The 46,223-nt window shown below is 43.9% G+C and carries 61 protein-coding genes and 1 pseudogene; 27 read left to right on the plus strand and 35 right to left on the minus strand.

The annotated features are described in order from the left end of the window. Positions 1 to 268 precede the first annotated feature (268 nt). Positions 269 to 3,049, minus strand: a complete 2,781-nt coding sequence (locus tag A3G19_RS07905; protein ID WP_294871833.1) for an EAL domain-containing protein — start codon at positions 3,047 to 3,049, stop codon at positions 269 to 271. Between the two features lie 159 nt (positions 3,050 to 3,208). Between A3G19_RS07905 and A3G19_RS07910 the strand changes: the two genes are divergently transcribed. From A3G19_RS07910 to A3G19_RS07960, 11 genes are all read left to right on the plus strand, one after another. Continuing rightward, positions 3,209 to 3,649, plus strand: a complete 441-nt coding sequence (locus A3G19_RS07910) for a hypothetical protein (RefSeq protein ID WP_294871836.1) — start codon at positions 3,209 to 3,211, stop codon at positions 3,647 to 3,649. Between the two features lie 81 nt (positions 3,650 to 3,730). Next, on the plus strand, positions 3,731 to 5,038 hold the full coding sequence (locus A3G19_RS07915; RefSeq protein WP_294871839.1) for a sensor domain-containing diguanylate cyclase: 1,308 nt from the start codon (positions 3,731 to 3,733) through the stop codon (positions 5,036 to 5,038). Between the two features lie 123 nt (positions 5,039 to 5,161). Continuing rightward, positions 5,162 to 5,677 (plus strand): hypothetical protein, encoded by a 516-nt coding sequence (locus tag A3G19_RS07920; protein WP_294871841.1) that lies wholly within the window; start codon positions 5,162 to 5,164, stop codon positions 5,675 to 5,677. Next, positions 5,677 to 6,507, plus strand: a complete 831-nt coding sequence (locus tag A3G19_RS07925; RefSeq protein WP_015653759.1) for an SIR2 family protein — start codon at positions 5,677 to 5,679, stop codon at positions 6,505 to 6,507. The genes A3G19_RS07920 and A3G19_RS07925 overlap by 1 nt, the downstream gene beginning before the upstream one ends. Positions 6,508 to 6,517: 10 nt before the next feature. Beyond that, positions 6,518 to 7,114, plus strand: coding sequence for an ATP-dependent Clp protease proteolytic subunit (locus A3G19_RS07930; RefSeq protein ID WP_294871844.1), 597 nt, complete (start codon positions 6,518 to 6,520; stop codon positions 7,112 to 7,114). Continuing rightward, positions 7,114 to 8,337, plus strand: coding sequence for an ATP-dependent Clp protease ATP-binding subunit ClpX (gene clpX / locus A3G19_RS07935; protein ID WP_294871847.1), 1,224 nt, complete (start codon positions 7,114 to 7,116; stop codon positions 8,335 to 8,337). Before A3G19_RS07930 ends, clpX begins: the two co-directional genes overlap by 1 nt. A gap of 51 nt (positions 8,338 to 8,388) precedes the next feature. Next, positions 8,389 to 8,679 (plus strand): nucleotidyltransferase domain-containing protein, encoded by a 291-nt coding sequence (locus A3G19_RS07940; RefSeq protein WP_294871850.1) that lies wholly within the window; start codon positions 8,389 to 8,391, stop codon positions 8,677 to 8,679. After that, positions 8,672 to 9,052: a DUF86 domain-containing protein gene (locus A3G19_RS07945; protein WP_294871851.1), complete on the plus strand. Its 381-nt coding sequence runs from the start codon at positions 8,672 to 8,674 to the stop codon at positions 9,050 to 9,052. The genes A3G19_RS07940 and A3G19_RS07945 overlap by 8 nt, the downstream gene beginning before the upstream one ends. Before the next feature lie 61 nt (positions 9,053 to 9,113). After that, positions 9,114 to 10,304: a NifS family cysteine desulfurase gene (locus tag A3G19_RS07950; protein WP_294871854.1), complete on the plus strand. Its 1,191-nt coding sequence runs from the start codon at positions 9,114 to 9,116 to the stop codon at positions 10,302 to 10,304. A gap of 78 nt (positions 10,305 to 10,382) precedes the next feature. Then, positions 10,383 to 11,264: a diguanylate cyclase gene (locus A3G19_RS07955; RefSeq protein ID WP_015653766.1), complete on the plus strand. Its 882-nt coding sequence runs from the start codon at positions 10,383 to 10,385 to the stop codon at positions 11,262 to 11,264. Between the two features lie 46 nt (positions 11,265 to 11,310). After that, entirely contained in the window at positions 11,311 to 11,697 is a 387-nt protein-coding gene (locus A3G19_RS07960; protein ID WP_294871856.1) for a hypothetical protein, read from the plus strand. Here A3G19_RS07960 and A3G19_RS07965 read toward each other — a convergent pair. Further along, complete coding sequence (locus A3G19_RS07965; protein WP_294871859.1) at positions 11,644 to 12,948, minus strand: alkaline phosphatase family protein; 1,305 nt, start codon at positions 12,946 to 12,948, stop codon at positions 11,644 to 11,646. The genes A3G19_RS07960 and A3G19_RS07965 overlap by 54 nt on opposite strands. A 104-nt stretch (positions 12,949 to 13,052) precedes the next feature. On the opposite strand from A3G19_RS07965, the gene A3G19_RS07970 reads away from it, so the two are divergent. Further along, positions 13,053 to 13,979 carry a class I SAM-dependent methyltransferase gene (locus A3G19_RS07970; RefSeq protein WP_294871862.1) on the plus strand — a complete coding sequence of 309 codons (927 nt, stop codon included), beginning with the start codon at positions 13,053 to 13,055 and terminating at the stop codon, positions 13,977 to 13,979. Here A3G19_RS07970 and A3G19_RS07975 read toward each other — a convergent pair. Beyond that, a complete protein-coding gene (locus A3G19_RS07975; protein ID WP_294871865.1) occupies positions 13,964 to 15,031 on the minus strand; it encodes an alkene reductase in 1,068 nt (355 codons plus the stop codon). The genes A3G19_RS07970 and A3G19_RS07975 overlap by 16 nt on opposite strands. Before the next feature lie 89 nt (positions 15,032 to 15,120). Next, entirely contained in the window at positions 15,121 to 15,429 is a 309-nt protein-coding gene (locus tag A3G19_RS07980; RefSeq protein WP_294871868.1) for a helix-hairpin-helix domain-containing protein, read from the minus strand. A gap of 52 nt (positions 15,430 to 15,481) precedes the next feature. Between A3G19_RS07980 and A3G19_RS07985 the strand changes: the two genes are divergently transcribed. Both A3G19_RS07985 and A3G19_RS07990 read left to right on the plus strand, forming a co-directional pair. After that, the gene (locus tag A3G19_RS07985) at positions 15,482 to 15,961 is read left to right on the plus strand and encodes a methylated-DNA--[protein]-cysteine S-methyltransferase (RefSeq protein ID WP_294871870.1); all 480 of its coding nucleotides are present in this window, start codon (positions 15,482 to 15,484) and stop codon (positions 15,959 to 15,961) included. 38 nt (positions 15,962 to 15,999) lie between these two features. Next, positions 16,000 to 16,707, plus strand: coding sequence for a pirin family protein (locus A3G19_RS07990; RefSeq protein WP_294871873.1), 708 nt, complete (start codon positions 16,000 to 16,002; stop codon positions 16,705 to 16,707). 22 nt (positions 16,708 to 16,729) lie between these two features. Here the strand turns inward: A3G19_RS07990 and A3G19_RS07995 are convergent, their stop codons facing one another. Continuing rightward, on the minus strand, positions 16,730 to 17,671 hold the full coding sequence (locus tag A3G19_RS07995) for a helix-turn-helix domain-containing protein (protein ID WP_294871875.1): 942 nt from the start codon (positions 17,669 to 17,671) through the stop codon (positions 16,730 to 16,732). Positions 17,672 to 17,758: 87 nt separating this feature from the next. On the opposite strand from A3G19_RS07995, the gene A3G19_RS08000 reads away from it, so the two are divergent. After that, the gene (locus A3G19_RS08000; protein ID WP_294871877.1) at positions 17,759 to 18,286 is read left to right on the plus strand and encodes an HD domain-containing protein; all 528 of its coding nucleotides are present in this window, start codon (positions 17,759 to 17,761) and stop codon (positions 18,284 to 18,286) included. Between the two features lie 6 nt (positions 18,287 to 18,292). On the opposite strand, the gene A3G19_RS08005 is transcribed toward A3G19_RS08000, so the two are convergent. From A3G19_RS08005 to A3G19_RS08025, 5 genes are all read right to left on the minus strand, one after another. Continuing rightward, positions 18,293 to 18,913 (minus strand): hypothetical protein, encoded by a 621-nt coding sequence (locus tag A3G19_RS08005; RefSeq protein ID WP_294871879.1) that lies wholly within the window; start codon positions 18,911 to 18,913, stop codon positions 18,293 to 18,295. 18 nt (positions 18,914 to 18,931) lie between these two features. Continuing rightward, complete coding sequence (locus A3G19_RS08010; protein WP_294871881.1) at positions 18,932 to 19,321, minus strand: VOC family protein; 390 nt, start codon at positions 19,319 to 19,321, stop codon at positions 18,932 to 18,934. A gap of 246 nt (positions 19,322 to 19,567) precedes the next feature. After that, on the minus strand, positions 19,568 to 19,981 hold the full coding sequence (locus tag A3G19_RS08015) for a hypothetical protein (protein ID WP_294871884.1): 414 nt from the start codon (positions 19,979 to 19,981) through the stop codon (positions 19,568 to 19,570). Next, the gene (locus A3G19_RS08020; RefSeq protein ID WP_294871887.1) at positions 19,978 to 20,868 is read right to left on the minus strand and encodes a DMT family transporter; all 891 of its coding nucleotides are present in this window, start codon (positions 20,866 to 20,868) and stop codon (positions 19,978 to 19,980) included. The genes A3G19_RS08015 and A3G19_RS08020 overlap by 4 nt, the downstream gene beginning before the upstream one ends. A 79-nt stretch (positions 20,869 to 20,947) precedes the next feature. Beyond that, entirely contained in the window at positions 20,948 to 21,493 is a 546-nt protein-coding gene (locus A3G19_RS08025) for a hypothetical protein (RefSeq protein ID WP_294871890.1), read from the minus strand. Positions 21,494 to 21,594: 101 nt separating this feature from the next. Between A3G19_RS08025 and A3G19_RS08030 the strand changes: the two genes are divergently transcribed. Together A3G19_RS08030 and A3G19_RS08035 are read left to right on the plus strand one after the other, a co-directional pair. Then, the gene (locus A3G19_RS08030; protein ID WP_294871891.1) at positions 21,595 to 22,137 is read left to right on the plus strand and encodes a YbhB/YbcL family Raf kinase inhibitor-like protein; all 543 of its coding nucleotides are present in this window, start codon (positions 21,595 to 21,597) and stop codon (positions 22,135 to 22,137) included. Positions 22,138 to 22,143: 6 nt separating this feature from the next. Further along, positions 22,144 to 22,893 (plus strand): arylamine N-acetyltransferase, encoded by a 750-nt coding sequence (locus tag A3G19_RS08035; RefSeq protein WP_294871893.1) that lies wholly within the window; start codon positions 22,144 to 22,146, stop codon positions 22,891 to 22,893. On the opposite strand, the gene A3G19_RS08040 is transcribed toward A3G19_RS08035, so the two are convergent. The 6 genes from A3G19_RS08040 to A3G19_RS08065 form a co-directional block, all read right to left on the minus strand. Next, positions 22,883 to 23,224, minus strand: coding sequence for a hypothetical protein (locus A3G19_RS08040; RefSeq protein WP_294871895.1), 342 nt, complete (start codon positions 23,222 to 23,224; stop codon positions 22,883 to 22,885). The two genes, A3G19_RS08035 and A3G19_RS08040, sit on opposite strands and share 11 nt — an antisense overlap. 2 nt (positions 23,225 to 23,226) lie before the next feature. Then, the gene (locus A3G19_RS08045; RefSeq protein WP_294871898.1) at positions 23,227 to 23,622 is read right to left on the minus strand and encodes a 4Fe-4S dicluster domain-containing protein; all 396 of its coding nucleotides are present in this window, start codon (positions 23,620 to 23,622) and stop codon (positions 23,227 to 23,229) included. Further along, positions 23,613 to 24,002: a NifB/NifX family molybdenum-iron cluster-binding protein gene (locus A3G19_RS08050; protein ID WP_015653786.1), complete on the minus strand. Its 390-nt coding sequence runs from the start codon at positions 24,000 to 24,002 to the stop codon at positions 23,613 to 23,615. Before A3G19_RS08050 ends, A3G19_RS08045 begins: the two co-directional genes overlap by 10 nt. Before the next feature lie 11 nt (positions 24,003 to 24,013). Then, positions 24,014 to 24,388: a 4Fe-4S dicluster domain-containing protein gene (locus tag A3G19_RS08055; RefSeq protein WP_015653787.1), complete on the minus strand. Its 375-nt coding sequence runs from the start codon at positions 24,386 to 24,388 to the stop codon at positions 24,014 to 24,016. Positions 24,389 to 24,498: 110 nt separating this feature from the next. Then, complete coding sequence (locus A3G19_RS08060) at positions 24,499 to 24,948, minus strand: TOBE domain-containing protein (protein ID WP_294871901.1); 450 nt, start codon at positions 24,946 to 24,948, stop codon at positions 24,499 to 24,501. 10 nt (positions 24,949 to 24,958) lie between these two features. Further along, complete coding sequence (locus A3G19_RS08065; RefSeq protein WP_294871904.1) at positions 24,959 to 25,849, minus strand: NifU family protein; 891 nt, start codon at positions 25,847 to 25,849, stop codon at positions 24,959 to 24,961. 94 nt (positions 25,850 to 25,943) lie between these two features. On the opposite strand from A3G19_RS08065, the gene A3G19_RS08070 reads away from it, so the two are divergent. The 6 genes from A3G19_RS08070 (at position 25,944) to A3G19_RS08095 (ending at position 29,131) form a co-directional block, all read left to right on the plus strand. Then, the gene (locus A3G19_RS08070) at positions 25,944 to 26,339 is read left to right on the plus strand and encodes a NifB/NifX family molybdenum-iron cluster-binding protein (protein ID WP_015653793.1); all 396 of its coding nucleotides are present in this window, start codon (positions 25,944 to 25,946) and stop codon (positions 26,337 to 26,339) included. Beyond that, complete coding sequence (locus A3G19_RS08075; protein ID WP_015653794.1) at positions 26,332 to 26,559, plus strand: hypothetical protein; 228 nt, start codon at positions 26,332 to 26,334, stop codon at positions 26,557 to 26,559. The genes A3G19_RS08070 and A3G19_RS08075 overlap by 8 nt, the downstream gene beginning before the upstream one ends. Continuing rightward, complete coding sequence (locus A3G19_RS08080) at positions 26,556 to 27,155, plus strand: hypothetical protein (protein ID WP_015653795.1); 600 nt, start codon at positions 26,556 to 26,558, stop codon at positions 27,153 to 27,155. The genes A3G19_RS08075 and A3G19_RS08080 overlap by 4 nt, the downstream gene beginning before the upstream one ends. 99 nt (positions 27,156 to 27,254) lie before the next feature. Next, positions 27,255 to 27,740, plus strand: coding sequence for a hypothetical protein (locus A3G19_RS08085; RefSeq protein ID WP_015653796.1), 486 nt, complete (start codon positions 27,255 to 27,257; stop codon positions 27,738 to 27,740). Next, on the plus strand, positions 27,737 to 27,964 hold the full coding sequence (locus A3G19_RS08090; protein ID WP_015653797.1) for a hypothetical protein: 228 nt from the start codon (positions 27,737 to 27,739) through the stop codon (positions 27,962 to 27,964). Before A3G19_RS08085 ends, A3G19_RS08090 begins: the two co-directional genes overlap by 4 nt. Before the next feature lie 60 nt (positions 27,965 to 28,024). Next, positions 28,025 to 29,131, plus strand: coding sequence for a hypothetical protein (locus A3G19_RS08095; RefSeq protein ID WP_294871906.1), 1,107 nt, complete (start codon positions 28,025 to 28,027; stop codon positions 29,129 to 29,131). A gap of 114 nt (positions 29,132 to 29,245) precedes the next feature. On the opposite strand, the gene A3G19_RS08100 is transcribed toward A3G19_RS08095, so the two are convergent. From A3G19_RS08100 to A3G19_RS08110, 3 genes are read right to left on the minus strand one after another with little or no spacing between them, the layout of a single operon-like run. Beyond that, entirely contained in the window at positions 29,246 to 29,557 is a 312-nt protein-coding gene (locus tag A3G19_RS08100) for a hypothetical protein (protein ID WP_294871909.1), read from the minus strand. 21 nt (positions 29,558 to 29,578) lie between these two features. Beyond that, positions 29,579 to 30,730 (minus strand): VWA-like domain-containing protein, encoded by a 1,152-nt coding sequence (locus tag A3G19_RS08105; protein WP_294871911.1) that lies wholly within the window; start codon positions 30,728 to 30,730, stop codon positions 29,579 to 29,581. After that, a complete protein-coding gene (locus tag A3G19_RS08110; RefSeq protein ID WP_294871914.1) occupies positions 30,730 to 31,725 on the minus strand; it encodes a MoxR family ATPase in 996 nt (331 codons plus the stop codon). The genes A3G19_RS08105 and A3G19_RS08110 overlap by 1 nt, the downstream gene beginning before the upstream one ends. A 176-nt stretch (positions 31,726 to 31,901) precedes the next feature. Between A3G19_RS08110 and A3G19_RS08115 the strand changes: the two genes are divergently transcribed. Further along, positions 31,902 to 32,459: a hypothetical protein gene (locus A3G19_RS08115; protein WP_015653802.1), complete on the plus strand. Its 558-nt coding sequence runs from the start codon at positions 31,902 to 31,904 to the stop codon at positions 32,457 to 32,459. A gap of 110 nt (positions 32,460 to 32,569) precedes the next feature. Here A3G19_RS08115 and A3G19_RS08120 read toward each other — a convergent pair whose 3' ends face one another. The 7 genes and pseudogenes from A3G19_RS08120 to A3G19_RS08155 form a co-directional block, all read right to left on the minus strand. Then, a complete protein-coding gene (locus A3G19_RS08120) occupies positions 32,570 to 32,986 on the minus strand; it encodes an ArsC/Spx/MgsR family protein (RefSeq protein WP_015653803.1) in 417 nt (138 codons plus the stop codon). Continuing rightward, complete coding sequence (locus tag A3G19_RS08125; protein ID WP_015653804.1) at positions 32,986 to 33,228, minus strand: hypothetical protein; 243 nt, start codon at positions 33,226 to 33,228, stop codon at positions 32,986 to 32,988. The genes A3G19_RS08120 and A3G19_RS08125 overlap by 1 nt, the downstream gene beginning before the upstream one ends. Next, positions 33,221 to 33,934: a hypothetical protein gene (locus A3G19_RS08130; protein ID WP_015653805.1), complete on the minus strand. Its 714-nt coding sequence runs from the start codon at positions 33,932 to 33,934 to the stop codon at positions 33,221 to 33,223. The genes A3G19_RS08125 and A3G19_RS08130 overlap by 8 nt, the downstream gene beginning before the upstream one ends. Then, the gene (locus A3G19_RS08135; protein WP_363922128.1) at positions 33,903 to 34,412 is read right to left on the minus strand and encodes a VWA-like domain-containing protein; all 510 of its coding nucleotides are present in this window, start codon (positions 34,410 to 34,412) and stop codon (positions 33,903 to 33,905) included. Before A3G19_RS08135 ends, A3G19_RS08130 begins: the two co-directional genes overlap by 32 nt. After that, positions 34,386 to 35,101: pseudogene (locus A3G19_RS08145) on the minus strand (hypothetical protein); the annotation flags it as partial. The gene A3G19_RS08135 and the pseudogene A3G19_RS08145, both read right to left, overlap by 27 nt. After that, complete coding sequence (locus A3G19_RS08150; protein WP_294871920.1) at positions 35,034 to 36,047, minus strand: MoxR family ATPase; 1,014 nt, start codon at positions 36,045 to 36,047, stop codon at positions 35,034 to 35,036. The gene A3G19_RS08150 and the pseudogene A3G19_RS08145, both read right to left, overlap by 68 nt. Beyond that, positions 36,044 to 36,373, minus strand: a complete 330-nt coding sequence (locus tag A3G19_RS08155; RefSeq protein WP_294871922.1) for a nitrogen fixation protein NifQ — start codon at positions 36,371 to 36,373, stop codon at positions 36,044 to 36,046. Before A3G19_RS08155 ends, A3G19_RS08150 begins: the two co-directional genes overlap by 4 nt. A gap of 143 nt (positions 36,374 to 36,516) precedes the next feature. Between A3G19_RS08155 and A3G19_RS08160 the strand changes: the two genes are divergently transcribed. Together A3G19_RS08160 and A3G19_RS08165 are read left to right on the plus strand one after the other, a co-directional pair. Beyond that, entirely contained in the window at positions 36,517 to 37,548 is a 1,032-nt protein-coding gene (locus A3G19_RS08160) for a hypothetical protein (RefSeq protein ID WP_294871925.1), read from the plus strand. 54 nt (positions 37,549 to 37,602) lie between these two features. Next, a complete protein-coding gene (locus A3G19_RS08165; RefSeq protein WP_015653813.1) occupies positions 37,603 to 37,911 on the plus strand; it encodes a nucleotidyltransferase domain-containing protein in 309 nt (102 codons plus the stop codon). An 18-nt stretch (positions 37,912 to 37,929) separates the two neighbouring features. On the opposite strand, the gene A3G19_RS08170 is transcribed toward A3G19_RS08165, so the two are convergent. Genes A3G19_RS08170 through A3G19_RS08190 form a run of 5 tightly spaced genes read right to left on the minus strand, consistent with a single transcriptional unit; the run spans position 37,930 to position 41,539 of the window. Next, positions 37,930 to 38,247, minus strand: coding sequence for a hypothetical protein (locus A3G19_RS08170; RefSeq protein WP_015653814.1), 318 nt, complete (start codon positions 38,245 to 38,247; stop codon positions 37,930 to 37,932). Further along, positions 38,244 to 39,341: an alanine dehydrogenase gene (gene ald / locus A3G19_RS08175; RefSeq protein WP_294871928.1), complete on the minus strand. Its 1,098-nt coding sequence runs from the start codon at positions 39,339 to 39,341 to the stop codon at positions 38,244 to 38,246. The genes A3G19_RS08170 and ald overlap by 4 nt, the downstream gene beginning before the upstream one ends. After that, on the minus strand, positions 39,338 to 40,540 hold the full coding sequence (locus tag A3G19_RS08180) for a nitroreductase family protein (protein ID WP_015653816.1): 1,203 nt from the start codon (positions 40,538 to 40,540) through the stop codon (positions 39,338 to 39,340). The genes ald and A3G19_RS08180 overlap by 4 nt, the downstream gene beginning before the upstream one ends. Next, positions 40,533 to 40,967, minus strand: a complete 435-nt coding sequence (locus A3G19_RS08185; RefSeq protein WP_015653817.1) for an ankyrin repeat domain-containing protein — start codon at positions 40,965 to 40,967, stop codon at positions 40,533 to 40,535. The genes A3G19_RS08180 and A3G19_RS08185 overlap by 8 nt, the downstream gene beginning before the upstream one ends. Before the next feature lie 23 nt (positions 40,968 to 40,990). Further along, complete coding sequence (locus tag A3G19_RS08190) at positions 40,991 to 41,539, minus strand: redoxin family protein (RefSeq protein ID WP_015653818.1); 549 nt, start codon at positions 41,537 to 41,539, stop codon at positions 40,991 to 40,993. A gap of 140 nt (positions 41,540 to 41,679) precedes the next feature. Between A3G19_RS08190 and nifA the strand changes: the two genes are divergently transcribed. Continuing rightward, entirely contained in the window at positions 41,680 to 43,314 is a 1,635-nt protein-coding gene (gene nifA, locus A3G19_RS08195; protein ID WP_015653819.1) for a nif-specific transcriptional activator NifA, read from the plus strand. Here the strand turns inward: nifA and A3G19_RS08200 are convergent. From A3G19_RS08200 to A3G19_RS08215, 4 genes are all read right to left on the minus strand, one after another. Continuing rightward, positions 43,311 to 44,285 (minus strand): diguanylate cyclase, encoded by a 975-nt coding sequence (locus A3G19_RS08200; RefSeq protein WP_015653820.1) that lies wholly within the window; start codon positions 44,283 to 44,285, stop codon positions 43,311 to 43,313. The genes nifA and A3G19_RS08200 overlap by 4 nt on opposite strands. A 9-nt stretch (positions 44,286 to 44,294) precedes the next feature. Next, a complete protein-coding gene (locus A3G19_RS08205; protein ID WP_294871930.1) occupies positions 44,295 to 45,119 on the minus strand; it encodes an AraC family transcriptional regulator in 825 nt (274 codons plus the stop codon). 165 nt (positions 45,120 to 45,284) lie between these two features. Beyond that, a complete protein-coding gene (gene nifT / locus A3G19_RS08210; protein WP_015653822.1) occupies positions 45,285 to 45,497 on the minus strand; it encodes a putative nitrogen fixation protein NifT in 213 nt (70 codons plus the stop codon). 38 nt (positions 45,498 to 45,535) lie between these two features. Then, a partial coding sequence (locus A3G19_RS08215; protein ID WP_294871933.1) for an FAD-binding protein occupies positions 45,536 to 46,223 on the minus strand: 688 nt, incomplete at its 5' end.

Genomic DNA, 46,223 nt, shown 5'->3' on the forward strand with positions numbered 1-46,223 from the left:
ATACGTGCATAATGGTGATGTGCACCCTCTGAATAACATGGATGATTGTGTATCTTCGCTTGAATATCTTCGGGCATAAAAGATTCATTTCCGCTTGAGGAACAACTCATAATAACTCCTTTTAAGTGTCATTCAATGATTCTCAACCTCATCCGGCGGCAACCATTTTCTAAATAGGGTTAATGCAATGAATGTTCTATGGTTTTAAAAAGGGGATTTAAACAAAATGTGACGTTTTTGTAGGAGGTATAACCGAAGCGTACAGAGATTACGTTTCGATTGTCGGTTGAGGGGTTGAAAAGAGGTAGCCTTGCGAATAATCAACACCGAGACTTATCAACGTTGTGAGGATTGCTTCATCTTCAACAAATTCGGCAATGGTCTTGATCCCTTTTTTACGTGCGAAAAACAGAATACTTTCCACCGTCAAAAGATGATCTGCATCATTATTGATGTTTTTAATGAGCGAACCGTCAATTTTAATATAATCAATATCGAGTTTGCTTAAATAGCTAAAATTCGAATACCCTGTACCAAAATCATCAATTGCGATCTTACATCCGTAGTGTTTGAGTGTTTTAATAAATTCTGCAACTTCATCAAAATTTTCAATCCCCTCAGATTCGACGATTTCAAAAACTACTCTATTGGAAGCGGATGAGTGTTCCAGCGTATGGTACAAAAGGATTCGTGTTTCATCGTTAATAATATCTTGAAGGGTCAGATTGAGTGAAAATTCATAGTCACTCTTTTCAAAAACAGCAAAGGTTTTTCTAATCATAACGCGTGTCAATTGATCGTAAAGTTTCGATTTTTTCGCATGCTCCAAAAACCAAAACGGGCTTAATACACTGCCGTCTTTTTCAATCAGACGGACAAGAGCTTCATATTTCATAATACGGCGGGTTGTGTTATCAACAATCCCTTGAAAATACGGCACAATCCGATCTTCTTCAATTGCCGATTTAAGCTTGGTCATCATCCAAATATTGTTTCGGTTCTTTTCACTCAAGGTTGTATTATCATTAAAAAATATCAGTTTGGAACGTTGTTCTTTAGCCTCTTTTAGGGCCATGTGCGCCAAATTATAGACATCGGAGTATATAGCATGCGCTACTCCGCACGTAACATTGAGCGTATGTTCGTATCCGGCAACAGAATATTTAAAATTTTCAAGCATGTTCAGATGATCGAGGACATAATCTCGCAATGCATCATCAAACTTTTGGTTAATACAGATGATCGCAAACTCATCTCCGCTGATCCGATAGAGATACTCGTGTTCTGTCATCTCACGCAAACGATTGGCAAACGATTTGAGCAGCTGATCTCCCACTTCATAGCCGAAGTAATCATTAATATTCGAAAAACGGTCAATATTGAGCAACACTAAGGTCACTTCTTGATTTTCACTTTCCAAATCATTTAACAATGCCGTTCTATTCTTTAATCCGCTCAAGGTATCTAGTAGCTGACGCTGGATAATTTGCTCTTTAGTAATGAGTTCCGTCACATCAACACGAGCTGCAATATACTCGACAATCTGACCCGCATCATCAAATATGGGGGCAATAACGGTTTTAACGTAATACGATTCGCCGCTCTTCGAGAGATTTTGAAAGGTCTCTTTCCACACCTTGCCTGATTGAATCGTTTCCCATAAATCTTTAAAGAGTTCAGGAGAGGTATCAGGATGACGCACCAAATTATGGTTTTTACCGATCAGTTCTTCACGCCGATAACCTGAAATAAAGCAAAAAGCATCATTGACATAGGTAATGATTCCTTTGGCATTTGTCTTTGAGACAATTGAGCTTTGATCAAGCACCATTTTATATTGATCGAGAATTTTAATGCTGTCGTTGAGTTCATTCTGCGTCGTATTGACCAAATGGGTCAATGATTTGAGCATCGTATGGCGATATTCCCGCTCTTTTATATCCACTAGGCCAACGTCCTTACGGGTAGATTCGCGTAGAGAAATCGTCGTGGTGGTAATGTTAAGAAGCTGATTGCCGTGCGGTGAATGAAAAAACTCTCCATAGGTAAAAAACCCGCTCGTCGGGGCTACTTCGTTGATCAAACCAAACTCGTAATTTAACTGATCTTTTAAAAAAAGTTTTCGTACCGAGCATGAGTAAATAAAGATCGCTTCCGGTTCACACAAGGCAACTGATTTCTGGATCTCAGAAGCATGGTTAAGAATATCTTCGACATTCCCGATTGCAAAATGAACTTTATCTCCATTACAAAAATGTCCGGCATACACAAAACCGCCATTTTCGCTACGAGCTACAATCGAGCGGGCAATCTGGACACCGTCTTCAATCTTAATGAGGGGAAACTCTATCGCGCTTGCCGGAATACGTGCAACCGTTTCGGAACCCAGATAGTAGGTGTAAAGTTCTTCCACCGCTCTACCGTCAATCTCATAAATAATGTTTTTATCCGCTTTTGTCACTTCCATCTCTTTACCGATCGCTGACCAATGAAGGGAATAGGCATTATGCACTTCCAAGACATCGCTATCCAATACAGCGATTGCTATCCCGGACGAATGGAGAGAACGTCCCTCAAAAATACGGGTATTTTGAAACGTTAGATCATCTCCGGCATTCCCTCCTGCGACTATTACATCACTGCGGACTGACGTAAAGCCGTTTAAAAAAGATTCTGCATCGCCGCCGATCCCTTCCGCAAAAGCAATACACAATTTGGTACGATCACTAACAATTTTCTTTGCCGCTTGGATACCCTGATCAAAATCTAAATGGGGAAAATAGTAGGTTGAGACATCTGTCGCTTCGAACTGAGAAAATGCGATTACAATCTCATTGGAGCTCATCTCACCGTTCATGATCTCACCGGCCGTAGTTGAGCCGATCAAGCGTGAATTCGGGAGGGTATCTAGGATGATATTTACCACGGATTGGATGAGTAAAGTATCCATATTGCCGCTAAAAAGCTGTACAAAAAGTACTTCATCACCCTTAAATGTCTCCGAAATAAACCTCTTTAGGGCTTCAGAACTTTCATATCTGTGGTTCATTAACCGCATCCGTACTCCACTGATGAATCATTATCTTTTATTCTAATACGATCTAACTGAATTTCTCTCTTTTGTTCCACCCTCATGCATGGAGTGTTCTCACACCCATATTATCAGAATAAAAATTGCATCTAATGTTTAAATATTAGGAGCCTTATCATGATGGTAGCTATACCGATGGATGCGATGACACGTGTTTATCACTATAATCCCTGTAGTGCAACCATGTTTGCATTGTATGAGGTTTCCGGTGATCGTAAAGACATTCGTTACCGTTTTGTCGGAATGCGTCTGAATCCGTGGGAAAGACATGAGGGGCAGATGGTACGTGATCCGAAAATGAAAGCATGTGCCTGTGAAAGTGACCTATCTCAAAATCCTCAACATATCAGTGAACATTACGCTCTTCTTGAAGTGATCGGCAAGTGTGATTATCTGATTGTCGATTTGTACTGCCTCAATACCCTCTATGCGATGAAAAATGTTGGAATCAAAATCCATAAAATCCCTCCGTTTGTCAAAACAGCCGAAGAGGCCATCAATCACTTCGCCATCGGAACAGAAATTGCCGAGCATCTGCGATACGTTCATCCTGCATAATAACCACTATTGATAGTTAAATTCCAGAAAAATACGTTATTATAGAATCGCCTAAATAGTGTAATAAAGGGGGGATGATTAATGAACTTTTTAGATTTTCCTGAATTTAATTCATCCGATTCTCTCCCCTCAACGCAATCACTCCTCTCTTTTCCTGAACTTCAAAAAGCGTATCATGAAAAACAATTTATTGACTATATGCTAAATCACATCAACACTCTCATTTTTGTCGCTGATGAAGATTCCCATTTTGTCTTTGTTAATGATACTGTTGTCGACAAATACGGTTTTACCCGTGATGAACTCCTAAAAATGTCCGTCAGCGACATTGATATCAATGTTACTCAGAGTGACTATTCGACCTTTTGGAAAGAGCTTGTTCAGAAAAAAACTATGCAGCTTCACAGTATCCACAAAGATAAATTCTGGAATCTTTATCCGGTATTAATACAGACCCACTACATCGAATATGGAGGAAAAGCCTATGTTTTTGGTGCGGTTGAAGATGAAAGCTACATCCAAAACCTTCTCAATGCTCACAACGGATTTATTATCTTAACCGATGGAAAAAAACTGGTAATGGGCAATACAGGTATGATCTCTTTTTTCGGTTATCCAGATTTCCTTACCTTTATCAGTGAGCATAAATGCATTTGTGAGTTTTTTATCGAAGAAGAAGGTTTTATCTATCATCAGCCAACATGGATTGAAGAGGTCAAACAAGCTCAGGAACATGATGCCAAAGTCAAAATAAAAAATCCCCTGACTAACCAAGAACATATTTTTCTTGTCTGTGCTTCAGCCTTTGATGAGAGCCGTTTTCTCGTAACTTTTACCGACATTACCGAGTTGGAAACGTACAAAAATGAGCTTGAACGATTAGCGATTACCGATGGATTGACGTTACTTTATAATCGTCGTTATTTCAATGATATCATGCCCAGAGAGATCAATCGGGCTAAACGGAATAAACAGCAACTCGCTTTTATTATGCTGGACGTCGATTATTTCAAACGCTACAACGATCACTATGGGCATGCTAATGGCGATAATGTCCTCATCCGTATCGCGAGTACCATAGAATACTGTTTCAGCCGTGCCAGCGATTTTTGTTTTCGTCTGGGGGGAGAAGAATTTGGAATCATCTGTACCGGCAATACCCCCCAAGATGTCTATTCTCAAACAGAACAGCTTCGCCAAAATATCGAAGAACTGGCTATTGAACATAAAGGCAATAGCGCATCCTCTTATGCAACCGTATCAATCGGAATTGCATTTTGTGATGGAAACACTACCATGGAAATACTTTATTCGACCGCAGACGCTGAGCTCTATCGAGCGAAAGAGGCTGGACGCAACGGTATATGTCCGGTTCAACCCCTTCTTTAACGACTAATTTTTTTTAACTATTACATTTTTGTTTTTCTATCGACAAATAAGATAAAAATACTCCTATTTTTATCAAGAACACGAAATGCATTTCTCTGTTATATACCCAAAGAGGAGTCCGTTTTGCAGATTATCTACAACACTTCGACTGTCCGTTTAGAGGATATGTCACTCGATGTCGGTTATTGTAGTGAACGTGTTTCACTCAGTAATGGAGCAAATGAAACCTTCCCTATCGGTGGGCAAAACGGTACAACACAAATCTTAATTACTGCTCCTTTTATCGATGAATCACTCCTCTCTCAGATTAAAGAGCTTGATGAGCTTCTGAGTTTAAATGCATTAGGCGGGATAACCAAAGCCCTCATTGTTGCATCATCTAAACACACCAGTCCCCAGATGGAGGGATGGATGTTTGGAATCGATAGCGATGAAGCGTTCGGTGATTACTACGGTATTCGCTTGAGCGGTGATGAGCTTGAGGGTGAATTTGCCAAATCACTTTTCATCCTTTCAAAAGATGGAGCACTCTTTTACCACGAGATTCTCCCTGATTTATCAAAGCCTTTTTCACTGGACAAAGCGCTTACTAAAATCGTTGCAGCCATGAGCTGTTATACCGGAAAAGGATGCCACTAATGGACACACTATTTGAAACAATAAAAAAAGAGTTACGGAACCAAACTACCATCCCCTACTTCGGTTTGGGTGTGTTTGAAGGGATTATAACCAAGGAGGGTGAGGCAGTACCGCATGATAGCGATTCACTCATTTTAGCCATGAACGGCGGACGAGCAATGGCTCCGAGACTGATGTTCGAATACTCCCGTGCCGCAATGCATTTGGAACAACGTCGGGGAGTTGACTACATGACGCAGCTCATCAACCACATCTACACAAAAGCTTACGATCCGACACCTCTGCACAAAGTGATCAACGATATGCTGCCGCGTTATATCGTCGATACCAACCGTGATACCAAATTCCAAGAGCTGTTAGCCTATACGCCCCATTGTCTCATCGTCGGCAAATCGCGTATCATGGGAAATGACTACCGTTATGAAGTGTACGAATACGATGTCGAAAACCAAAAATACTTTTTGGTTGAAGAAGAGGTACTTGAAACCGCTCAAAAAATCCTCTTTAAACCGATGGGTTCACCTCTGCCGAACCCGAGTTTCGTCATCAGTGACGCCGATTATGTCGATTGGCTCACCGAGGCGATGGGCGGATTTGCCGTGCCGAAGGTGCTTAAAACGTATCGAAAAACCAAAAAATACCTCTTTTTAGGGACATCTTTCGACCGCGACACCGACCGTATGGTTGCCAACGAGCTAACACTTGATTTGGAAGGCGGATACGTCATCACCGATAAAGAGTTAGGGAAAAAAGAGAAAAAGTTCATCGACAAACATAACCTTGAAGTGATTCCTATGTCACTTCCTGAATTTATCAAAGCATTTATTTAAGGAGCTAAATATGCCAATGATACCTACCGTAAAAGATATTTCGCCTCGCGGAGAGCGTTATTTTGATCTGTTTTCCAAACTTTTAGGAGATCGGGTGATCGTTATCACCGAAGCGATCGATGATCATATGATGGGAGTTATCGTCTCTCAGTTGCTCTATCTGGAAGCAATGGATTCTGAAGAGCCTATCCATATGTACATCAGTTCACCGGGCGGGTCAGTGATGTCGGGATTAGCGATCCTCGATACGATGAATCTTATCAACGCTCCGGTTTATACTTATGCTATGGGAATGGTTGCTTCGATGGCAGCGGTGCTGTTTACGTGTGGGGACAAGGGTCACCGCTATATGCTCCCCAATGCCGAAGTGATGATTCATCAACCGCTGGGAGGTTACTCAGGACAAGCGAGCGATATCGAGATCCACACCAAACATATCCTCAATCTCAAACGCCGTCTCTATGTCATTCTCGCCGAAGCGACAGGAAAAAGTGCCAAAGTGATCGAAAAAGAGTCCGACCGTGATAACTACATGGAGGCCTCGCAGGCGATCGAGTTTGGTCTGGCGGATGAGATTCTTACCAAATTCAGTGCAAAGGATGTCTGATGAATACACCTGAAAAAATCTGCTCATTTTGCGGTAGAAAACAAAGTGAAGTGAAAAAAATGTTCTCTTCGGAGACGACTCATATCTGTAACGAGTGCGTCACAACCTGCTCTAGCATTTTGCAAAAAGAGGTTCGCTACGAACAACGCTCCGCAATGCAGCAACAGCTCCCGACACCGGAGAAAATCGTCGAATTTTTGGACAAATACATTATCGGTCAAGTGGACGCTAAAAAGGTCCTCGCCGTTGCCCTCTACAACCACTACAAACGGATCGAAAATCCGGTGTATAACAATGTCGAACTCGAAAAATCCAACATTCTCCTCGTTGGACCTACCGGAAGCGGTAAAACATTGCTCGCTAAATCACTCTCCAAGATCATGCAAGTACCGTTTGCCGTTGCCGATGCGACAGCGCTTACCGAAGCAGGATACGTGGGTGAAGACGTCGAAAGCATCCTCTCACGACTCCTCGCTGCGGCGAACTACGATATCGAACTTGCACAACGGGGAATCATTTACATCGATGAGATTGATAAAATCGCCCGCAAGGGAGAGAGTTCGACAATGGGACGTGACGTATCGGGTGAAGGGGTACAACAAGGATTGCTCAAAATCCTAGAAGGTGCCGAAGTTTATGTTCCGGTAAAAGGGAGCCGTAAAAACTCTACGACCGAAACCGTCCTCTTTAACACGTCACACGTTCTCTTCGTCTGCGGAGGTGCTTTTGTCGGACTTGTTCCCGATTCGCATACGAAAAAATCAAACAAAGTTGGATTCAGTAAAACCGCCGAAAAAGGTGAAGTCAAAGAGAAAAAAATCGATGCGAAAGCGTTGGTCCATTATGGGATCATCCCTGAATTTATCGGACGTATCCCCGTAGTCGCACAACTTCGCGAATTGACTAAAGATCAAATGGTACAGATTCTCCAAGAGCCGGACAACGCTCTCATCAAACAGTTCCAAGCGCTGTTTGATATGGACGGAATTGAACTCAACTTCGAGCCCAAAGCCCTCGATGCAGTAGCCCAAAAAGCGATCGACCGCGGTGTCGGTGCACGTGGACTTCGCAGCATCATCGAAGAGGCGATGTTGCCGTTGCAATTTAGCTGCCCGTCGAAAAAAGATCTCCAAAGTCTTACCATCACCGAAGCAGTGATCGAAGATCCGAATAATGAACCGATCTATGTATACAAAACAAAAGAAGAACACGCGGAAGCATAGTTGAAATGCACCCTATTGCCTATAGGGTGCGAGATAGGTTATAATCACTGCATGAAACAAAAAGAAGCCCTTCAAGTATTGCAATCGTACAAACAAAGCCATGCTGATGAATTCGGCATCATCCGTATCGGTATTTTTGGCTCTGTTGCACGTGATGAAGCGACGCAGGAAAGTGATGTTGATGTCGTTATCGAGACGAAACATCCCAATCTTTTTAAACTCTCTCGTATCCGTCTCGATCTCGAAGAGTTGATGCACACCCATGTCGATCTCATCAGCTACCGTGAGAGCATGAATACGTTTTTAAAAGAACGCATCCAAAAAGAAGCGATCTATGCCTGAAAAGGCTCTACTGATCGAAACACTCACTCAGATTCACAGCGCTACAGAGCGTATCCTCAAACGCTTCGAACCTATCCTCACCTCTGATGACTTTTTAGATGATGAAGCGGGTCATGAAAAACTCGATGCGATCTGTATGCAGTTGATCGCCATCGGCGAGAGCCTCAAAAATGTCGATAAACTCACTGACAAAAAATTGCTACCCAACTATCCTGCCGTGGATTGGAAATCAGTCAAAGGGATGCGCGACATCATCAGCCATCACTATTTTGATCTCAATGCCGAAGCGGTATTTGATGTATGCCAAAATGATATTCTGGCATTAAAAGAAACAATTGAGCAAATACTACGAGATACAGTACAAAGCTTATAACCCCCTCTCTCGAACAAATCTTGCATAAGGACTCATAATAACGACACCATGAGGACTAAATATGAAACGTGTTTATCTGGATAACAATGCAACCACAAAGCTAGACCCAATCGTCAAGGTCAAAATGCAGCCATTTTTCGAAGATCTCTACGGTAATCCAAACTCATTGCATCAATACGGTATCGAAGTACGCCCGTATCTCAATGAAGCAATGGGCTACATGTACGATGCGCTCAATGCCCCCGATGCCGATGACATCCTTATCACCTCATGTGCGACAGAGAGTAACAATGCCGTCCTCAAAGGGATCTTTTTCAAACATATCCTCCGCGATCCGAGCAAAAACCATATCATCGCCTCTGCGGTGGAACATCCATCCGTCCTCGAGACGCTTCATTTCCTCGAAGAGAACGGGGCCGAGATCACGTTCGTCGATGTTGATCAATACGGTTATGTAAGCGCGGAGCGTGTTGCGGCTGCCATCACGGATAAAACTATCCTCATCTCAATGATGTGGGCAAACAACGAAACGGGAATGATTTTCCCCGTTGAAGAAGTTGCCGCTATCGCAAAAGAAAAAGGGATTTTATTTCATACCGACGCCGTTCAGGCCATCGGAAAAGTAAAAGTCGATCTCACTGCAACGCCGATCGATTATCTCACTTTCTCTGCCCATAAATTCCACGGCCCTAAAGGGATCGGCGGATTGTACGTTAAAAAAGGCTCTGAACTTCCGAATCTCCTCCACGGCGGGGAACAGATGGGGGGCAAACGTGCGGGTACTCTCAACGTCGCTTACATCATCGGTATGGGGTTGGCGATGAAACAATCAGTGGGACATTTGGACAAAATGAACAGCGATGTGCGAGCATTGCGTGACCGTCTCGAAGATGCTATCTCTCAACTTCCTGATACCATCGTTGTGGGAGATCGTGCCCGCCGCACACCGAATACCATTCTTATCTCGCTTCGCGGTATCGAAGGGGAATCAATGCTGTGGGATCTCAACCGTGCAGGAATAGCGGCATCTACTGGAAGTGCGTGCGCATCCGAATCCCTCGAAGCCAATCCGGTGATGAGCGCGATCGGTGAAGACCCTGAGCTTGCTCACACGGCGATCCGCCTCAGCCTCAGCCGCTTTACAACCGCTGATGAGATCGATTACACCATCGATGTTTTTGTAAAAGCTGCCGAGCGGTTACGTTCTATCTCGTCTACGTATGCCTACACCAATGAGAAAATGGCCGGTTAAGGCCATTTTCATTCACCATTTTTCCCATTCTCTCTTTATCTTATGTTATTATTATAAGATACCCTGTGAAGGCAATCGATGGAAATATTACAAAATGAATCCTATCTAATGGATGAAGATCATGTATGCAGTCAGCTTTTTTTATCCGCCATTAATACCCAAAAAAATCTCATTGTTTTGCTTTACAATAATGAGCCGATACTCCTCAATCAAGCTTTTATGGATTTTACCAATGTAACCTCGGTAAAACATTTTTTACGCGAATTTGGCTCACTTACCAACCGATTTGTCCCGCATGAGAGTTATTTTCATATCGGGAAAGCCCCTAACCCGCAAGAGTGGACAACGGCATTGATGGAACTCCCTGAAATGGATCGCATCATCAGTATGCTCAACTACCGTATCGAACCCTATGCCTTCTCCGTATCGGCCCAAACTCCGGTGCCAGAGTATACAATTGTCACATTTACCGATATTTCGCAGGACCTTATCAAACGTATCATGATCGAAAATGACGTCAATATCGATAAAGAGAGCGGTGCGTATGATAAAGACTATTTCATCCATACCTCAAAAAGCTTTTCTGAAGCAGCTATTTTCAATAAAAAATTGATCGGTATTACCATGATTGAACTGATGTCTTCCGATGCCGAAGCCGAACACTATTTACATGACTTTAGCTCAAGCATCAAATCCAATATCCGCCAAAGTGATATGCTCGTACGCTGGGGAAAAAAGACATTTCTTTTGGCTTATCTTGTCGATTCTTCCGAAAATGCTTTGAAATTTAGCCGTAAATTGCTGAGTGTCATGCGAGAAGAACCTTTTCAAAATTTAAAAACACTCAGTATGCGTTTGGGACTCTCTGTCCAACAAGACAAAGAAGAGCTATCGCAAATCATAACACGTGCGAAAAATGCTCTCCAACAATCAGGAAATTCTCAAATTACTCTCGTATAAGAACCATATATGCATATCCAAATCCAAACGTTGATTTGGAGTTCTTATGCGCCCTTACCGCAACATCAGCGATTCAGAGCTGGAAAGCTTTGGTGCGATCCGAGAATGGGATTCTCATACTGCCCGTTCGATCACTGCTCCCGCTTCTGTTTTATGGGTACATTCAGCACGCGAGAAATTTCACCGTCTTGATCCTATGAATTCGTGTCTCGTCAAAACACTTACAATCGAGCGGATCCAAGGCGATGTCATCAAAACCAATTTCGGAAGCTATTCACTCGAAACGGGGAAAAATATCTTTTATGCGTGTGGATGTAAAAAATTCTGTGACTGTTATGGACAGCTTTATCTCCTAAAGGATGATACCGCTAATCGCCATTCAGCGCAATGCGTTGGAGAGGTTAGTGCTTCGACGTTCGCCCACTGCTTCTAACCCGTAATGTTCCTCGATCAACCGAAGAATCGACGTCGTGTCATACTCAGCATGATCCACAAATCCTTTTTTAGCATACGGTGAGATGATAAGAGCGGGTATCCGTGTACCTGGCCCCCATCGATCACCCTTTGGCGGTGGAACATGATCCCACAATCCGCCGTTTTCATCGTAAGTGACAATAATGAGCGATTTTTTCCATACGTCAGGCTTGTTCCGAACGGATTCGACAATTTGAGCAAGTTTCTCATCCGCCGCTTTGATACTTGCGTATCCGGGGTGTTGATTATCCGCCGCAGAGGGTTTAAAAAAAACGACACTCGGTAATTTTCCCTCCTCTAATTCTCTAAAAAACTCTTTTTCATCTTTGAGATGTTTACGCCCCTTTGTTTCGGGAGCATACCGCGCAAAATATAAAAAGGGATTGTGGTGGTATTGGTAGTGGATTTGATCACCCTTCCCCATCAGCGCATCATCGTATCCGCCGCTGTACCATCCCCAAGAGACATTTTTATCGCTCAAACGATCCCCGATCGTGTCGTATTCGAGCGGCTTAAGACGCAATGACGGGTCAGCATATTTAGCTTTGAATGGAGGGTTTAGAGGCTGAATCGTATTGACGGCATATCCGTCCGGGGTGAGGATACCGTCGCGGACGATTTCCCCTTTGCTATCCAACTCATAGCGGGAAATATTCGATTCACTTCCGGCATACGGAGTACGCGCCGCGATGAGCCACTGATGATTTAAAAATGATCCTCCAAAAGCCGCCGCAAAGAAACGATCACAAAGGGTGAATTCTTGCGCATATCGCCATATTGCACTTCCGGAGATATCGTGATATCCCATAGAAAGCCCTTTTTCATCGCTGATATCGACAAAGCGGTCGTTTTTCCCGCCGTTGATCTGAAGCTGATTTTGGTAAAAACGGTGGACGAGATCAGGGATCATCCCCCCATGGGATACTGTAGCGTCAAGTAAAAACGGTGCGTTAGAAAGCTGAGTGCTAAACCCTGCATTAATCGATTTTTCTCCCATGGGAAGCGGATGATAGAGATTGCCGTTGCGATCGACTTGCATCGAATACGGATTCGTTGGCTTATCCGAGGTATCTGCCCCCGCAAATCCACGAAAGAGATTGTCAAAACTGCGGTTTTCGAGATAAACCACGATGATATGGTCGATTTTAGCGCGAAGATCATCGGCAGAGAGTGAAATGACCAACACCAAGAAAAGGAAAAATTGTTTCATTCTTTATCCATTTTTAGCGAAAGTATAACGCCTTTCATTTACAGAAACATTACTAGATTGCCTACACACGCTATAATTGCACCACTTTGACACAAGACAGTGATATGACCTTAAACGATTTAGAGTGCCACTTAAGCGCCGTTTCCCCTACCGTTACGGAGGAATATACCCGATTGTTTCACGGGCGGGGCAATACGTATGAGGGGTATCGATTTCTCACCGTGGACAGCGTAGACAAAGTCCTTTTTGCCGTATTGTTTGATGCGGACGAGGAAGAAGAGGCGATTGTCTCTATGTTGCGTGATTTCTATATGCGTGAGAGTAAGTGGGAAGCGCTTATACTCCAGCAGCGCTACCTCCCCTCATCTCCATCAACTGTTCTAGAGGGTGAATTGCCGAGTGAGACCTATGCCATCGAAAACACTCTCAAATATCACGTCAACTTCCTCAATGCCCAAAATATCGGTTTCTTCCCCGATATGAAGATGGGACGAGCATTTGTCCGTGAACATTCACGCGGCAAAAATATTCTCAACCTATTCTCCTACACCTGCTCGTTTTCAGTCGTTGCCATCGATGCGGGAGCGAGCGCCGTCGTCAATGTCGATATGAACAAAAATGTCCTCTCCCTCGGACGAGAAAATCACCGTCTCAACGCCCTTGATACCAAAAAAGTCGAATTTATGCCCTACAATATCCTCAAATCGTGGAGCCGTATCCGTAAAGCGGGACCGTATGATCTGATCATTATCGATCCTCCCAGTTTCCAAAAAGGGTCTTTCGCCGCGACCAGTGATTATGAGAAGATTATCCGAAGACTTCACGAGTTCGCGGCAGAGGAATGTACGGTTTTATCGGCACTTAACGCCCCCGAACTGGACAGTGAATTTATCAAAGCCCTCTTTCGTGAAAATGCCCCTGAATTTCGTTATATTGAAAGATTAGAGAATGTCGAGACATTCCCAGAATGCGATAAAGAACGAAGTCTTAAAAATCTGATCTTCCAAAAGGAAGCTTACAAAGCAGGATAATCCAGATATCCTTCTTCACCCTGCGTATAAAACGTATCGGGATTCGGGGTATTTAACGGGGTATTGTCCGCAAACCGTTTTGGAAGATCGGGGTTCGCCAAAAAGAGCGCCCCAAACGCTACCGCATCCGCCAATCCGCTTTGTATTGCCGCATTTCCCCGCTCCTGTGTGTAACCGCCGTTCGCAATCAAAACACCTTTATACGCTTTTCGCAAGACGCTCAGCTCAACGACATTCGCACCGTGGCGGATGTCCCCTTCCAGCGCATCGATAATATGCAGATACGCCAAATTAAGCGCGCTAAGCTTTTCACAGATGTACGTAAAATGGTTTGAAGGATCGGAATCTTTCATGTCGTTAAATGTCCCGCTGGGGGAGAGTCTGAGCCCCGTTTTCTCCGAGCCGATAGCAGAGGTGATCCCTTCGATGATCTCAAACAAAAACCGCCCCCGATTCTCCAGTGAGCCTCCGTACGCATCGTCTCGCGTATTGGTTCCATCCCGCAAGAACTGATCGATCAGATAGCCATTCGCCCCGTGGATTTCTACCCCGTCAAACCCTGCTTCGATTGCATTTTTGGCACCCTGAACATACTGTTCGACGACTATTGCAATCTCTTCTGTGCTGAGAGGATGCGGTGTTACAAACTCTTTCATCCCAAGAGGGGTGTAGATGTTCCCTGCGGGTTTGATAGCCGAAGGGGCGAAAGGAAGTTCTCCGTTATGATAGCTAGGATGGGAAATTCGCCCTACATGCCAAAGCTGTAAAAAGATCGTACCCCCTTTCTCATGGACGGCCTGAGTCACTTTTCTCCACCCCTCCACTTGTTCAGGAGTATGGATACCGGGGGTATTAGGATAGCCGATCCCCTTTGTCGAAATCTGAGTCGCTTCGGTAATGATGAGTCCGGCAGAGGCTCTTTGGGCATAATAACGGGCCATCATCTCATTGGGAATATTATTCTGAATACTTCTGCACCGTGTCATCGGAGCCATGAAGATTCGATTCCCTAGATGGTAGTCAGCGATTTTAATAGGAGAAAACAAATCCATAACGTACTCCTCACGAAAGATATTAAGGTCATTGTTCCACAATACGATTTATACAATTATGAATAATTTTTAGTAATTTTAAAATGAGATCAAACAACGTTCATTTGTATTTTATTTCCGTAGAGCGCTTTGCGCTCGGCGGTATAGTCCCACCATACTCTTGCCTCACCACCGTTCATAAAATCGGTAATCGACATCAGGACATCGAGCATACACGGATCTTGTCTCTCTCCGAACGCTTCGCAAAAGCGGACATACAGATCATAAGGGTCTTCTCCTCTGAGCTGATCGGGGGAAGTGATCCCGATCAATGTCAAATCATGGGCAACCGTTTTTCCGATGTTGGGAAGATCGGTGAGTTTTTCGACTTTTTCTCGAATCACTTTCGAAGGGTTCATTATCCACTCCTGTAGCTACGACATACGTTTTTCATTTTGCTATAATCATATCATGCAACCGACAACATTTGTGTATATCCGCATCATTACTACCCCTCTGGGCGACATGATCGCAGCCGCCGATGAGAATGCAATCATCTCGCTCGATTTCACCGAGGATGCTTCACACCTCCAAAACTCCGATCTTCCGTTACTCCTTCGTCTGGAAGAGGAGCTAAGTGAGTATTTCGCGGGCAAACGGAAAACGTTTACCCTCCCCCTCAACCCGCAAGGAACCCCTTTTCAAAAAAGAGTATGGGAAACATTATCCACAATCGGCTACGGTGAAACGATCTCGTATGCACAAGAAGCTGAACAATTCGGAAACCCCAAAGCGATCCGTGCCGTTGCCAGTGCCAACGGTCGAAACCCTATCGCTATTGTGATCCCATGCCACCGTGTTATTGCTACAGGTGGCGGACTCGGCGGGTACAGCGGAGGAGTAGAGAAAAAAGAGTTTTTGTTGGAATTAGAGAGGAGAGTCTTAGACTAAAAGCGCATCATCACTTTCTTTAAATAAAGGAGAACAAAATGTCATTTAAAATTCATCGTGCTTCTGAGCGGGGCGTAGCAGAGCATGGTTGGCTCCATAGCCGATTTAGTTTTTCGTTTGCCGAATACCATAATAGTAATCGTATGGGATTTGGAGCCTTACGCGTCATTAACGACGATAGTATTGAGGCGGGAATGGGATTTGGAAAACATCCTCACCAAAATATGGAAATCATCTCAATTGTAACCAAGGGTTCTCTTGAACATAAAGATTCCGAGGGAAATCATGGCATTATAAAAGCAGGAGAGATACAGTATATGAGCGCAGGCTCTGGCGTATACCATTCCGAACATGCCACAAGTGACGAGCCGGTTTCATTGTTTCAAATATGGATCCATCCGAACCAAAATGGGGGAAACCCGCTCTACGATCAACGCGATTTTAACCATCATGATCAAACCAATCGATGGGTAACACTCATCAGCGGAGATGGGCGTGAAGACTCCATCACAATCAAACAAGATGCCGCCATCTATTCAGCCGAAGTGAATGAAAATAAAATGTTATCTATCCCCCCTGTCAAAAAAGATCATGGACGATTGATCCTCGTCATCATAGGGAAAATAGAGATTAACCATCAGATTCTTGATGAGCGAGATGAGATTCAAATTACCGATGATGAGGAGTACACACTTTTAGCTCTCAGTGAGTCAAAGGTATTACTTTTTGATGTACCGATGCATTAAATCTGCTTAGAATCGAATAGTTCTAAATTTTTAAATTGCCTGCATGATATTGAAATTTTTTCCGATATTCCCCCGGATTTAGCAATGTCTCACGTTTAAATAGTCGCCTAAAACTGCTCTCATTTTCAAATCCGACTTCAGAAGTAATCTCATCAAAGCTTTTGTATGTAGTGACCAATAATGACTTTGCCGCATCCACTCTAAGTTCTTGAATGTACTGATTAGGGGTTGAATGGACACTATTTTTAAAACGGCGCATAAAAGTTCGTTCATGGAGTTTAAGTCGTTGTGATAAAATTGCTGTGCTGTATTCATCGCGTAGATTCTCTTTTATCCACAACAATAACTCTTTAATCTCATCATCTTCAATAAATGTCGCCTGTGACAACTCTTTGTAACATTTTTGTGAATCACGTCCTCGATCCACCAACAGAATATTGGCACAATGTTGCGCACTCTCTTTAGAATGAAATTTTTCGATAATATGAAGGACTAAATCCATATAGGCACTCACTCCACCCGCAGTGATAATTTTCCCCTCATCGATCAGTATTTTATCTGATTCTAGCGTAACCGATGAAAATGAAGCTCTAAAATTTTCTTCATACTGCCAATGGGTTGTTGCCTTCTTACCATCCAACAACCCTGTTTTAGCTAAGAAAAAGCTTCCAACACATGCCGAGGCGAGGATGGTTCCAGTATGATAATGATGAATCAACCAAGCATTCAATGCACTCAACTCAAAAGTAAAACCGCTTGGTACAAGTAACGGTGGAATAATAATAACATCATAATGGGTATCGTCTATAATAAATTTTCCCTCTGATATACGGTTAACTTTAAACGAAGCCTCATCATTACGTTTACAAAACTGGTTGCAAATCATCAACATATCTTCAACACCAAAAGCAGTTGAGAGTAACGTTGACTCTAAAACAACAACAGCAACATCAATAGTTTTCATTATTTGTCTTTTATAGCATTATTTATGTCATTAATGACTCTTGTGAATTATATACGATTATCTCATAATATGCAAAAAGGTGTTCACATGGAAACAATTCACCAAAACGTCACATCCCTACTCTCTCCCTATGTTAATTGCTTAGGAAAAGATGCACCTGCCTATACCCATCACGTTATTCGTATGCTTCATTATGCCTATGCATTAGGAGAACTCTGTGCGGACGATAAAGAAAAAGTTTTGATAGCCGGTGTATTTCATGATTTAGGAATATGGACAGATAATACAATCGATTATTTAGAGCCATCCGAAAAACTTGCTAGCAACTACTTAAAAGAGAATAATATTCTAAAATATGATGAAGATGTCATCGCTATGATTCGCTATCATCATAAACTTTTACCGATCAAAAATAACCCCTTGGCAGAACAATTTCGTAAAGCTGATCTCATAGATGTTTCATGGGGGGTAATGTCATCAGGGATAGATAAAAAAATGATTAAAGAGTTGAAAAAAAGCTTCCCAAACTGTGGGTTTCATAAACGCCTTGCTGAGTTGACATGGATACAATTCAAAAAAGAGCCATGGCGACCAATGCCTATGCTGAAGTGGTAATAGGGATTACTTTTTCATCGCCATCATCAAAAAACCCGTAAATCCGGCATTGTCCTCTCCGATTAGAGGACTCACCTGCGATTTCATCTCTTCGAGTACCTTTTTGTATCTCTCGTAAAACTCGTATGTTGGACGGGGTTTATACTCCATACCGCTGATCTCAAAAAACTTAATTATGTCCTTTGTTGTGGTCGGCTTGATAAAGAAGTCTTTGTCCCTCGCGTAATAGTACGGAATTAGCGTCACAATAGACCATTTTGCGAGTTTATAGATGCCGAGCACATCGACGAGGATGGTAAATCCTTTCTCTTTGTTCCCGTGCAAAACCTCATACAGTCCAATAGCAAGCATATCTTGCTGCTCCATACTCATCTGTTTCACCATATCTCTGACTTTGGGTTTTTCAAAAAGTGAGATCAAAGAGGATTTGGAGACGATCTTTGTAAAACTCTCGCAAATTTCTTCGGTATGAACAAAACGATCAGGTGCAAACAGTTCTCTCACGCTTTGACCTATTTTTGCCGTATTGTGCCGTTTGATGATCGGCAGAAGTGCTTCGTCTGCGAATCCTTTGGGGTAAAAGGCAAAAAAATTGGCTTCAGCACCTTTGAGCTTTTCAAGATTCATCGCAAATCCTTTGCGATCTTAAAACGACATTTGGTATTCGATCATCGAAATAACGGCACCTTGCGGGTCTTGGATGATAGCAAAATCGCCGACTTTCGGTATCGGTGTGATCTCCACGATAACGTTCGCCCCCAGCTCTTTTGCTCTTTGTAACGTAGCCTTAATATCCAGTACGGTTACATAATTGCCCCAATGCGGCGGTATCTTTTCATCGCCGCATTGCTTTATATCCATAATTCCCGCCATTTCTTGACCGTTTAATGTTACTAACTGATAGTCAAAATCGACGTTATCGGCTTTTTTAAACTCCCAACCAAATACGTCGCCATAAAACTTTTTTGCCCCTTCAACATCGCCCGTTAAAAGCTCAAACCAACTAAATGCGCCGTGTGTCGTAAATGGATTCATTTAATGCTCCTTATACAATTTGTTTTTTTGGTTCTAATCGAAAAACAAACCAACTTCATCAAAAGATTTTACACAAAAAAGAAAAACGTCTATCCTGACTTTATAAAATTTCTTTTGTACTATCCAAAACCCAAGCTGATGCAGATTAGATTAGCAGATTAGAGATTAGCAAGGTATTCAATCTTCAAAGTCTGTTTGAAAGCATACAAACCAGCAAATTCTCCTATTTGATGACCCGATCTTGATCTAGATTTCAGAATCCTTTTCATCTCTGATCGTAAAGTTCGCAAATGCACCTTCGACGCTCATCGTATTTTTATACTTTGTTGCCGTTAATCTCACCGCTTTTGTTTCCAAATTACAAACCGCAATACGAAAATTCGATCCCATAAAAGGTTCCACAATGCAGACAATATTCCCCTCTACTTCGCGTGTCGCATGTATTATCCCTTGTAAATTATGAAAAAAATACTTAGGATAGCTTAGTGGAGTTATTTCGACAACCTCAGAATATCTTTTTTTATCCAGCGTACTCGCAATGGTCATAGCATCCTCAAAATTATCAAACTGTATACACCAATCATCAAATATTTTATTAAAATGGTTTAAATCCTCATCCAAAAACCCGCCTGCCGGAGATTGCAAAGCATAAATACTCACGTAGCTCCTTTCGCTTTTCTCATATTAAACAGTATCACCGCCATAAATGCCATCAAACATCCAAAAAGTGTGGAAATTGCCAACGTTTCACCGTACACGACCCAGCTCGACACGATAGCCCCGACAGGGACGATAAACATAAACACTCCCGTCCGATGCGCCCCTACTTTCCCCGCTGATACGAAATAAAGCGCCGTGCTAAACGTCCCCGGTATCACCCCGATAAATAGGATCGTCCACCAAAACACGCTGTCAAACGCGGCGAAATCAAACGGACGGTGCGGCAGGGCAAAGAGCATATTGATAAACGTCGTGATACCGAAAACGACCAACGTATAAAACATCAGATCGGCTCGCTTGGCGGCTTTTTGAGAAACCACCGTGACCAATGCCCACACAACCGCACATCCGAGAAAATAAGCGCTATCGATATTTAAAAATGCGAATCCATCAAAGGGGACACGAAGCAAAATCAGAGCACCTAAAATTCCGATGGAGAGGGCACCGATTTGTCGGGTGGAGACCTTCGTCCCTAAAAATGAGATCGAGAGGATATAGGTGATGATCGGGGCAAGTGACGTGACCATCGTCCCACCGTAGCCCGCATCGCCGTGTGAAAGTCCGGCAAAAAACAGGTAATTAAACAACGATGTTAATATCCCCGCGATCACCATGTACATTAAACCTTTTCGGTCTGTTTTGAGGGGGGTTTTTAAATACCAAATGATAGGAATAATGCTGATAAACGAGATCGCATAACGCCAAAAAGCAGCAACTTCCGCATTAGAGTGTTCCGCCGCAACCTTCCCCGCCGTCCATGCGAATCCCCAAAAGAGCATTGCGACAACCATGCCGATTAAATAGATATTTGTAGATTCTTTTTTCATGGCGTGATTGTGCGACTTTTTGGCTTTGAGGTGGGTGAATTTAATTTTTAATTTAGAAATTATATTAAGAACTGTAAAACTATGCAGAAATAAAAGATTTTTCTTTTGTTTCGTCGTTCGAAGCACTCAGAATCTGTTCTAAAAAGCCTATCTCAGCGATCCCCGATTTTTGCTCATCATTACGGATCATTTGGATTTGTTCTAACATTTCAGAGCTCATGAGCATTTCACTCTCTTGAGTTTTTTTCTCTTCCTCTGCTTTTTGTGCCTCCATCATCTCCTCAATAAGCTGCTTTTTAAAGTCACTCACCATTTTGTTGATGTCCATCGGGATTTCGGGGTTTTTTTCTTTCTCTTTAAGTAGTTTTACACGGTACTCTTCGACGAGGGCTTTGATCTTTTCTTCGTCCAGTTCTTTGAGAAAAACAGCGGCACCTTTGGTGCGCAAGTCATCTTTAAACTTGCTCAGTTCATTATCTTCGGCATTGATCTCATCGCGTGTTTTATACTCTTGTGCTGGATAAAACTGTGCAATCAATGCCGCATAATCTTGATCGATACTCTCATCATTAGGTATGCAGGATAACGAATTGAGCGACGTATTGATAACAGAGGCTACATTCATGATAATCTCCAAACGTGATTTTAGTACTTATAACAAGCAAAAATCGTTCTCTAATGTGATAAAAACGTAGTACAATTTAGCATTACAATAAAAGGGATACCATGCGCCTATTATCAATCATTTCGGTTCTTTTAATCGCGGGGGGTTCTTCGCTATTTGCCGATAACTTCACCCTAAAAAGTGAAAACTTACTGGGTCAGCTCACCAAAACTCAGGAGTTTTCTGGATTTGGATGCGATGGGAAAAATATCTCACCCGAACTGCACTGGAGCGATGCCCCGAAGGGGACAAAGAGTTTTGCGGTAACGGTCTATGACCCCGATGCGCCGACGGGAAGCGGCTGGTGGCATTGGGTTGTATTTAATATCCCATCATCCGTGACATCGATTCCTGAAAACTTTGGTGATACTACGAAAAAACAACCGATTAGTGCAATCCAAAGCATCACCGATTTCGGCAAAGCGGGATTCGGAGGAGCCTGCCCGCCCAAAGGGGACAAACCTCATCGCTATATGTTCACCGTCCATGCCCTCGATGTAGACCATCTCGATTTAGATGATAAAGCTTCTGCCGCATTGGTGGGATACATGCTCGGAATGCACACGATCGCCAAATCGACTCTGATATCGTATTACGGGAGATAAAGAAGAATGACCGCATCCAACTTCTCCCTCTCCGACTATCTCCGCCGTATCAACTACAACGGTCAAACACGCCCTGATCTATCAACCCTCACGGCACTGATGTCTGCTCAGCTCCAATCGGTTCCGTTTGAGAATACCGAAGTCCAAGCAGGTCGTATCCCCTCTCTCATCCCTGAAGAAATCACTACAAAAATTATCATGAATGGACGCGGGGGCTATTGCTACGAAGTCAACGGTTTGTTCGCGATGGCACTCACTGCCATCGGATTCGAGTGGTATTTTGCGGGGGCTCGTCCGATGTTTTATCCCTCTCGACGTCCTAAAACCCACATGGTGGTAATCGTCACCATCGAGGGAAAAGAGTATTTGTGTGATACGGGATTCGGTGGGTATGGAATTCGAGAACCCTTAGAGGTAGTAGATGGAAACATAACCGTACAAAACGGTGATACATTCCGATTTGAACTGCTCAATGGTGAGTATGTACTATATTCACTCGTAAATGGTGAATGGGCACCGCAATACGGCTTTGCCCTTGTCCCTCAGGAGTGGATCGAATTTAGCCTCGCCAACTATTTTAACGCAACACATCCCGATACCATTTTTACCCAAAAGAAGCTCGCGGTGATGCAAACACCAAACGGGCGGAAAATATTGGTGGATGATACGTTAAAAGTGATTGAAAACGGGGTAATTAAAGAAGAGAGTATCGAGTATTCACAAGCGCTGAGTGAATACTATAATCTTAGCGTGTGAGTTCCGCTATGAGGAGTGAGCCTCGCACCGAAGCTTTAAACGTTTTCATTTTTTCTTGGGTGATGATCGCCATAGCCATTTCCCGCTCTTTTTTGATACGTGCAAAAAGAGTTGCGGTAGGAGTATCACGCGCCTCACGGATCAAGAGATAAACTTCCTCATCAAAGATTGCACTGATGTAAGGTGGCAAAGCATCATACAAAGCCATAAAAACAGCACGCTGTTCCTCATCCATCTTACACGAATCATCGGTAATTTTCAGAGCAACGGTCACGGCACAATCACGTGCAAAGATATCGAGATCGTACGCCACTTTCTCGATGGGTTTCATACTCACCCTACTTCTTCGAGATCTTCCGGACCTTCTTGAACGATATGCCCGACACCGCGCATCTCATTTGGGATATCTTTACGGTATTTTTTCTCTCGGAATGCCGGAGATTTAGGGACACCGTTCTTCTCTGCGAGTTTGTACATCTCACCGTTTAGGAAATGTGCATCGAACTCTTTGGTAAAGGGCATATCCCACGTGATACATCCGATACTAGGGCAAATCGCCGCACATTGCGGATCATCATACACACCGACACACTCGATACACTTCTCAGGAGCCACGTAATAACGCTTGTTCCCTGTCGGATTGTTCAAATCATCTACGATCGCATTGACCGGACATTGTTGCAAACACGCATCACACGTGATGCAGGTATCATCGATAATTACAGACATTTTATCTCCTTGTCTTTTGTGGTGTGTACTATTCTTTGTAACCACGGCGGCGGATTGCCTAATAACAGCTCTTGAAGCTTTACAATCGTCTCATCGATTCGATCGTTCTCTCCGGAGCGCATCGGATATATTTTGGAAGCCAATACCATTTTTGAGGCGGTAGGGCCGATTTGAGAGCAGTACATAATGTCTGCTTCTTTTACCGTACTGATTTTATAGGCGAGCTTTTCGTGTTCGTCTTCGATCGCATCTTGTGAACTGTCTAGCGTTTTAATAAACTCTGCGTTATCCTCAGTGATACGATAAAGCTCAAAACTCTTCGACCAGCCAAAGTGCTGATTGACCGTTACACCATCCGATGAAGCAAACGCGATAAGCATCCTATATCCTTTTAAACCGCTACCGCTTCACGCGCTTCACGCGCCGCAATAGTGATGTCATCACGGAAGGTTTGCGGAGAAACTTCCGGTGAGAGAAGACCACGCTTTTTGCTGGTGCTGATCACATACTCAGAACTGTTGACATAATAATCATTGTAATCTTCCGTATATGGCATATCCCAAACGATACATCCCTCTGTTGGACAGGCCGCAGCACAAGCAGGTGTTGAAGCATGACCGACACACTCGATACATTTTTCCGGTTTTACATAGGTAAATTCCCAATCCTCACGCGGAGAATCTCCCTCACTTGCGATTGCACTTACAGGGCACTCATCGATACAGGCATCACAGTTGATGCAAGAATCAGTAATCATTACAGCCATAATTTTCTCCTTACCATTATTTTAAATACGCCAAAGGAGCAAAGCCCCTCTTGACTACGCTAACGCTGAGTTCTCTTTAGTAGAGAGCTCATATGTTCTTGTGCACATTATCAGTTTTGACCCTGATACAATTTCTCTTTGCATTTTTCATACGAGGTGGAATCCAAAACCGGCATGAGTTTGATATCGACGGCTTTGAGTAATAATGTGACGGAACACCCCTCACATAACTCCATCCGCTCGAATGCATCGGTAGTAATCAGAGAGTTGAGTTTTCCGCACGGAGTATCCACACTCACTTCGCTCAGAACAATACCTTTACGAAAATGTTGCAATTCACCGGAGAGATGGTTTTCGATCGAAACACTCCCCTCTTTGGTTCCCTTGCAAATCGCAATCGCCGCCTCTTGGATACGACACTCGACCTCTTCACCGATTCGGAGCCATTTCGGAGCTTCAGTTTTTAAAAGCTTTAATACCGTCTCTTTTGTCCGAACGGTGATACAGCTAAAAAACTCATCACTTTTAATCTCTTCAACCGTCGCAGAAAATGAGTTCATAATAGACTCCTTACCAGAGATAAATAACAATCTTTTTATCAATAACTTTTTCAAACTGCTCTAAAATCATCCCCGCCGTCGAGGTAGGCCCGAGATGGCATCCCGAACAGGCTCCCAAATAGCGCAGCCAAATTTCAGGAGTATCTCCGCCGATATAATTGACCAGTTCCACTCCACCGCCGTCACTCGCCAACGTAGGGGCGAGGTTTTCAGCGATCACCATTTCGACTTTCGCGCGCTGCGAGGATTCATCCATCATCCGAAATGCGACATTTATGTCGGTCGCTTCTGACATATTACTGACATACGTAAGAAGTGAATGGGCTTGTGCTTCTCCGCTATGAGCGGCACGAATCATCCATCTCATCGAATTTAAAACATCTTCATCACGGAGCAAAATCCCCAGTTTAAGCTGAGCGGTTGGCATGTTGGCTTCTGCTGCAGTTGTGTAGTAACGAATAGCTTCTGCTTTATCCGCAGTGACACCAATCCCATTTTCATACATTCCACCCATATAAAAAGAAGCAGTCTCATGCCCGTATGCTGCTGCACGTTCAAACAAGCTAAAGGCTATCGAAATATTTCTCTCTACCCCAAACCCTTTAACATACATGGTTCCCAGATTTACCATTGCATCCGTATTCGTAGCACTAAGTGGTTCCCAAATCGATTTAGCCACCATATAATCTTTTTTATCATATGCCGCGATTGCTGTCTCCATTAATGGTTGTGCTTCCATGCTCTTCTCCTCACGATGTTTTAAATTTCTGCGTAAATCACTCATTGCCTCATCATAGGTATCGCCATACCCTTTGAGCTCTGGAAAATCACAGCTGTATATTTCATAACCGTCTCCCTCTTCATTACTAAAATAGTGATAATGAGTTCGAAGGTCTTCCATATGTAGCTCTTTTTATGAGATAGAATGCAATTGTCATTCTAAAATGATCGAACAAAATATGCATAAGCTCTAATAATTCATCAAAGGAGCAGCGATGTTAGCAATCCCTGTAGAATCTGATTCACCGGGTACGATGAGCACAAAACTGTTTGGCAATGCCAAATTTTTTGCGTTGGTCGATCCGCTCACAAAACAAAGCACTATCATCTCGAATGAAGGGTGTGGCAACGGTATACAAACGGCTAATTATCTTTTGGAAAATGGGGCAACCTCTGCCGTTTACGGCTTTTTGGGAGATGGACCGTTTCACGTTATGGTACGCGGAGGGATGAGCGTTTATTGGCTAGGTTCTGAGACGATGCCGCTCAACGAAGCAATCGATGTAATATTCACCCAAAGCCTCATCCAAGTCACCCCTGAAAATGCATCGGATTATCTCGATCCTGGTACTGCTGCGGGTGCATGCGAATGCGGGTGTACACATGAGTGAAATTATCACATCTGAAATGGTAGAAATTCGGTCACTTATCGCTGAAACGGTTGCCAAACGCAATGCACTCAAACTTGAAATGGAACATTGGTATGAAACAAACTCAAGCCGTTTTAACCGTACCCATGAGCTGATCACGGTTGATTCGACCCTCTCTGAGTTGGATAGCCACTATAAACGGTTATGGGATTACCATAACGGCAGATCAAGAGCTTCATGAGCACTTTCTCCTCTTCTGCTCGTCTTCTCACCGATATTGGAGAGATTGAGCAGTACCGGAGAATTTTGGATAAAGACAGTATCAAAAGCGGTGAACCCCACTGGGCGAGTATGGGAAAAAATACCATTACTCTCTTTCAGGTACTCATCGATCAGGATTTGACCCATTTGGTGATGGTGTTGCAGCACTATCCCAAATACATTGAAGCGGTATGTGAACATTTTCGCTATGCCTACAGTTACAGCGAAAACAGTGCCGATATCGATGCGGCATCCGAGCTTTTAGAGATAGGTGAACCCTATTTTACAAAACAATTTGTTCGCAATGTGATGCGTAAATTGCCGCGTTTGGAGAGTGATGATCGTGATGCCTTACAACAGTTTTTGGAACGCCTAAACGAGAATCAAAACCGTTGGCATCCTCTCGTTACGATGCATTATCGTCATAGTATTAAACGTTTAATCGATACGTCGTCTCTTCACCCCCTGCAGCGGATCGTGTTAGAGAAAAAAATTGCTTCCGTGCGCGAAGTAATGACCTACGATTACGAAGCAAGTGATCGGGATTCAAATCTTGATATCCCCTATATGACGTAAATTCTGCCCTGAAATGGCAAGCTTTAGTGCCATAGCGGCTAGCGTAGCATAAGGGATTTTATTCCTTGTGCGTTTAAATTTAAATAGCAGGAGTTAATTATGAATGAAAACCTAAAAAGCGAAGTATTAAAACATGCCCGTAATGCGTTTGAGCATGCGTGCACCTTACGCGAAAACGAACGTATCGAAGTCTACCTCTATGATGGTGCGGTAAAAACCAGCGATGTTTTAGGTGAAGATGAAAAAATGCTCTACAGTCCTAATAGAATTTTGTGTTATCAAGTCTGGGGACACGATTACCTCGAAGGGGAGATCCGTGCATGGATCGATCATGCGCGCTTAGAAATCAATCCTAAACCACTCGAAGAAAGCATCCTCGAGACATTGAATAAACTTGCTGTTTCAAAAGGTATTAGTAACGATGACGTGAGCTCGTATGAAATATTCGCCAACCTCCGAATGGAGCAAATCGAGCAAATCGAACACGCCATTATCGAATACTGGTGGGATAACAAAGAGGTTGAAAATGCCAAATCACTGGCATTAGAGCAAATCAACGACGCACTGGCGAGTATGGAGGGATGATACTCACCCTTTGTTCTGCCGCCGGTAACGTTCACATCAATATCAGTGCAGATCAGTTCAAACATCTGCGCGAGCCATCCCTCACAAGCGATGATATTTGTGCGATTGCCGCTGAATGCGGATGTGATTGCGAATTGTTGATCGGTTATGTAGAGGATTTGAAAAAATCAATTCGTGAAATGATCGACATCGACAGTTCGTGCGACTATTCGGATCATCTGTAAATACATTTCACCTAATCAATGCTATAATTCAAAAGTATGTATATTATTAGGAGTTGTTTTATGTTTTTGAAGAGTCTTCTGGTGTCAAGTGCATTACTCATGTCTGTTCTCATGATGGGAGGATGTACGACAGCTACTCCCCACGAATCTCTCAAAAATGCAATGACGAAAACTTTTGACACTACCGGATATAACTATATCTCCACAACACGCATTACGAAACTCTCTTTTCCCGAAGATGAAACCAATACAACAGCACTCACCTCTCTTTATTTGCAAAAAGGGATCGATGTCATCCGTGGATTTTCATTTGGGATTAACGGAGCGATTGATTATCGCGATACCATCCGATCCGAAGCCACTTATGATATGCATTACAATCGGGATAATGTGGAAATCTCGATGAAATTCCCATTTTTGTTCGATTATTCCACCAAAACACTCTATATGGGAAAAACATTTCTCAACACCATCTTCCCGATGAAGGGAGAAGATGAGGGGAAATTGATACGATTTGATCTTAATGATACCCTCATTAGCACCCTCATCGGCGAAGAGAGTATGAAACAATTCGATGAAAAAAAGATCCACAGTATCAACGCTGCGATTAAAGAGGGGACGATCAAAGCATTTAGCGACATAAACGGGTCACATTTTAGTTATCAACCGCTCAGTATTTTAGAAAAAAACAGTGGAAGTACGAAAACAGTACACCTCTCACTCGATCGAAATCAATCCGTTACGATGCTCTTAACCGTTCTCGATTCTATGATCCAAAAAATGTACTCTGAATCGATGATTACCAAAGAGATGTACGGCTCCTATATGTTTATCAGCGATCCAAAACAACTTGAACCGCTCATCGAAGAGTTGAACTTACACCTCGATTTTAATTTCGGCATCGATTCAGACGGACATATCGTTTATGTACAATCACTGATCAATGCATCCGATAAAACCGATCGCTTTACCCTCGGTATCGAGAATACTACCTCATTGGAACATTTCAATGCCCCAAAATTCACCCTTGATCCAAAGAGTTCGGGGAGTGTCGATTATATGAAAGCTTTTCGTGAGTGGAAAAAGCTTCTCCCCGCCGATACAACCAAAGATTCGTTTGAAGATATTGAGAAAATCCAAGATCATAGCAGTGAGCAGATAATATAAATTAATAGGTAGCTTTCTCCCGTATCCGAAAGATGCGGGTAGCTTCAGGGGGTTGTAGGGACATTTGTCCCTGCCACTAAAACGGACAAGTTCGTTTTAGTGTGTAATATCAAATTAAAAAAAGAACCAAATCAACAACGCCGTAGCGATGGCGAGGTTGAACCAGCTCCCCCCCTCTTCGAACATCATGAGCAGAAAATCAAAATAGTATTTTTCATACCATGCAGGTGAATGGGAGAGTGCATCTTTAGCATACGCGGTGATTGGGGCTCCGTAGATAAAGGCGATGATTTCAGGAACAATCAAAAAGAGGACAATCCCCAGAAATCCCCATACCGATTTTTCGGGTTTCATCGATTTTAGAGCTTGTGCAGTTTTCGGATGGTGGGCGAATTGGCGAGCTTTATTGAATAGTTTTTGTTTCATGAATGCAATTATACCGTTCCTTTAGCTCTCAAATATCACCAAAGCTCTCCCAAACGGCACTTTCGCTTTTCTTGACAATGCCCACAACACCTCATAATTCGGCGGGATACGAGGATAAGACCCCTCACCATCGGTAAAATACAACAACATGGTCGTCATCGGAAGATTCGCTTCGACATAATCGAACGTCGGGCGATAATCGGTTCCCCCTCCCCCTTTGAGTCTGAAATCCATCCGTTCGCCCCCTTGGAACGTATGGTGAGCGTGGACTTTGGCATCGGCGATGATGAGTTCTATTTTGACGGAGGGGAAGTTTTGCATGATGGTTTTGAACTCCTCCATAAACGCCCCCAAAAGCTGATCGTCGATAGAGCCGCTCGTGTCGATCGCCACACACAAACTCAGCGTATCGCTGGTGAGCGAGGGGAGAGCAATCCCCCGATGGATATGCTTTTTGTTCGGAGGCATAAAGGCGTAGTTGTTGCGCATGTGTCGGTTTACGGCGTTGTAGAGTTCAAACCGCCAATCGACATCGGCTGGTTTTACTTTTTTCCCTAATCGCTCCAACCCTAGGGGCATAGCCCCCTTACGCTGAGCTACCTCCTGAGCAATCGAGGCGGCGTATTGCCATTGCAACTCATCCGAAGTATCGAGTTCATCGGCGATACCGTCGATGTTAGTAAAACCTTGGGAATCATCCCCCTCTTGTTCCATCATAGCGTTTTGTGGCGCACTATCTCCACTCTCCCCAAACGCATCCCCCTCTCCGAGATTTAGATCACTTTTAAGCGCATCGTATATCTCTTCGGCATACATCCCCTCATACTCTTTGTTGTAGTTTGCCCCTATCGGGATATGCAGACCGCTTTTGGAGAGGAGATTGTTGATCGCATAGTCGGTCGCTAACTGCCAAAGCCTCCCTCTGCGGTTCAGTTTGCGCTGCTGATGGGAGAGGACATGGTGCATGACGGCATTGGTGAGGATAAACATCACCTCCTCAACACTTCGACGCTCTAAAAAATCACTATTGTAAATAAACCGCTTTCCGTTACTCGCATACCCCGAGATATCAACGCTTGGCTCGAAGTTTAAGCGTGAAGCGAGCATCCCGAAATAGGGATATTTGACGGTCAATAAACTCTTAGCACGCAGGAGCAGTTGTTCGTGCGACATTATCGTAGCAGTGTGTTGAACTGTTTCATCCACAACGGCCAACTCTCGACATGATCAAGTTCGATTTTCCGTGCACGGAGGTCTTGAATAATCATCACCGCAAACTCACCGGGGAGTTTCAACGAATAGGTAATGAGATGGTTCAGTTTTTTACTGCTCGTGTAATCATCAACTCTCATGGATAAAGCGGTACAAAGGATATGCAAGGCGGAGGGGTCACTCGGTACATCGGTGCATTCACCTAGCATAATCGCATCTAAATCTGGAAGCTGTGAGGCAACGAGACGAAACCCCAGATACGATGCCGCCAACTCCTCTCCGATAGCACCGCTCACCATCGCCATCACCAAATCCTCTTCAGGGTTGGAAGCCATAATATCATGAACATACTGCCATGTTCGAGGTGTTGCAAACGATCTGCTCTCTGCATTAAAGACGAACAGTGCATCAGGGCGGTGGGAGATATAGGCGATGATTGAGGGCTCGATCCCCGCCCCTATCGCCCAGTTACGCCAATCCTCGACATTGGCTTCCATCTCCAGATGAACAAAACGGTTCGCCAGCGGTGCCGCCATCCGAAATACGACACCACGATCGCTCTCACGATTTCCCGCCGCCACAATCGCCCAACCATCCGGGAGACGATATTCACCGATTTTACGATCTAATATTAACTGATATGCAGAAGCCTGAACCATCGGTGCTGCGGTATTTAACTCATCCAAAAACAAAATCCCCCGCTCTTGCGAGCCATCAGGTAAAAATGCCGGAGGTGCCCAGATCGCCGTGTCGTTTTTGGAGTTAAAAAACGGAATACCCCGAAGATCGGTCGGATCGAGAAGCGACAAACGCAAATCGATAAACCCTATCCCCGCTTCATTGGCTATCTGAGCGACGATAGAGGATTTCCCAATTCCCGGAGGTCCCCATAAAAAGACGGGAACTTTACGTTCGCACAAATGAGCGAGGGAGCGTTTGGCACTTTGAGGATTCATGGTTTTCCTTATTCCCGTCATCCCGTACTTGATATGAGATCCATCTTAAAAAAAGTGCTGGATTCCCAATCGAGTTGAGAATGACGATGTTTTATTACTGTGATGCAATTATTATGCGAAAAAGATAGAACAGAAATTGTATTGAGTGTTTTATTACAATCTTGAAGGAACCCCACATGTCTATCCAAAGCTACATCAGCGAAAACAAACTCGAATGGATGATCGTTTACAATGCCGCCACTGATGCATACAAATACGCGTATCGCGGATGTCTCATCGTAACCGAAGGTAAAGTTATCACTGCGGATAAAAGCCTACCTCCAAAAGATATCGTTAAACAAGTTATCCTTGCAACCAACAGCGATACCATCGATTTTATGGCGCTTGAGCTTCAATCTTTGGATCTTTTCGAAAGTTTTGTTGCAAAATACAAAGAGTATTTGACTCCTGAAGGAAAATATCTCCTTTTCGTCTCTGACATTATCGGAAAAGGGTCATTTGTTTATGAGGGAATTACATTCAATACGTTTGCATTGGATGAAAGCTCTGTATGGAATGACTTGCTCGAACTCGGCGATCTTTCAAAAGGTGACTTGAAAAAGATGTCTGACAAAGAGAAAATCGATGCAGTTGCAAAAGAAGTTTCACGCAGTAATCTTCGTCTTAGCGACAAAACCTATGAAGAAATCAAAGCGTTACAACGCGGTGGAAAAGCTTCATTCGGGGCAGTGTAAACTGCTTTGTAATGCCCGCCTAAGCGGGTACTAGTCATTCCGTGCTACGACACGGAATCTACTTCTTAGTAAACTGGATCCCGTATCAAGTACGGGATGACAAAATGATTTTACTCTGCCCTCTTCTCCAAACACCCTTTTTCCATACAGTTGATCTTCGGCATTGCTTCGACATAACGATCGAGTATTTCAGAGACTTTTTTCTCATCAAATCCGCATAGCTTCTCGCTCCCGATCACCATTAACGGGCGACGGATTAGAATCGGGTTGGACATCAACAGTCCCATCGCTTCAGCTTCATCCAGCTCACTCGGCATAATTTCACCGTTTTTGATCGCGGGAGCGGCAGGATTAAACCAATCAACTACCTTTTTATCCCCCATAAAGCTGCGTAGAGCATCAGCATCCAAACCGTGTTCAAGGAGATTACGCTCGATCAGTGTACAGCCGCTTGAACGTAGAATCTGCTTTTGCTTGGCATTGGCGGCACAAAAAGGTTTTTCATAAAAGACTACTAACTTTACCATTATTCTATCCCGATTACCGCACGTCCGCGACGGTTAAGATAATAGGTCTCATACCCGTCATCCCCGATACTCATGCACTCACCCAAATACCCTTCATCGTAAAGCTCCGACATAATATTTTTAACCTCGGTTTTGTCCATTTGGGCATACTCGGCTATATCATCCGATTCGTAAATATTGTATTCCCACTCATCACTGAGATTAAAGATGGTTTTCATCACTTTGAGTTTTATCTCAGTCATGGGATTCCTTTAGGTGGGTTATTTGTTTTTGCAAAACAATGGCCTGGAGCGGATGGAGTTTCTCACGTGCAATCCACTTTTGGAACTCATCACTGTAATGCTGTTTAATCACTTCATGCAATTTTTGTACTTGATCATTCAGCTCCGACAATAGAGCCTTTGCTTCATCAAAAGTGTAGGTTTTGAGCGGTTTGAGCCGTCGCAGTACCCCTTGTACCAATTTCTCATTGATATGCTCCCCTGAGAGTTCTAAAAACTTCGATGCCCTCAAAGCTGTCGCGTAGTTCTCATTCCAAATACGGCCGTTGATCATCTGATCGCAGGCTTGATCTGTAAAGAGCGGAAAAAGGTTCAATACCTCCAACAGTTCGCTAAAATCATTATCGACAAGTGCCCGAAAAAGCATACGGCTACGGTTGCGGATATGGCGACGCAATTCAGGGTCACCGATAACCGATGGATTAAGCCGAGTAAATCGCTCCAATGCCCCCAGACGGGAGTGGTTAAACGCCATAATCGCCACATCAGTGTTCGGGTCACTCACTTGGACCGGATGCGAGCCGCTGGGACGATGAAACGCCCACAGCAATCGGGCTTCATCGTCTTCATGGTACAAGTAAATGGCATCACCCTGTTCCTCAAAATCCAAATCATCTTTGAGCAATTCGATATGCTCACGGTAAGTCAAAGTAGACGACGTCTCCATAACGCTCAAACCTTTTCAAATTTTTCTTCTCGCTGAGTAAAAACAGTGTCTGCATCGCGGGAGCTTTCTCCACCGTAAAATATCCATCACTGAGAATCACAGCAAGATTTTTCTCCCCTGCGTGAGTGTTTAGATACTCCAGTACCGGATCAAACTGCGTCCCTCCGTTCCCTTTGGCAAAACTAATATTAGGTAATATGCCTTGCGCGTCGTAGCTTATCTTCTCTTCGATATACACCCGTTCATCGAAGGGAATCACACTCACCTCGAAATCGTGACTCATGCGAACGATGGAGTCGATAATCCCTAAAAAACGGGCGAATACATCCGATGTGATGCTCATCGAGCGATCCAGAAAGATAAAAAAGCTCAAACGATTGCGATCATAGCGATATCCGGGGAGATATAGCCCTTGATGAATAAACCGGCGGTTGGGGTGGGAGAAATCGGACTCTTTATCGAAAAAACTCTCCGACATATAGGCATGTAACAACGTGTGCAAATCGATAGAGGGTTTGGTAATCTCATCGAACATCTCTAAAAGTGAGGCAGGGATATTCCCCTGCTTCCGCGCCGCCCCCATCGCTTGGATAATCAACGCATCCAGTTCCTCTTCGGCTACCTTCGTATCACCCTCGTGTTCAATGATATCCATCTTCTGCTGTGTGGGGTTATCTTCAGATTGTTGCCCTTCTCCCTCATCGCTCTCACGGTAGAGGCGTGGTACACTTCCTCTACACTTTTGTCGCGAAACGACTCGATCACCATCGCCTCTTCATCTGCTGATCCAACACGCTGAAAATCACTCAGCAAAAGCCCGATAACGATATCACAACTGCGATTCCACGTCGGCTTATCACGCCCAAGCATACGAAAGGGGTGTTTGAGGAGGATATGGAGCAGTACATGGGCATAGAGATATTTCAACTGTCCATCATCATACCCCATCGTTTTGCTCTCATCAACACGGATACTCACCCCATCGGTCTCGAAAAGCACATGAGGATTGTTCTGGTATTTATGGGGGATCGAGAGGGCTAGGACACTTAAAAAAGGGTGATCGAAAAGGAACTGAACCCGTATTTTTTCGAGACGCTCGTTAAAGGATATAGTCGCCATAGCGCTCAATCCACTCATCAAACTCCGCACACTCCGCGATAGAAGCATCTTTGACGATAGCGTCTTTGATGAGCATTACACCAAACTCGGTTGGCAAAATTTGCGCGAAACCAAACAGATGCTTCGATGCTTCCTCGCCTCCACGGTAAAGCTCCACCATCGCCGACACGAGTGCGTACAACAGTGCTGGTTCGCTTTTATCGATAGTGGGGTATTCACCTCTATAGATAGCCTGAACATCGGGGAGCTTTTCATACACTTTGACATAGGAGAGGAACTCTATTCCCGCCCCGTATCCGATCAACCCGTAAATGATGGGAGCGATACGGGAAGTATCGCTAGACGTCTTTAATACATTTGAGAGCATATGATAACTGCGCGGGGTTGCAAAAGCGGGGTTGCTGTCATCTTCACTCACCGGCTCAGAGGTCAGCAGATCAGGACGAAAGCTCAAAAATCCAATGACAAACGAATGTAACCCTTCTCGAATGGCGAAGAGTTTAAAATCCTCAAACCGCGCCTCGACACTTAGATGTACCATCCGATTCGCCAGCGGTGTAGGGAGACGAAACACCACCCCACGATCGGATATGCGGTTCCCGGCGCAGATGATCCGCCATCCGAGAGGGAGTTCATACTCTCCCATTTTACGGTTGAGGACGAGCTGATAGATCGCCGCCTGCACAGAGGGAGGAGCGGAGTTAAGTTCATCAAGAAAGAGTATACCGCTTGAGTCACGATCGCGCGGAAAAAAGATAGGCGGCATCCATACCGTCTGCTCATCACGAATTGCCGGAACACCGCGCAAATCGACGGGGTCCATTTGTGAAAGACGGACATCGACCAGTTCCAATGCATGTTTTTTCGCCACTTCGGCAACAATATACGATTTCCCAATCCCCGGCGATCCGTGGATAAAGACGGGGATATCGGCATCGATGAGCGTATCGAGATGGGTATAGAGTTCCGTGGTTGTAATCGATGGTGTCTTCACGCACTCGCCTCCGCAATCAGACACGTAAAGCAGTGTTCTTGATCATTGCACGTTGCACACGCGGGTGCAACCATACCGATCGCATCGTAGAGAAATTTTTTCCAGAGTTTATCTTTGGGCTTAAGTTCAGCAAGGCGTGGAAAATGTTCTGCCATATATGAACCCATCTGAACACGGCTTTTAAAGCCTAAATCTTGGTAGAGGTGGTTCATCTCCAACGATTTTTTGGCAATCAGTGGCGCAATAATATAACGGGCTTCATCGTTAATGGCATATTTTTTCAGATAGTTTTCGATTTTCTCACGCATCACATCATGCTCGCTCATCACATTCTCCTTGGAGTATATAAACGAACAATTGCAATTTTTAGTCTAGAGTTTATCCAGATTCTTCGGAGCCTTTTAAAAATAAAATCTAAGCTATAATTCGCGTATTAATATAAGAATCCAAACACAATTGAGGACAAAGCTTGCTTACTTCGACCAATATAGAAGAGTTGATTACAAAAGCCACAAAGTACTTAGGTGGTCTTTTACATGAAGCATTTCATCACAGCGATAAAGAAAATGCGATTGTGGTGTATGACAGACGATGTCTGATTGCTACTATTTTGATGGAGGGGTACAAACGCGCCCTCCCCCATGCAAGGATGATCGATTTCGACGAACACGAGCCCCAAGAGGTTCGGGCACTTTTAGAAGCTCTGAATCCCTCAGATTTGGTAGTGTTGATCCAATCGACCAATTTCCGCCTCGATGCATTCCGTTTGCGTGTCGAGCTCTTTAAACTCAAACTCAAAGTAATAGAACATCCCCATCTGAGCCGTATGTCGGACGATGAAGCATCCTATTTCATCGATTCGCTGGAATACGACAAAACGTATTACCGACATCTAGGTCGTACCCTCCAGTCTAAAATAGATCAAGCACCCATGGGGGTACTCGACACTGGCGGAGAACTACTGATCTATGGTTCTCCGTTCGAGTCTGCCAAAGTCAACATCGGCGATTACACGGGATTACCCAACTGGGGCGGTCAGTTCCCTCTGGGGGAGGTGTTTACCGAAGCGCAAGATCTCAGAGCCGTTCACGGACGGGTCAAAATTTATTGTTTCGGGGATGTAACGTATAAAATCAATACCCCTGAAACCCCTATCACCCTCATCATCGAAGAGGGGCAAGTCGTGGCGTGTGAAAATTCGACTCCTGCGTTTGATCTAATATTATCTAATATACGCCGAGATGAGGGGGGAGTCGTTTGGATACGGGAACTCGGTTTTGGACTCAACCGTGCCTTTAGCAAAACGCGCACCGTCGCTGATACCGGAACCTATGAGCGCATGTGCGGAGTGCATATCTCACTGGGGGCGAAACACGGCACCTACGGCAAACCCGGTTTTAAACGCCGTGACGGACTCTATCACGTCGATGTTTTTGCCGATACCCATACGTTTTCTCTTGGGGATGAAGTGATCTATAGAGATGGGGCTTTTGTAATTTAAGGTATTAATATCACTTGCATCGTTTCAAACAGATTATTTGCTATAATCGTTATTATGAATAAAGAACAAATCTTAGATTATCTTAGAAATGTCAAAAGCACGTATGCGCAAGAAGGATTTTTGATAGAAGCCCTTTTCGGATCATACTCACGTGATGATGCCGATGCGAAAAGTGACATCGATATTCTCGTCGAAGCAACACCGCAATTTGCCTCAAAATACGGTTTTCAAGCCTTTGAGCGCATCCGTCAAATCCAAAATGAGCTCAGTAGTGCCCTCGGTGCTAAAGTCGATCTAGCAGATCGCACGGGGATGGGAAAAACGGCTAAAAAATTTATCATTGATCGGGCTATTTATGTCTAAAGAGTCGATCAAATTAGCCTAATTCACCCGCAACTTCGTCCGTCCCGTAAACAACTTCAAAAAATCGTATATATCGCTCAGGAAAAAAGCCTTCGTATCCTGATGTTCGAATCGTTGCAACCATGCACGCTCTTTGTTCAGTATCCCGCGACAGGGGATAACAAACTCTTCGCGCGGCAGAAGCGGTTTGAGCATACCGCAATCATTGATCGCATAAACAACCGCTTCAAATAACTCATCGAGACGATCATCTTCGTCGTAGTGGTAAAGTTTGCCGTCCATTTTGTAAAAACGGTAGATCCCCAATATCTCGTGAGCTTTGTCTATTTCACTCATAGTATCCCTTTGTACGGCATTGAGTGGGCAATGGCTACCGCTTCATTGGTAACGTTTCCGTCATAAGTATTTAATGCCCCTCTATAGATTTCATCGTGCAACAGTACTTCCAACGGGGTTGAAGCGATTTTAATCGCGTACGGCAGTGTTGCATTGGTCAGGGCAACCGTCGAAGTACGCGGATACATTCCGGGCATATTGGCAACACAGTAGTGAACGATACCTTCAATCTCGAACGTCGGATGTGAATGAGTCGTCGCATGAGACGTTTCAAAACAGCCCCCCTGATCGATAGAGACATCGACTAAAACAGAGCCTTTTTTCATCAAACTCAGCATATCGTTGGTGATGAGTTTAGGGGCCTTTGCCCCCGGAAGCAATACCGTTCCGATAATCAAATCAGCCGTTTTAATACACTCCAATATCGTATCGTAGGTAGAGTATAGCATTGTCACATTGGGTGCCATCACATCGCGCAGATAGGTGAGTCGTTCGGTGTTAATATCGAGCATCACTACTTCTGATCCCAGACCTGCTGCCGCATCCGCCGCCGATTTACCCGCTACCCCTGCTCCCAGTACCACAACACGGTTGCGCTCCACCCCAACCGCACCGCCGAGAAGTCGTCCGCTTCCGCCATTGTAGCGTCCCAAATGCACGGCACCAAACAGCGTTGCCATCCGTCCGGCAATCTCGCTCATCGGTTCTAACAGCGGTAATCGTCGCCCTACGCGAAGTGTCTCATACGCCAGCGCAGTGATTTTTTTTGCACACAAAACTTCGGTTAGTTTTTTATCTGCGGCAAGATGAAGATAGGTAAAAAGGATCTGATTTTCTTTTAACCGGTTGTATTCGACCTCTATCGGCTCTTTAACCTTTACAATCATATCGGCAGCCGCATAGAGATCATTGGCGCTCTCTATTAATACAGCCCCGGTATTTAGGTACTGCGCATCCTCAAAACCGCTGCCCAAACCCGCACCCCGCTCAACCATAACACTATGACCGGCTTTAATCAACTCCATAACCCCAGATGGAGTCATACCGACACGGAACTCGTCCGTTTTAATCTCTTTTGGTACTCCGATAATCATACTTTCCCCCCTATTGCTACTGCATAGAGCAGTGGCTTTTCTGACCAGCGGGATGCTTCTTCATCATAGAAAGCTCCGATCCCGCTGCAGATCGCATTGTGATGTTCACACGTCCTATAGAGTTCTTGCGCATAGATTCCCGCTTCGATGTGAGAGTCTGCACAAAAAATTTCCGCAAAAATCAATACTACCATATTTGATCCTGAAATAAAACGCTGATCTAAAAGCAGATGGAGTATTTCAGAATTAAAATTTCCACTCACGGCACATTTCCCGTTACGATACAAACCCGGATGCATAGCGTGTGCCTGAAAGAGAAACGGTACAATCTCAAGAGAAGGGGGGGAAGGTATCGACATAAGTGCTTGAATAACCGTATCACTCATAGCATTCGGGAAAAATTCCCGTGCGCTGCGGCGTAATGCATTAATGGAAAGAAAATCTTCATAGAAAAGCGTATCGGGGATTTCGTTATAGACGGGAGTACTCATCACAGTCTCGATAAGTGCTTCTAAATTCTCACTGTAATCGGTCGGTTGTACACACATAAGCGGTTTGCTTAAATGCTTTACACTACGCTCACTTATCTCGCCTATTCCATAAACCGCCCCGATCACCTCATCCTCACCCATTCCCAGTATACTCTTGAGTTGTTCGTTTACTGACATTTTTGTTAAACTAAGCCCAAAATGTCGTACTGAAGCACAAAGTGCATGGATTTGATGCCCTAAATCGAGATACAGATAGCGCCAAGCGCGTAAGCCGTATTTCCATGATGATCGAAACGGCACCAAAGATAGGACCGCGATAACCCCGCTAAAGCGTTTATCCAACCCGACATACGGTTCTATCCCCTCCCCTGCAATCTCAGCGATCATAACCAGCTCTTCATGTAAAACATCGAGATGATAAATACCGCTGAGCAATCCTGCGACATTGCGGAGCTGAACATAGATCTCTATTGGGTGAAGATTTCCGGCGGAGGGGACATTGAGACGGCGGTAGGGCTTTTTGGCAATGATATGCTCATCGGTAATGCATCGTGTTTGTACGAGCCATTCTAACGAAGGGTGATCCCTCAGAGGGACACGATAGCAAAAATGGGGGTACTGTTTAAACGATGAAGGTTGCGACTCCCAATCCAAAAACGATTGTTGATTAGCAACCCACTCACGGGTGAGGAGGGTTGATTCACGCACTGCGCAGTTGGTTAAACACGTCGCGGTTACTGGTGAGTTCGATGGCACTGAAACCGTCTTCATTATGCATTCCGGCATTCGCACCGAGCGATAAAAGCATTTTAACGCATTCCAAGCGTGAAGCGGATGCGGCGTACATCAGTGCCGTCGTCCCCTCTTCATTGGTATCATTGATATCGGCACCTGCCTCTACAAGTAAACGTATCACTTCAGGTGACGCCGCATAACAGGCATTAAAGAGAACTCCGTTAAAGTCATCGTTAATCGCGTACAAATCCGAACCGGCTTCGATAAGGCGCGATACCATCATGGCATTGCCTTCCAATGCGGCCAGCATCAGCGGAGTATTACCGTTAAACCCACGGTACTCGAGATCATCCGGGTGAAAGCCTCTTTCATTTAACCATGTAATATACTGTTCTACCATCACAAACTCCTTAGCAGAATTTTTTATACACCCATCCAGTTTTCATGGTCGTGTCCTTTTTTCTTGAAGTTGGCTGCTTTATCAACCGCTTCAATACATTTATCATAATCGACTTCATCCGTAATCTCAGGAACCACCTCAAAATAGCTGATCATCCCCTCTTGGTCGATAACGAATACGGCACGCGCCAGACGATCTTTAAGTTTCCCCTCGGTAATCAAAATTCCGAATTTTTTTGCAAAATCACGATTGGTATCGATTACAATATCGGCACTGTCAATACACTCTCGTGTGACAAAATCGTTGACAAATTCGGCATCGTCTGTCGTAATCATTACTGTTTTGAGCTTTTTAAACTGCTTGATAAGATCATTGAATTTCTTTGCACCCAATGAACACACTTCGGTTTTCAGTGAAGGGATCGCAATGAGCAATTGTGCGCTCGGAGCAATCATTCCGATAACGTTTTGACTTCCATCGAGGTTTGTAACACGTGCAGCCGGAGCTTCACGCCAAATACTCATCTCTTTTCCCTCTAAAGGGGTTGGTGTTCCATGAACGGTAATTTGCATCGTCTCTCCTTTTTGGATCATTTTGAGAATGTAGTGCAAAATCAGTTCTACAAACTGCCTATTTTTTATCCATGTGAATACAGGTTCATTGTTTTATTTTGTATTACAATTAGTGAATAACTTATACAAAAGATGATGACATGATGACCTATGAAGCCAATATCCCAGATCGTGAAGAGTGCCGCACCTGTGCACTGACTTTTGCGTATAAAGAGATTAACCTCCTTTATGAAGTCGCCGTTATGCTCACCAGCACGACTGAGATCACAACAAGTATCGAAAAAGCGATGCGTCGTCTTAAACAACACGGATATTTGGAACGCTGTGCCCTCTTCCGTAAAAAAGAGGATACCGAGGAACTTGAGCTTTTAGCATCGATCGATTTGGAACCCTATCAGAAAAAAGTGGCAACGTATCGTTTCGGGGAAGGTGCAACAGGTTTGGCAGCAAAAAGCCGTGAACCGATCGTCATCGAAAATATCCATAATAACATCAACTATCTCAACAAAATGGGAAATATTTCCACCCAAATGGTCTCCTATGTTGCGGTTCCGCTCCTCCAAGACGAAGAGGTCATCGGAGTTATTTCTGCCAACATCGGAAAGAGCAGCCCTCTAAACTTCGACGAAATTGTCCGTATGCTTACTATTGTCGGTTCACTCTTCGTAGGATCACTCAAAGCACAACAAACCATTACCGAAGAGAAAGAGTCTCTCACCGAACTCAAAACGTATTACAAAGAGGAGATGCAAAAAGATTATAAATTCGAAAATATCGTCGGACGTTCTACCCGTATGCAACAAGTATTCGGAATGATCAATACCGTTGCTCCGACCGATGCTACGATCTTGATTCGTGGAGAAACGGGGACAGGGAAAGAGTTGATTGCAACGGCGGTCCATAATCTCAGCCGCCGCCAAAATGGCCCGTTTATCAAACTAAACTGCGCCGCTATCAGTGAAACACTCCTCGAATCGGAACTCTTCGGTCATGAAAAAGGGGCCTTTACCGATGCGAGAGAGATGCGCAAAGGGCGTTTTGAACTCGCTGACGGCGGAACCTTGTTTCTCGATGAGATCGGAGACATCACCCCATCCCTCCAAGTTAAACTGCTCCGAATTTTACAAGAGCAGGAGTTTGAGCGAGTCGGGGGAAATAAAACGATCAAAACCAATGTCCGCCTCGTCGCGGCGACCAACCGTAATCTTGAAGAGATGGTGCGTAAAGGAGAATTTCGTGAGGACCTGTTTTATCGTCTCAACGTTATTCCGATCAACCTTCCGCCGCTTCGTGAGCGATACGAGGATGTGAAACTCCTCATCGAGCACTATCTCCACCGATTTATGAAAGAGCACCGTAAAAACATGCATATTTCTAAACCGGCAATGGAGCTGTTACTCGATTATCCATGGCCGGGAAATATCCGTGAACTCCAAAATACCATGGAGCGGATTGTACTCATCTGTCCTGATGGTGAAATCCAACCGGAAATGCTGAGCCATGTATTGCCGTTTAATTACCAAAAGCTTTACATGCAGCCTGAATCAGTTGCTCAACCTCAATCGATGCCGACATCGAATCCATCTGCCATGCCGACACCAGCGCCACAGACATCAGGACCGGTAACCCGTAAAAGTCTTCAAGAGTTGGAAAAAGAGTCGATTATCCAAGCACTGATCGATTCACACGGTATTCAGACCAAAGCGGCTCGTGCATTGGGAATGAGTGCCCGTCAGATCGGATATAAAATCAAACAGTATGAGATCAACCTCTAACGTATCTCTAGGTGAACACTGTTTTTCCCCTCTTCTTTAGCGCAATAGAGGGCTTTATCCGCTCGGTCCATTACCATCTCCAACGTTTCACCCGGCTGTACCAATGTCAATCCGAAACTGCACGTGAGATGGGTAATCGTTTTAAACGGGTGTTCATCAATCCGCTTACGAATCTGTTCTGCAATTTTCATCACCGTTAATGGATCCGTGTATCGGAGCAATATTGCGAATTCTTCGCCACCCCAGCGTACAAACAAATCGGATTTACGAATCGAACGGCTGACCAGTGAAGTCAATTCTTTAAGGACCAAATCACCGATATTATGACCGTAGGTATCGTTAATACCTTTAAATCCGTCAATATCGAACATCAATAAAAACAGCGTAATGCTATAGCGCTCTTTGAGGCTTTGATGGGCTTGAAAGACCTCTTCGAGTAATCGGCGATTTCCGATCCCGGTCAGCGTATCGGTTGTTGCCATTTTAAGCAACCCTTTTTCCCCTTCGTTTACCATCCCCATGAGAGAAGTGAGCATATTGTATTCGTGCTTGATAAAGGGGGTCAATTGATTGTAACACAGAGAAAGAAGATGACGTTGATCCATAACGCCAACCAAATCGTCCAAGTGGGTAACGACGATTTTATCAAACCGTGCATGCTTCATCTCATCAAGAACCTCGGCAATGCTCATCGTCGAATGAAACGTCTTAAGCGGTGCGGTCATAAAGGTTTTAACCGGCAGCATTAAATTGTCCCAATCACTTAGGACTCTCACCATATCTTTGAGCGTTATAATCCCAACTGACAGTGCTCTCTCTGTGATGATAACAACATCGGTAGTATATGCTGTAAAGTATTCAAATACCTCACGCATCATCACATCAGCATCAAACGTCCGTACCTTGCTTTCATAATCAAAAAGTTTACCGATCGGGGTCGAATGCGTTAGAGCCAATGCTTCTACTATCACATATTCCCCTTAAATCGTATTTTCTATATTGCAGTGATATAAAAAATGCATTAAATCCGGGGCTTGATCTTTCAGTATTTGAATATCATTAAAATACTGTTTGAGCGGTACACCGTAAAGACGTTTGAAGTCATTCAAAAAATGGGACTGATCGTAGTAACCGTTTTCCCTCACACTCATAGAGTCGTAATTGTTTTCGTACAATGCTTGAATCATCTTTTTGCGTTTAATCGTGATGATGTAGGTAGAGAGATTGATCCCCAGATATTTTTTAAAATAACGCCGCAGCGAACTCTCAGAAATACCGAAATGTTTGGCAACCTCTTTTGTCGCATTGGTCGGCAGTTGCGTAAAATTGGCATTGACATAGCGGATAATCTCACGTGTAATGGTATAAGAACGATGCTGGGATTCCCCATTCATCATTTCTTCGACCGATTGAATGTATTTTACTGCCCGATCCTCTGCTGGAACGTTAATATTAATCATTGATCCCGGAGCGATATGGTTGACCATCGAAACGATCGGAGTATCGGTGAGTCTAAACATACCGCATGCACTCAGACGGATAATCGTCAATTCTTGACACGTGTCTTTAAATACTATTTTTATTTTTGGGGCATGGGTAAATTTACCGCACACTAAATCACCGTCAAATTCATATTTTTTGCCGTCTATTTCAAATGCGAGAACGGCACATCCATTATTTAAAATAATATGTTCATGGACAGAAGGGGCACCGATAAATTGAAAATCTTGCTCTTTTTTATAGTGGTAAGTTGGAATGTGATAGATAGAATCGATAAAAGGGCTTTGGTGGCAAATAATATTCATACATAAAATCCTTTAACAGCGCTAATGATAAGCTACGGAGAGAAAAATGTCTTGTAAAATTCCGCCAATTAAACGAAAAAAAATGTCTTATGAGAATTTTTAGGATAGTTTTATGAAAAAATCGGAGAAAATACCCATTCAAGGAGTGAATGGGTGGAGAAAATATCAGTCGCCGCGACGTACAGCGACAACTTCTGAAGGGAATTTTTTTACGCCCGGTTCGATAAACCATGTTTCGCCGTTGCTGAGTTTTACCTCACCGCCCCATTTTTCTTCACTGTCAAACTCTGACGTGAGAATCGTCTCTTCCATATCTTTTTTTGCAACATAAAAAGAGATTGCTCCCTTAGAGTCGTAACGTAACATAACTTTTGCCATTGTGTATCCTTTGTATTGTATGTATTAAATTCATCGCACTACTGTGCATGAAAAAACTTTCGTATCCGATGCCACCAATCCGATGAGAGATGCCCTTCGAATGTTATGCGTAAAAAAGTTGCTGCGAGGCGGCGAATAATCGTATTGACCTCATAATTTTTACCATCATGTTGGGGAAAATCATCCCGATAATGGACACCACGGCTCTCTTCACGCGCTAATGCCGACATGAGCATTGCTTCTGCCACGGTGAGAGCATTACGAAACTCGATAATCGACATCAGCTCGACGTTATCGGTCCGTTCTTTATTAACACAACACAATCCTGATGACATCTTCATCAGATAATGGACGTATTCCAATGCATTGGCAAGCGAATCATGGGTGCGGAAAACCCCTGCATTTTTATAAAGATTATTGCCGAGGTTACGACGCATCGTGTTGATATTAAATCGACTTTCGCCTTCGATGATACTATCAACGTAGCGTAGTTCTTGTGCAACCTGTGCATAATCGATAGGATGGAACACCCCTTTTTTAGCCGCTTTGGCCGCTTCTGTACCGGCGACCTTACCAAAATAAGCGGCTTCAAGCAGGCTGTTACCGCCCAAACGGTTTGCTCCGTGTACACCGTTATGGGCACATTCACCACAGGCAAAAACATTTGCAATATCCGTAGAGGTATCGTTGCGGCTCCAAATTCCGCCCATGGTATAGTGAGCGGAT

The sequence above is a fragment of the Sulfuricurvum sp. RIFCSPLOWO2_12_FULL_43_24 genome (assembly GCF_001829605.1).
Classification (GTDB): domain Bacteria; phylum Campylobacterota; class Campylobacteria; order Campylobacterales; family Sulfurimonadaceae; genus Sulfuricurvum.

What these genes read in the sequence shown, in the direction of transcription:
- A3G19_RS07905 (WP_294871833.1), bottom strand. Translation starts at nt 3,049, where the DNA reads ATGAACCACAGATATGAAAGTTCTGAAGCCCTAAAGAGGTTTATTTCG.
- A3G19_RS07910 (WP_294871836.1), top strand. Translation starts at nt 3,209, where the DNA reads ATGATGGTAGCTATACCGATGGATGCGATGACACGTGTTTATCACTAT.
- A3G19_RS07915 (WP_294871839.1), top strand. Translation starts at nt 3,731, where the DNA reads ATGAACTTTTTAGATTTTCCTGAATTTAATTCATCCGATTCTCTCCCC.
- A3G19_RS07925 (WP_015653759.1), top strand. Translation starts at nt 5,677, where the DNA reads ATGGACACACTATTTGAAACAATAAAAAAAGAGTTACGGAACCAAACT.
- A3G19_RS07930 (WP_294871844.1), top strand. Translation starts at nt 6,518, where the DNA reads ATGCCAATGATACCTACCGTAAAAGATATTTCGCCTCGCGGAGAGCGT.
- clpX (WP_294871847.1), top strand. Translation starts at nt 7,114, where the DNA reads ATGAATACACCTGAAAAAATCTGCTCATTTTGCGGTAGAAAACAAAGT.
- A3G19_RS07940 (WP_294871850.1), top strand. Translation starts at nt 8,389, where the DNA reads ATGAAACAAAAAGAAGCCCTTCAAGTATTGCAATCGTACAAACAAAGC.
- A3G19_RS07945 (WP_294871851.1), top strand. Translation starts at nt 8,672, where the DNA reads ATGCCTGAAAAGGCTCTACTGATCGAAACACTCACTCAGATTCACAGC.
- A3G19_RS07950 (WP_294871854.1), top strand. Translation starts at nt 9,114, where the DNA reads ATGAAACGTGTTTATCTGGATAACAATGCAACCACAAAGCTAGACCCA.
- A3G19_RS07955 (WP_015653766.1), top strand. Translation starts at nt 10,383, where the DNA reads ATGGAAATATTACAAAATGAATCCTATCTAATGGATGAAGATCATGTA.
- A3G19_RS07960 (WP_294871856.1), top strand. Translation starts at nt 11,311, where the DNA reads ATGCGCCCTTACCGCAACATCAGCGATTCAGAGCTGGAAAGCTTTGGT.
- A3G19_RS07965 (WP_294871859.1), bottom strand. Translation starts at nt 12,948, where the DNA reads ATGAAACAATTTTTCCTTTTCTTGGTGTTGGTCATTTCACTCTCTGCC.
- A3G19_RS07970 (WP_294871862.1), top strand. Translation starts at nt 13,053, where the DNA reads ATGACCTTAAACGATTTAGAGTGCCACTTAAGCGCCGTTTCCCCTACC.
- A3G19_RS07975 (WP_294871865.1), bottom strand. Translation starts at nt 15,031, where the DNA reads ATGGATTTGTTTTCTCCTATTAAAATCGCTGACTACCATCTAGGGAAT.
- A3G19_RS07980 (WP_294871868.1), bottom strand. Translation starts at nt 15,429, where the DNA reads ATGAACCCTTCGAAAGTGATTCGAGAAAAAGTCGAAAAACTCACCGAT.
- A3G19_RS07985 (WP_294871870.1), top strand. Translation starts at nt 15,482, where the DNA reads ATGCAACCGACAACATTTGTGTATATCCGCATCATTACTACCCCTCTG.
- A3G19_RS07990 (WP_294871873.1), top strand. Translation starts at nt 16,000, where the DNA reads ATGTCATTTAAAATTCATCGTGCTTCTGAGCGGGGCGTAGCAGAGCAT.
- A3G19_RS07995 (WP_294871875.1), bottom strand. Translation starts at nt 17,671, where the DNA reads ATGAAAACTATTGATGTTGCTGTTGTTGTTTTAGAGTCAACGTTACTC.
- A3G19_RS08000 (WP_294871877.1), top strand. Translation starts at nt 17,759, where the DNA reads ATGGAAACAATTCACCAAAACGTCACATCCCTACTCTCTCCCTATGTT.
- A3G19_RS08005 (WP_294871879.1), bottom strand. Translation starts at nt 18,913, where the DNA reads ATGAATCTTGAAAAGCTCAAAGGTGCTGAAGCCAATTTTTTTGCCTTT.
- A3G19_RS08010 (WP_294871881.1), bottom strand. Translation starts at nt 19,321, where the DNA reads ATGAATCCATTTACGACACACGGCGCATTTAGTTGGTTTGAGCTTTTA.
- A3G19_RS08020 (WP_294871887.1), bottom strand. Translation starts at nt 20,868, where the DNA reads ATGAAAAAAGAATCTACAAATATCTATTTAATCGGCATGGTTGTCGCA.
- A3G19_RS08025 (WP_294871890.1), bottom strand. Translation starts at nt 21,493, where the DNA reads ATGAATGTAGCCTCTGTTATCAATACGTCGCTCAATTCGTTATCCTGC.
- A3G19_RS08030 (WP_294871891.1), top strand. Translation starts at nt 21,595, where the DNA reads ATGCGCCTATTATCAATCATTTCGGTTCTTTTAATCGCGGGGGGTTCT.
- A3G19_RS08035 (WP_294871893.1), top strand. Translation starts at nt 22,144, where the DNA reads ATGACCGCATCCAACTTCTCCCTCTCCGACTATCTCCGCCGTATCAAC.
- A3G19_RS08040 (WP_294871895.1), bottom strand. Translation starts at nt 23,224, where the DNA reads ATGAAACCCATCGAGAAAGTGGCGTACGATCTCGATATCTTTGCACGT.
- A3G19_RS08045 (WP_294871898.1), bottom strand. Translation starts at nt 23,622, where the DNA reads ATGTCTGTAATTATCGATGATACCTGCATCACGTGTGATGCGTGTTTG.
- A3G19_RS08050 (WP_015653786.1), bottom strand. Translation starts at nt 24,002, where the DNA reads ATGCTTATCGCGTTTGCTTCATCGGATGGTGTAACGGTCAATCAGCAC.
- A3G19_RS08055 (WP_015653787.1), bottom strand. Translation starts at nt 24,388, where the DNA reads ATGGCTGTAATGATTACTGATTCTTGCATCAACTGTGATGCCTGTATC.
- A3G19_RS08060 (WP_294871901.1), bottom strand. Translation starts at nt 24,948, where the DNA reads ATGAACTCATTTTCTGCGACGGTTGAAGAGATTAAAAGTGATGAGTTT.
- A3G19_RS08065 (WP_294871904.1), bottom strand. Translation starts at nt 25,849, where the DNA reads ATGGAAGACCTTCGAACTCATTATCACTATTTTAGTAATGAAGAGGGA.
- A3G19_RS08070 (WP_015653793.1), top strand. Translation starts at nt 25,944, where the DNA reads ATGTTAGCAATCCCTGTAGAATCTGATTCACCGGGTACGATGAGCACA.
- A3G19_RS08075 (WP_015653794.1), top strand. Translation starts at nt 26,332, where the DNA reads ATGAGTGAAATTATCACATCTGAAATGGTAGAAATTCGGTCACTTATC.
- A3G19_RS08080 (WP_015653795.1), top strand. Translation starts at nt 26,556, where the DNA reads ATGAGCACTTTCTCCTCTTCTGCTCGTCTTCTCACCGATATTGGAGAG.
- A3G19_RS08085 (WP_015653796.1), top strand. Translation starts at nt 27,255, where the DNA reads ATGAATGAAAACCTAAAAAGCGAAGTATTAAAACATGCCCGTAATGCG.
- A3G19_RS08090 (WP_015653797.1), top strand. Translation starts at nt 27,737, where the DNA reads ATGATACTCACCCTTTGTTCTGCCGCCGGTAACGTTCACATCAATATC.
- A3G19_RS08095 (WP_294871906.1), top strand. Translation starts at nt 28,025, where the DNA reads ATGTTTTTGAAGAGTCTTCTGGTGTCAAGTGCATTACTCATGTCTGTT.
- A3G19_RS08100 (WP_294871909.1), bottom strand. Translation starts at nt 29,557, where the DNA reads ATGAAACAAAAACTATTCAATAAAGCTCGCCAATTCGCCCACCATCCG.
- A3G19_RS08105 (WP_294871911.1), bottom strand. Translation starts at nt 30,730, where the DNA reads ATGTCGCACGAACAACTGCTCCTGCGTGCTAAGAGTTTATTGACCGTC.
- A3G19_RS08110 (WP_294871914.1), bottom strand. Translation starts at nt 31,725, where the DNA reads ATGAATCCTCAAAGTGCCAAACGCTCCCTCGCTCATTTGTGCGAACGT.
- A3G19_RS08115 (WP_015653802.1), top strand. Translation starts at nt 31,902, where the DNA reads ATGTCTATCCAAAGCTACATCAGCGAAAACAAACTCGAATGGATGATC.
- A3G19_RS08120 (WP_015653803.1), bottom strand. Translation starts at nt 32,986, where the DNA reads ATGGTAAAGTTAGTAGTCTTTTATGAAAAACCTTTTTGTGCCGCCAAT.
- A3G19_RS08125 (WP_015653804.1), bottom strand. Translation starts at nt 33,228, where the DNA reads ATGACTGAGATAAAACTCAAAGTGATGAAAACCATCTTTAATCTCAGT.
- A3G19_RS08130 (WP_015653805.1), bottom strand. Translation starts at nt 33,934, where the DNA reads ATGGAGACGTCGTCTACTTTGACTTACCGTGAGCATATCGAATTGCTC.
- A3G19_RS08135 (WP_363922128.1), bottom strand. Translation starts at nt 34,412, where the DNA reads ATGTCGGAGAGTTTTTTCGATAAAGAGTCCGATTTCTCCCACCCCAAC.
- A3G19_RS08155 (WP_294871922.1), bottom strand. Translation starts at nt 36,373, where the DNA reads ATGAGCGAGCATGATGTGATGCGTGAGAAAATCGAAAACTATCTGAAA.
- A3G19_RS08165 (WP_015653813.1), top strand. Translation starts at nt 37,603, where the DNA reads ATGAATAAAGAACAAATCTTAGATTATCTTAGAAATGTCAAAAGCACG.
- A3G19_RS08170 (WP_015653814.1), bottom strand. Translation starts at nt 38,247, where the DNA reads ATGAGTGAAATAGACAAAGCTCACGAGATATTGGGGATCTACCGTTTT.
- ald (WP_294871928.1), bottom strand. Translation starts at nt 39,341, where the DNA reads ATGATTATCGGAGTACCAAAAGAGATTAAAACGGACGAGTTCCGTGTC.
- A3G19_RS08185 (WP_015653817.1), bottom strand. Translation starts at nt 40,967, where the DNA reads ATGGTAGAACAGTATATTACATGGTTAAATGAAAGAGGCTTTCACCCG.
- A3G19_RS08190 (WP_015653818.1), bottom strand. Translation starts at nt 41,539, where the DNA reads ATGCAAATTACCGTTCATGGAACACCAACCCCTTTAGAGGGAAAAGAG.
- nifA (WP_015653819.1), top strand. Translation starts at nt 41,680, where the DNA reads ATGATGACCTATGAAGCCAATATCCCAGATCGTGAAGAGTGCCGCACC.
- A3G19_RS08205 (WP_294871930.1), bottom strand. Translation starts at nt 45,119, where the DNA reads ATGAATATTATTTGCCACCAAAGCCCTTTTATCGATTCTATCTATCAC.
- nifT (WP_015653822.1), bottom strand. Translation starts at nt 45,497, where the DNA reads ATGGCAAAAGTTATGTTACGTTACGACTCTAAGGGAGCAATCTCTTTT.